Origin of the sequence: Mesorhizobium sp. CA12 (assembly GCF_020165255.1) — a bacterium.
GTDB lineage: Bacteria > Pseudomonadota > Alphaproteobacteria > Rhizobiales > Rhizobiaceae > Mesorhizobium.
In genome coordinates, this window is record NZ_JAIUHT010000015.1 from 1 (window position 1) to 57,671 (window position 57,671).

Sequence of the window (57,671 nt, forward strand, 5' to 3'; positions counted from 1 at the left end):
CCTGGACGAGACCGACATAGCCAATCCCAAATACCGTCAAATTCATTTGGTTCTATTCCTGTCAAAGGCCGGGCCGCGGTCCGGTAAACTGGATATGCCCAAAAGGTGGGCTGTTCGACAACACTCCGCGTCATATCCGCTCTTGAGATGCTGCCGACCAGAGCGGCCCGACAGTCCGCCGTTTTGGGGTGGATCGGGATGAACCGCCGGGCCTAACCGACTTTAAAAAAGTCGGCTGGCGGCCTCTATATCAACTCTGGCTAATGGTTACGCCCTTTGAACGAAGGACGTCGGGCAGCTCTTCTACTGCTCGGTGTGCTGCACCATCAGGAGAGGCAATGCTTCCCATGATTAAAATTCGGCGTAACAAAGAGCCCGTGACCGAAGCCGACGGGCCGCTACTGGGTGCCCAGGAATGCGCAAACTGGCAACGTGTGCGGCAAGCGATTTGGCAACGAGGGAGAGCCTGTGCTGTTGCGCGAACAGCTGTGCTTGTCCGTCAGTCGGACCCTGCGTGAGACCAACGTCCTACCCGGCAACTCATAGGTCCCGGCCACGAAACATCTTCCAGAGAAGTCCATTGGTGGGTGCTGGCGAGCATAGTCTCTTCATTGCCAGTTCGTGGATGCCCACCATCACCTGCGATGGGGGATCTGCATCAATCGGGGGTGTTTTGATTGCCGATCCCAGAGAGCTTAAATCACGAATATCTCAGATTTGATTGTCCAAGATGCGAGCATCCAATCATCCGCAAGGGCTCATGGTTCAAGGTCATTGCCACTTTCAGATGCCCCCGCTGCAACACGACGCTGCGGCTAGGATATCCTGAAAAGTTACGCATTTTCGAGACCCACAGGCATCTGACAGACGGACCACCGCCAGCCGGAGCCAGCGGGTGAAGGCGGTTGGCGTCGGTCGGCAGCGCCGACTCGTGGCCTGATCCGACAGTCGGGTGCAGCAACAGCAACGCTGACGCGCCACGGCGTGGCAAGGTCGTCGACTAGATCGGCGACGTGCGCATAGAGCCGGGAACGCTCCTCTTTGGCGCGACTCCCGGTAAAGGCCAAGATCGATCTTCATGGTCACTTCACGCCGATGCCGGCGGTCAGGCCGCCATCTATCTTGTAGTCCGCGCCGGTGCAAAAGCCGGCCTTGGAAGAGCACAAAAAGGCGATCAGCTCCGCCACTTCCTCGGGCTCGCCGATGCGGCCGAGCGGATGGGCCGCGCCGAAGCGCCTGTAGGCTTCCTCGACGTCGGCATCGCTGCCGTTGTCGCCGCGCGCGGCCTTCTCAAGAATCGGCGTGCGGATCGAGCCGGGGCTGACCGAATTGACCCGGATGCCGGCTGCCGCATAGTCGAGCGCCAGCGAACGCGTCAGCGTGTGGATGGCGCCCTTGGTGGTGGCATAGGCGGCGACGTTCTGCTGGCAGGCGAAACCCTGCACCGAGGCGACATTGACGATGGCGCCGCCGCCGCGCTTGATCATTTCCGGAATGCCGAAATGGGTGGTCAGATAGATCGAGCCGACATTGACCGTCATCGCCTTGTTCCAGGTTTCCCAGTCGGTCGTCGTCGCGGTTCCATAGGGATGGACCGCCGCCGAATTGACGATCACGTCGAGGCCGCCGAAACGCTCGACGCCGGCGGCGATGGCGTCGCGAACCTGGTCCGGCACGGAGACGTCGGTGTCCACGACCAGCGTGCCGGCCCCGGAGCTTTCCAATTCCGCTCGCATCGCGGCATTGGCCGAACGGTCGATGCCGCAGGCGACGATCGCAGCGCCCCCGGCGGCGAGGCGCCTGGCAGTTGCGAGACCGATCCCGGTCGTTCCGGTCACCAGCGCGACCTTGCCGTCAAAATCCTTCATTGCTGAACTCCTTTGGTCACGTCTCGGAAGCCGGGTTCTTTCGGCAGGAAACGCAGGGCGAAATCGAGATGGCGGCTCATCAGATAGGCGTAAGCCAGCCTGTCGCTGGCCTATTTGACTCTCGTTGTCGTCCAACAATAAGTTGCCCACCTCGCGGAGGAAAGCGGCAATGGAACAGTGCTGGCGCTGGTATGGCCCGGACGATCCGGTAACACTCGATCATGTCAAGCAGGCGGGTGCGACAGGCGTGGTCTCGGCCCTGCACGACATCTATGACGGGCGTGTCTGGCCGCTGGAAAACATCCTCGAGCGCAAGCGCATCATCGAGGCGGCGGGGCTGACCTGGTCGGTGGTCGAGAGCATTCCGGTCCACAACTCGATCAAGATCGGTTCGCCGGAGCGGCTCCGCTATGTCGGTTTCTACAAGGACACGATCCGCGCCCTGGCGAAGGCCGGTATCGCGACGATCTGCTACAATTTCATGCCGGTGGTCGACTGGACGCGGACGGATCTGGCCTATCGCCTGCCGACGACGGGTTACGCGCTGCGCTTCGATGCGATCGATTTCGCGGCCTACGATCTGTTCGTGCTGAAGCGCCGGAATGCCGAGGCCGGCTACACGCCTGCCCGCATCGCCGAGGCGGAAGCGCGGCTGAAGGAGCTCGGCGACGAGAAGATCGACAGGATCGAGCGCAATCTCATCGCCGGCCTGCCCGCCACCGAGCGCGCCTATAACCGCGACAGCTTTCGCGAGGCCCTGGCTGACTATGATGCAATCGGACCGAAGGAATTGCGCGAGAACCTGGCCTGGTTCCTGCGCGAGATCATTCCAGTGGCCGAGGAGGAGGGGGTGCGCATGTGCATCCATCCCGACGATCCGCCATTCTCGCTCTACGGCCTCCCGCGCATCGTCTCGACCGCCGAGGATGAGCGCTTCATCCTCGATACCGTCGACAGCCCGGCCAACGGGTTGACGTTCTGCACCGGCTCCTACGGCACGCGCGCCGACAACGACATTGTCGCCATGGTCAAGGAGTTCGCCGAGCGCATCCATTTCGTCCATCTGCGCAACGTCACCATCGAGGGCGACGGCTCCTTTTATGAAGCCGAGCACCTCGAGGGAGGCACCGACATGGCGCATGTCATCCTCGCGCTGATGCAGGAAGAAGCGCGCCGCCGCAAGGAAGGCCGCGCTGACTGGCGCATTCCGATGCGGCCGGACCATGGGCACCTCCTCGCCGACGACATCGGCAAGACAAGGATTAATCCGGGCTATTCGCTGATCGGCCGGCTCAAGGGCCTCGCCGAACTGCGCGGCATCATGCGCGCCGTCGAGCGGTTCGGACTGGCTTGACTTCCAAACGGGCTCGGCTTCGCGCCCGGCTCTTGAAATCCGCAGGGACATAATAGCGCCGCCAAGGCGGGATGGGTATCCTTCGGGCCGCCATCGGCAGGCAGCTCAAGCGCGCGTGTCAGGTCGGGGTTGCGGCGCCGATCCGCCGGAACATGAAACAGGCCGATAGTCACGGCGGACGGGAGAAAGCAATGCGCACTAGAACCAGCATCCGCGTCGTCGGCTGCCACGCCGAGGGCGAGATCGGCGATGTCATCGTAGGCGGCGTGCTGCCGCCGGCAGGCCGCACGATGATGGAAAAGATGATCACGATGGAGCGCGATCACGATCATATAAGGCGCATGCTGATCTGCGAGCCGCGCGGCAGCGTTGCCCGTCACGTCAATCTGCTGTTGCCCTCGACGCGCGAGGATTGCGCCGCAGGCGCTATCATCATGGAACCAACCGAATATCCGCCGATGTCCGGCTCCAACACGATCTGCGTCGCCACGGTTCTGCTCGAGACCGGCATGGTGCCGATGCAGGAGCCTGAGACGCGCTTCAAGCTCGATATGCCCGGCGGCGTCATCGAGGTGCGCGCCGAATGCAGCGACGGCAAATGCCTGTCGATCACCTTCCGCAACGCGCCAGCCTTCGCCGAGCGCCTCGATGCCGATATCGAGGTGGAAGGGCTCGGCACGATCAAGGCCGATATCGCCTATGGCGGCATGTTCTACGCGATTGTCGATGCGCCCGCGCTCGGCTTCTCGGTCGCGCCCGACGAGGCCCGCGAGTTGGCCGTGGTCGGCGAGAAAGTCCGCCGCGCGGCGCGCGAGCAGCTCGATGTCGTGCATCCGCAGTTCGACAATGTGCGCGGTGTGTCCATCGTGCAATTCGCCATGCCGTTCCAAGGGCGGGGCAACGTCACGCGCAACACCTGCATCGTCTCGCCCGGGCGCTCGGACCGCAGCCCGACGGGAACCGGCACCTCGGCCCGCATGGCTGTGCTGCAGGCGCGGGGCCAGATGAAGGAAGGCGAGGTGCTGATTCATGAATCGATCATCGGCTCGCGCTTCACCGGCAAGATCCTCGAACTCACCGAAGTCGCCGGGCGCAAGGCGATCGTGCCGCAGATAACGGGCAGAGCCTGGATCACCGGAGAGCACAATTATTATCTCGATCCGACGGACCCGTACCCGCAAGGCTACGTGCTGTCGGACACCTGGGGCACCTCGACTTCGGTGACGCAATAGAATTCCCGCAACGACGCCGGCTCGCATAACTCGAGCGCCCGGACGCTTTCCAGCCGTCGCCCGAGGCGTTTGCGCTTGCAGAATGTCAGCGGACCTTGCAGGGAGGCGCCTGCTCTGATTCCCTGCGGTTGGTGGGGATCGCCTGATTCGTGTGCTTGTTGTTCCGGTTCCGCACGATCGTGCGGCGGAGCAGCAGGTGCCTACGGTAGAAAGATGAGAACATGACCGCCAAGCCGGAAATCCTGGAGATGAGGCCCAAGATCACCGTTGTCGGGGTCGGCGGCGCCGGCGGCAACGCCGTCAACAACATGATCGCCGAAGGGCTGCAGGGCGTCGAGTTCGTCGTCGCCAACACCGACGCGCAGGCGCTCACCATGTCGAAGTCGTCGCGGCTGATCCAGCTGGGCGCGCATGTGACCGAGGGCCTCGGCGCCGGATCGCTGCCCCAGGTCGGCAGCGCCGCCGCGGAGGAATCCATCGACGAGATCATGGATCACCTTGCGGGAACGCATATGTGCTTCATCACCGCCGGCATGGGCGGCGGCACCGGGACGGGCGCCGCGCCCGTGATTGCGCGTGCCGCACGCGACGCCGGCATCTTGACGGTGGCCGTGGTCACCAAGCCTTTCGTGTTCGAAGGCAAGCGCAGAACCCAGGCGGCCGAGGAAGGCATAGAACGGCTGCGCGAGAGCGCCGACACGGTGATCGTCATTCCAAACCAGAACCTCTTCAGGGTCGCGGACGCCAGGACAACATTCGCCGACGCCTTCGCCATGGCGGACCGCGTTCTCTACGCGGGTGTCGGCTGCATCACGGACCTGATCGTCAAGGAAGGCCTGATCAATCTCGATTTCGCCGACGTGAAGTCGGTAATGCGCGACATGGGCCGGGCGATGATGGGAACCGGCGAGGCCTCCGGGGAGGGGCGCGCCAAGATCGCAGCCGAGGCGGCGATCGCCAATCCGCTGCTCGATGAAGCCTCCATGTCCGGCGCCAGGGGGCTGCTGGTATCCATCTGCGGCGGCATGGACATGACGCTGTTCGAGGTCGACGAAGCCGCGACGCGGATAAGGGAAGAAGTCGACGCGGATGCCGACATCATCGTCGGCGCTATCTTCGACCACGCACTGGCCGGAAAGTTCCGCGTGTCCGTCGTCGCGACGGGTCTGCGCAAGAGCGCGGACATCGCGCAGTTCGAGCAGCGGATCGCCTGACGTCACGGCTGTCTCGCGGCTGCGCTTGTTTCCCGACGGCAGGACGCGATCGGTCAATATCCGCTTCCGGCCGCGGACAATCCCGGACCGCGCATGCTGCCGGTCAGCGCGCGCCTCTTCGTCGTCACGACGGCATCCGGCTAGCGTCTGTCCATATTGGACACTAATTGACCGATCCGTTCAATGCCGCCAATGTCTGGCAAAGCGTCGGCATCAATCCCTTCCTGCTGCGTGTCGCGGCTGACGAAGGAGAGGCTCGATGAAAAGCTTCGTCTACAACAGCCAGCCGGCACGCGTGGTCTTCGGATCTGGCACCATCGCAAGATTGCCGGAAGAGATCGACCGGCTCGGGCTGAAACGCGTGCTCGTGCTGGCAACGCCGCCGCGCGAGGCTGATGCCCGGCGTCTTGCCGGATCGCTGGGCGGCACCGCCGCCGGGATCTACGCCAAGGCGACGATGCATACGCCGGTGTCGGTGACCGAGGATGCGCTGCGGGTCGTGGCGGAACTCAACGTCGACGGACTGGTTGCGGTGGGCGGCGGCTCCACGACGGGCCTCGCCAAGGCGATCGCCTTGCGCACCGACCTGCCGCAGATCGTGATGCCCACGACCTATGCCGGCTCGGAAATGACGCCGATCCTCGGCGAGACGAAGGATGGCGTGAAGGTCACCCAGTCGAGCCCGAAGGTGCTGCCGGAAGTGGTGATCTACGACGTCGACCTGACGATGACGCTTCCTGCTTCCTTGTCGGGAACGAGCGGCATGAACGCCATCGCCCATGCGGTCGAGGCGCTCTATGCCAGGGAAAGCAACCCGGTGATAAATCTGATGGCCGTTGAGGCCATCGGTGCGTTGGTGCGCGCCTTGCCGGTCATCGCCGGGAGCCCGCATGACCGCGACGCTCGCTCCGAGGCGCTTTACGGCGCCTGGCTCTGCGGCATCTGCGTCGGCTCGGTCGGCATGGCGCTGCACCACAAGCTCTGCCACACGCTCGGCGGCAGTTTCGACCTACCGCATGCGGAGACCCATACGATCGTGCTGCCGCATGCGCTGGCCTACAACGCGCCCGCGGTTCCGGCCGTCATGGAAACCCTGCGGGCCGTGCTGAAGGCGGACGATCCTGCCATGGCTCTCTACGATCTCGCCGGCCGGATCGGCGCCAGGCGCGCTCTATCTGAGATAGGCATGCCGCCAGACGGGATCGACATCGCGGCGGACCGCGCGCTGGCCAATCCGTACTGGAATCCGCGGGCGCTGGAGCGGGAACCGATCCGGGCTCTTATCGCGCGCGCCTATGCCGGCGAGCCGCCGCAGGCCTGAGAAACCGAGCGTCCCAGGCGGCCGCACCTGAATATCAGTCGGTCTGGATCCAGACCGCCTTCGTCTCCAGATATTCGTGCAGATGCTCGATGCCGCCTTCGCGGCCGTAGCCGGACATCTTCATACCGCCGAACGGCACAGCCGGGTCGATGGCGTGATACATGTTGACCCAGACCGAGCCGGCCTTGACGCGACGTGCGAGCTTGTGCGCGGCGCCGAGATTGGTGGTGAAGATGCCGGCCGCGAGACCGTAAGGCGTCGCGTTGGCACGCGCGACAACCTCATCCAGCGTGTCGAAGGGCATCGCCGAGATGACCGGCCCGAAGATTTCTTCGCGCGCGATCGTCATCTTGTCCGACACTGCGCCGAAGACGGTCGGGGCGATGAAGTTGCCGCCGTCATAGAGCTCGCCCGTCAGCCGCGAGCCGCCGGCGACCAGTTTGGCGCCTTCGTCGCTGCCCGCCTTGATGTAGCTCTCCACCTTGCCGGCCTGCCTGGCATTGATCAGCGGCCCGATTTCCGTCTCAGCCTCGATGCCGTGGCCGACGCGCAGCTTGCCGGCAAACTCGGCGACCCGGCGCACGAACTCGTCATGGATCTCGCGCGCCACGAACAAGCGCGAGCCGGCAATGCAGATCTGGCCCGAATGCACAAACACCGCCATCGCCGCGACCGGGACGGCCTTATCGATATCGGCGTCGCGGCAGACGATGATCGGCGACTTGCCGCCGAGCTCGAGCGAGATGCGCTTGAGGTTGGCGACGCCGGCGCGGGCGATCGCCTGGCCGGTCAGCGTCGAGCCGGTGAAGACGATCTTGTTGACGTCCGGGTGCTCGGCAAGCCGCGCGCCGGCCTCGGCGCCCGTCCCGGTGACGATGTTGACGACGCCGTCGGGGACGCCGGCTTCCTGCATCAACTTGGCGATCAGCAGCGGCGTCAGTGACGCTTCCTCCGACGGCTTCAGGACGACGGTGCAGCCGGTGGCGAGAGCCGGCGCGATCTTCCAGATCGAGGCGGCGGTGGGCGCATTCCACGGGATGATCGCGCCGACGACGCCGACCGGCTCGCGCCGGGTGAAGGTGACGATCTCGCCGGGGATGGAATTGTCGATCGTCTCGCCGTGCAGCGCGGTCGCCATGCCGCCATAAAAGCGCAGCATGCCGATGACCCGGCGCCGGTTGGCCAGCGTGCGGGTGATCGGCAACCCCATGTCGAGCGTGTCGGAGACGCTGAGCTCTTCCCAATGCTTCTCGAACAGGTCGGCGATCCTGAGCAGCACGCATTGCCGCTCGTAGGGCGAGAATTTCGACCACGGGCCCTCGAAGGCCGCGCGCGCCGCGGCCACCGCAGCGTCGATATCCGCCGCTCCGCCGCGCGGCACCGTCGCCAGCACTTCGCCGGTTGCCGGGTTCAGCGCCTGCATCTGCTGGCCGGATTGCGCCGCGACCCACTTGCCGCCGATGAACATCGGCCGGAATTCGCCATGGTAGAGGGTCGTGGCCTTCGCCCTCGGGTCGAAGTTCAGCGTCATCATCTCCTCCTCACGAATTCCGACGCGACTATTACTCCCGCGGCCGGCGACCTCAAACAAGGAAAGCCAAAGGGCGTTCGGAAAATCGGACGTGCAACGCGCGTCTTCCCCTCGGCGATGCATCGATGGGCGGCGGGACAGGGCCAGTGTTGCTCCGGCGGGGCTAACGAGCGCCGGGCTGTTCCATCGCCTCGACAGTTTTGCCAAGCGTACGGTTGCGCAGGCTCCGACCGGCGGTTATGCCGGATTGAGATTTTCCCGCGAGAGGCAGGGCTGATGAAGGTCGTTTCCATCTCCAAATCGCATGGCGGAATCCAGGGCGTCTATTCGCACACTTCCGAAGGCTGCGCCTGCGACATGACCTTTGCGGTATTCGTACCGCCGCAAGCCAAGGACGGGCGGCTCCCGGTCCTGTGGTACCTGTCGGGCCTTACCTGCACGCACGCAAATGCCATGGACAAGGGCGAGTACCGGCGGATGGCGTCCGAGTTCGGGCTGGTCGTCGTGTGTCCCGACACCAGCCCGCGCGGACCCGACGTTCCGGACGAAAAGGACAATTGGCAGTTCGGCTGCGGCGCCGGCTTCTATCTCGACGCGACGCAAGAGCCCTATGCGAAGAACTACCGGATGTATTCCTATATCGCCGAGGAATTGCCGGCGCTCGTCGCCGCCAACTTCCCCGCCGACATGTCACGCCAGGCCATCTTCGGCCATTCGATGGGCGGACATGGCGCGCTGACGATCGCGCTCAAGAATCCGCAGCGCTACCGGAGCTGCTCGGCCTTCGCGCCGATCGTGCAGCCGTCGACGGCCGGGTGGTCGCGGCCGGCTTTCGAAAAATATCTCGGATCGGACGAAAAGATCTGGCGCGCCTATGACGCGACGCTGTTGATCGAGGACGGCAAGCGATATCCGGAATTCCTGGTGGACCAGGGTACGGCGGACGGCTTCCTGCAGGATGGCCTCCGCCCATGGCTGCTCGAAGAGCCCTGCAAGAAGGCAGGGATCGACCTCACCCTGCGCATGCAGGAAGGCTACGACCATTCCTACAACTTCATCTCGACCTTCATGGACGATCATCTGAAGTGGCATGCAGCGCGGCTTGCGTGATCTACGACGCGACGATGCGCACCACATGGTCGGCGATCGCCAGGCTGGAGGTCAGGCCGGGACTTTCGATGCCGAACAGATTGACAAGGCCTTCGATGCCATGCGTCGTGGCACCCTGGATCACGAAGTCGCTGTTGGCGTCGCCCGGCCCTGACAATTTCGGCCGGATGCCGCTATAGGCTGCCTGCAGGCTGTCGTCGGCCAGATCGGGCCAGTATTTGCGGATTTGGGCATAGAAGCGCTCGCCGCGCGCCGGATCGACGCGATAGTCGACCGTGTCCGTCCACTCGACGTCGGGTCCGAAACGGGCGATGCCAGTAAGGTCGAGGGTCAGATGGACGCCGAGGCCGCCTGGCTCGGGCACGGGATAGACCAGATGTGAGAACGGCGCCCGCCCGGCAATCGAGAAATAATTGCCTTTGGCGTAGCGAAGCGCCGGCAGGAATTGCCGGCCGAAGCCTTCGATCGAGCCGGCAAGCGCGACCGCGCCGAGACCGGCCGCGTTGATGAAGCGCGGTGCGGCGACCTCGAACTCTGCGCCGCTCGCGGAATCCATCGTCCGCAGCACGATGCGGCCGGCCTCGGCGCGGCCGGAGACGATGCGGGTGTTGAGCGAGAGCATTGCGCCGCTCCCCTCGGCATCGCCGAGCAGGGCAAGCATCAGCCCGTGACTGTCGACAATGCCGGTCGAGGGCGAGAGCAGCGCCGCGGTGCAACGCAGCGCCGGCTCCAGCTCTTGCGCCTCCTCGGCGGTGAGGAAGCGCAGGTCATCGACACCGCAGGTGTTGGCGTTGGCGCGAATGGCGGCCAGCACCGGTTCCTGCGTCTCGTCGGTCGCAACGATCAGCTTGCCCGTGCGGCGGTGCGGGATCGAACGTTCGGCGCAGTAGCGGTAGAGCATGTCGCGTCCCGGTAGGCAGAGCCGGGCTTTCAGCGAACCCTGCGGGTAATGGATGCCGGCGTGGATGACTTCGGAGTTGCGCGAACTCGTTTCGGTGCCGATGGCGTCCGCCGCTTCGACGATCAAGGTTTCGAGACCAAGCGCCGCCAATTTGCGCGCGATCGCCAGACCGATCACGCCGGCGCCCGCGATGATGCAATCGACCTGCTCCACGTCCTGATCCTGCTGCGCGTCACTTATATCATTGCCGAGACAGGCCGAAGCTTGTTGGCGCTATCGATCCCGACGTCGCGGCTCTTGCGATCAGCCAGCGCGATGAGGCATCAACCGCCACAATGCAAGGCGGAATCTTCGGACTTCTCGATCAGAGGAGCGGTCCTATTTCCGCTTTGACGCCTGCACACAGGAGCCATCACGATGCACGCCACACCGAATTCGCCTGAAGCCCGCGACATCCGGTATCACATGCATGGCTATACCAACGCCCGCAAGCACCAGGAAACCGGTCCGCTGATCGTCGAAAAGGGCGACGGCATCTATGTCGAGGACATTGCCGGCAACCGCTATATCGAGGCGATGGCGGGCCTGTGGAGCGTCGCCGTCGGTTTCTCGGAAAAGCGGCTGGTCGAAGCGGCGACAAAACAGATGTCGAAGCTGCCCTTCTATCACGACTTCGGCTCCAAGGCGCATTGGCCGCTGATCGATCTCGCGGAGAAGCTGGTGCAGATGGCGCCGGTGCCGATGAACAAGGCCTATTTCACCAATTCCGGCTCCGAGGCCAACGACACCGCGATCAAGATGATCTGGTATCGATCGAACGCGCTTGGACAGCCGGCGCGCAAGAAGATCATCAGCCGCAAGCGCGGCTATCATGGCGTCACCATCGCGTCGGCAAGCCTGACCGGCCTACCCAACAACCATCTCTCCTTCGACCTGCCGATCGCCAATATCCTGCACACGTCGACACCGCACCACTGGCGCGACGCCGAGCCTGGCGAGAGCGAGGAGCAGTTTTCCGCGCGACTCGCCGAGGAGCTGGAAAAGCTTATCCTTGCCGAGGGTCCCGAAACGATCGCCGCCTTCATCGGCGAGCCGATCATGGGCGCCGGCGGCGTCGTCGTTCCGCCCGCCGGCTATTGGGAAAAGATCCAGGCGGTGCTGGCGAAATACGACATCCTGCTGGTGGCCGACGAGGTGATCTGCGGCTTCGGCCGTACCGGCGAGATGTTCGGTTCGCACACCTTCGGCATCAAGCCCGACATCATGGTGCTGTCGAAGCAGATTTCGTCATCGTACCTGCCGATCTCGGCGCTGCTGATCAACGATCGTGTGTTCGAGCCGATCGCCGACGAGAGCGACCGCATCGGCACGTTCGGCCACGGCTTCACCGGCGGCGGTCATCCGGTCGCAGCCGCCGTCGCGCTGGAGAACATCAAGCTGATCGAGGAGCGCGACCTGGTCGGCAATGCGCGCAAGGTCGGCGCGCATCTGCAGGCGCGACTCAGCCGACTCACCTCGCATCCGCTGGTAGGCGAGGTGCGCGGCGTCGGTCTCATCGCCGCCGTCGAGCTCGTCGCCGACAAGGCAACCAAGGCTCCCTGGGGCAAGCCGGCAGCGCTCGGCGCGCTGGTCAACGGCTTGCTGCAGCGGAATGGCGTCATCTCGCGCAATATGGGCGATGCGATCGCCTTCTGTCCGCCGCTGATCATCACCGAGGCGCAGGTCGACGCCTTGGTCGATGCCTTCGAGCGCTCGCTCGACGAGGCGATACCGCAGGTCCACGCGCGGAGCTGACCAAGCCGCGAAGGCCTAGCCAGCGGTAGCCTGCGGGCTGACAATCGGTCGTTCACCTTCCGGTGAGCGCGAGAAATTCCGGCGGAACATTCGCGTTTTTGCGCTGTTACATCCAAGCTGCAGCGCGGAAAGGAGCTTCCGCATGGAAAATCCGCAATCCACGGCGAGCATTGCCGGCCATCCCATCCATCCGATGCTTGTCACCATCCCGATCGCCTGTTTCGTCGGGACCTTGCTCACCGATATTGCCTACTGGCGGACAGCGGAAATGACCTGGGCCAATTTCTCGGCCTGGCTGCTGACCGTGGGTGTCATTGTCGCCATCCTGGCCGCCATTGCAGGGCTTACCGATTTTCTTGGGGACCGCAGGATACGCGCTCAGCCGACTGCATGGCTGCACATGGGGGGTAACCTCGTCGTGCTCGTGCTGTCCTTCTTCAACATGCTCGTTCACACGCGCGACGCCTGGACGTCCGTCGTGCCGACCGGGCTGATCTTGTCGGCGCTGGTGGTGGTCATCCTGATCTTCACCGGCTGGCTTGGCTGGGCGCTAGTCTATCGCCATCATGTAGGAGTGGCCGATGAGACGACTTGACAGCGCAATCAAATGGACGACGGCGGCGCTTTGCTACGCAATGATCCTGGGCGTTGCCGGCTGCAGCGACGACAACACCGACCCGAGCGCGCAGATCGGCCCAAATCCGAAACTGCCGGAGATAAAGCAATACCTATTCCCGCCGATGCATCTGGCCTCGGTGGTCGGCTGGAAAAACGATGAAAAGCCGACGGTCGCGCAAGGCCTGCAGATCGAGGCGATGGCCAAGGGGCTTCAGCATCCGCGTTCGGTTTACATGCTGCCCAATGGCGACATCCTGGTGGTGGAGTCCAAGGCGCCGAAAGAAGCGTCGGTCAAGCGGCCGAAGGACATCGTCATGGGTCTGGTCGAAAGCTGGGTCACCTCCGGCGGCGATACCGGCCCGAGCAACCGCATCACGATCTTGCGCGACACCAATGGCGACGGCAAGCCGGATTACCAGGGCGTGTTCCTCGACCATCTCAACGCGCCCTTCGGCGTGGCGCTGGTCGGCAACGACTTCTATGTCGCCAACACCGATGCCATCATGCGCTATCCCTATCAGCCGGGCGACACGAAGATCACGGCGCCGGGCAAGGTGCTGACGGAACTGCCGGGCGGGCCGATCGATCACCACTGGACGAAGAGCCTGGTGGCGAGCCCAGACGGTTCGCTGCTCTATGTCGGCGTCGGCTCGAACTCCAACATTACCGAGAACGGCATCCAGGCCGAGAAGGGCCGCGCTGCGATCTGGGAGGTCGACCGCGCCACCGGCCGCTCGCGCATTTTCGCCAGCGGGCTGCGCAATCCCAACGGCCTGACGTTCGAACCTGAAAGCAAGGCGCTTTGGACGGTGGTCAACGAGCGCGACGAGCTCGGGCCGAACCTGGTGCCGGACTATATGACCTCGGTGAAGGACGGCGCCTTCTATGGCTGGCCCTACAGCTACTATGGCCAGCATGTCGATCCGCGCGTGATGCCGCAGCGGCCGGACATGGTGGCGAAGGCCATCCCCCCGGATTACGCGCTGAGCTCGCATGTCGCGCCGCTCGGGCTTGCCTTCTATACCGCGAACAACCTGCCGCAATCCTATCGCGGCGGCGCCTTTGTCGGCGAGCATGGCAGCTGGAACCGCTCCCGCTTCAACGGCTACAAGGTCGTCTTCGTGCCGTTCAGCGGCGGGCATCCCAACGGCATGGCGCAGGATGTCGTCACCGGCTTCCTCAACGACAAGGGCGAGGCGAGGGGCCGCCCGGTCGGTGTTGCCGTTGATAAATCCGGCGCGCTGCTGATCGCCGACGATGTCGGCAACACGGTGTGGCGGGTGACCGCTGCGGCACCCGGCTCCTCGTAGGAACCTGGCTCAACGCCGACGTATCAGCCGACCGGCTTCTGCAGCACGTCGAATTGCGGGTTGGTTTCCGAGAAGATTGGCAGGGCCGCGGCGCCGAGGACGGATGTGTCCTTTCCCGCGGCGCCGACCACGACGCGCGGCGTGGTACGGGCGCTGGTCGAGCTCACCGAAAGATGGAGCGGTTCCAGCCGGCCGGCCAGTGCCTCGATCACCGGCAGCGGCATGAAGCCGCCGAGCACGACGGTCTCGGGGTCGAGCGCCATTTCAAGGACGTCGATCGCCTGCCGCAACGGCTCGACCGCTTCGGCGAGCCATGCTTCGAAGCGGCTGTCGCCGGTTGCCAGAAGCTCTTCCAGCAGGTCGGGTGAGGCATGGTCCGGATCCGGCAGGTCGAGCTTGTCATAGGCGGCGCGCAGCGAGACGTAGCGCTCCAGGCAGCCGCGCTTGCCGCAGTCGCAGGGCAGGCCGCCCGGCCGCACGATGATGTGGCCGATCTCGCCGGCATTGTGGCGGCTGCCCTTGTAGAGATGGCTGTCGAGGAAGAGGCCGGCGCCGAGGCCTGTTCCGATGAAGAGATAGACGAAGCTGTCGAGCTTGCGGGCAACGCCATAAAGCCGCTCGCCTACTGCCGCCGCTGTGGCGTCGTTCTCGACGATCACGCCGATGCCGGTCAGGCGCTCCAGTTCTTCGGCCACCGGAAAGTCCTGCCAGCCTGGAAGGGCGGTCGGGCCGACCGAAGTCATGCCTTCGACGCCGAACGGCCCGGGCATTGCCATTCCTATGCCGAGCAGTCTCGTGCGGTCCAGCCGGCTGGTTGCGATCAGGTCGCTCGAGATCGCGGCTAGCAGCGGCATGGCCTGCGTGGGAGTCGGGCGGTCGACATCTCTCTCGATGCGCACGCGCACGGTGCCGGAGAGATCGGTGACGACGCCGACGGCCAATTGGTGGTCGAGCTGCAGGCCGATCGAATAACCGCCATCGGGGTTGATCGAGTAGGGGACGGCGGGTTGGCCGCGCGCGCCTTTCAGCGTTGCTTCAGGTTGCAGCAGCCCGGCCGCTTCCAATTCCTCGACGATGTTGGAAATGGTCTGCGACGACAGCGCCGTCAGCCTCGCGATCGCCGCCCGCGACAGCGCGCCGTTGATGCGGATCGCTTCGATCACCACACGTCGATTGTGCGATTTCGCCTGCTCGAGATTGGTGCCGGAGATGGCTTTCTTGGGGATCATGAGATAGTTACCAGCCGCGGCAACCCTAGAATGCCACTTTAGAAAATCAAGTTGATTTGATTATCGGCTGGCCGAAAGCTTAGGCCGCTCCACAGGCTCGCATTTCCACATATCGGAATCGATTGCCAGGCTCGGCCGTTCAGCCGAAACGCGCCGCGGAAAAATCGGCGGCCGATGGCAGGGATCGGCCGGCGATTAAGCTGGCGACCCAGCGTGCTGTCACCGGGGCCAGCGTCAGCCCCAGATGGCCATGGCCGAAGGCATAGATCACATCAGGCGATTTCGTCGAGGGTCCGATCACTGGGCGAGAGTCCGGCAGCGAGGGCCTGAAGCCCAGCCATTGTGACGAAGGCTTGCCGATGTCGGGGAAAAACTGCCGCACGCCGCGACCGAGCAGCGCCAGCCGGCGCGGATTGGGCGGCGCATTGAGCCCGCCGAGCTCGACAGTGCCGGCAACCCGGAGCCTGCCGTCCATCGGCGTCATATAGAAACCGAGATCGACCGGGCAGACCGGGCGGTTGAGCAAAGGTGCCGTGGTCGGAAACTCCAGATGGTAGCCGCGCTCGGTGTCCAGTGGGATACGGTCGCCGGCCTGGGCCGCGAGCGGGCGGGATCGCGCGCCAGCCGCAATCACCACTTTTTGCGCCGCGATGACAAGCCCTGGGCCGCTCAGCCGCACGCCGCCGGCACCCGCTGCGAGGCCGGTCACGCTCACGCGCATGAATTGAGCGCCCTTGGCGGCAGCGGCTGCCGCCAGCCGCGCCATCACCGTCCTGGGATCGCTGACATTGATCGAATCCGGGAAATAGAGGCCTTTGGCCTCGAACGCCGCGAGCCGCGGCTCCAGCGCGGCCACCTCATCGGCGGTCAGAGCCTGCTGATGGACGCCGAGTTCGGCCCGCAAAGCCCGCCCGCTTTCGGAGGCGGCAAAATCGCTGTCGCGGCGGTAGACATAGAGGCAGCCGTTTCGGCGCATCAGATCCTGAAGCCCGGCCTCCTGCACCATTTCGCGCCAGGCCGGCAGGGCTTCGGCGAGCAGGCCGGCTAGCGCCAGCGCATTGGCTCGGGTTGCCGCCGGCAGCGATTGGCGAACAAAGCGAACCAGCCATGGCGCGAGCTGGAAAAGTGCTGCCCAGCGCAGCGAGAACGGGCTGTCGGGATCGAGCAGCAGTCTCGGCAGCGCGCGCAGCACACCAGGATTACCGACCGGCATACAGGCATATTCGGCGATCGTGCCGGCATTGCCGAACGAAGCGCCCGAGCCGGGCTCGTTCGGGTCGATGACCAGAACCTCGCGTCCTTCGCCGGCAAGGCGCAAGGCCGTAGCCAGCCCGACGACGCCGGCGCCGATGATGGCGATCTCGACTGATTTCGGCGCGGAGGTCATGGCCTCAGACGAAGCCCGGCAATTGCAGATGGCCAGCGGCGAGCAGCTCGGCCATGATGGTCAGCGCCGAACGCAGGTCCTCCTGCGATCGCGCCGCGCCGACATTGATGCGCACGCCGTGCTGCACCGGCTCGCGCCCGACGGCGAAAGCGTCGCCCGGCAGCACGGCGACGCCGCGCTCCAGGCAGGTGCGGGCAAAGCCGGCGCCACGCCAGGGCTCGGGCAGGCGCAGCCAGGCATGCGTCGAGATCGGGTTGCTTTGAACGTCGAAACGGCCGAGGATTTCGCTCAAGATCGCCTGGCGCTGGCGCAACTCCTGCTTCTGGATGTCGATGATGCGGGCGGCGGCCCCTTCCTCGATCAGCCTGGCGCCGATCAACGCCGTGAGCGGGCTGATGCTCCAGCAATTGATGCGGAGCGCCGCGGCGACCTGGCCGGCGATCGGGCGCGGGGCGATGACGAAGCCGAGGCGCAGGCCGGGCGCTAGGCATTTCGACAATGCGCCGAGATGGATCGTCAGCTCCGGCTCGAGGCTGGCGAAGGAGGGCGGCGGATCGTCGGCCAATGGACGGTAGACGTCGTCCTCGATAATCAGCACGTTGTGACGGCGTGCGACGGCCGCCAATTCATGCCGGCGCTCCTCGCTCAGCGTGATCGTCGTTGGATTGTGCAGTGTCGGCACCAGAAAAACGGCACGGGGGCGGAGCTGAACGCAAGCTGCCTCGAAGGCATCCGGACGCATGCCGCCGCGATCCATCGCGACGCCACGCAGATCGAGACCATGGACGCGACACAGCGCGTTGATACCCTGATAGGTCACCTCGTCGGCAAGTATCACTTCGCCATCCCTGGTGACGGCGCCGAGCACGCAGTCGAGGCCGTGTTGGGCGCCGGCTGCGAGCACGACGCGGCCGGGATCACCATCGCCGGCGACCGATTTCAGCCAATCGGCGACCGCGACACGGCCCCAAAGCGGCCCCTCTGGCGGATGATAATCCTGCAGCGAGGCGTAGTGACGATCCTTGGAAAGGCGCGGCATCAGCGCCGCGACGGCGTCGAGATAGGCTGACGTGGGCGGCCTGTTGACGGAAAGATCGACGATGCCGCTCTGGTCGCTCGGCGCCGACACGAATCCCGGACGCTCGACAATGTCGCGGGCGGCGACCGTGGTGCCGCGCCCGGGGCGCGCCTCGAGCAAGCCTTGCTCCTGCAAGGTGGACAGTGCCCGCGTCACGGTCGTGACATTGATGCCCAATGCACGGGCGATCTCGCGTTGCGGCGGCAGCCGGTCGCCGACGGCAAGCGTGCCCGCGGCAATGCGTTCGGCGATCGCGTCGGCAAGGCGGCGATAGACCGGACTTTCATCCTCGGTGAGGCGAAGATTTTCGAGCATGAGGGATTCGAACTGCGGCTGACGTCTCACTTGTCGGGCATCTAGCATAAGACAACGATCCATACAATAGAGGTTGTACGGCACTCAATCTGATCAAAATTATCACTCAACATCGCATTTTTGCGCTTGACGGTGAAAGTTGTCCGCATCTATGGTCACTTTCAGCCTTATTGTGTGATCATACAAGCCGGACGCTTCCTGTTCAGCGGGCCGGTTCCGGGAGGACGAGGCATGGATCGCAAGCAGCAGACCGAATCGCCCCGCGGCAGCCGGGAAGGCGCGCGATGAGCGCCGGCCAGACCGTCGTGTCGGCAAGCGCCAACCAAGGCTTTGTCGAATTCGCCGACGTCGAGAAGTCCTATGACGGACGCAGCTTCGCGGTGACGCGGATGAACCTTGCCGTCGCGCGCGGTGAGTTCCTGACGCTGCTCGGCCCATCCGGCTCCGGCAAGACCACCACGCTCAATATGCTCGCCGGCTTCGAGCGACCGACGCATGGCACGATCACGCTAGAGGGCCAGCCGGTCGATCGGCTGCCGCCCTACCAGCGCAATATCGGCATGGTGTTTCAGAACTATGCGCTGTTCCCGCATATGACGGTAGAGGAGAATGTCGGCTTTCCGCTTTCCGTCCGCCAGGTGAGCAAGGCCGACATCGCGGCCCGTGTGGGCCGCGCGCTCGACATGGTGCGGCTGAAGCAATTCGGCGATCGCCGCCCGACGCAGCTTTCCGGCGGCCAGCAGCAGCGCGTGGCGCTGGCCCGCGCGCTGGTCTTTCAGCCGAACCTGGTGCTGATGGACGAGCCGCTCGGCGCGCTCGACAAGAAATTGCGCGAGCATATGCAGCTCGAAATCAAGCAGATCCACACCGTGCTCGGCGTCACCATCGTCTATGTCACGCACGACCAGAGCGAGGCGCTGACGATGTCGGACCGCGTCGCGGTGTTCAACAATGGCGGCATCGCCCAGTTGGGCTCGCCAGACGATCTCTACAACACCCCGCAAAGCTCATTCGTGGCGAGCTTCATCGGCGAGAACAACACGCTGGAAGGCGTGGTCGAACGCGTCTCGGGTGGAGAGTGCCGCGTCAGGCTGAATGGCGGCGGCGAGATCAACGCGCTGGCGGTCGGGGTGACGCAAGGCGCCGCCTGCCACGTCGCCGTCCGGCCCGAGCGGCTCAGCCTGACGGCTGCCGCCGGTGGCGGCAACGCGCTGGCGGCGACCGTCGATGGGCGCATCTATCTCGGCGATCACCTGCGCCTGCTGGCCAGGCTCGCCAACGACCAGGTGCTGACCGTCAAGGTCGGCCCCGAAGCGACGATGGCGAACGGCGAGACCGTGACGGTCTCCTGCGCGCCCAACGATTGCCGCGCCTTCCCGGCTGATGCCGGAACGGGCGGCGCCATTCCAAAACAGGGGAAAATGCAATGACACAATTGAGAACACGACTACTCTCGCTCGCGGCCGCCACGGCCTGCATGAGCATTGCCGGCGCAGCCTTCGCGGACGAATTGTCGATCATGGCGAGCGGCGGCGCCTGGCAAGATGCGCAGCGCAAGGCATGGTTCGAGCCGTTCAGCAAGGAGACCGGAGCAAAAATCCTGGAACAGGAATATCTCGGCGATCTCGGCAAGGTGAAAGCGATGGTTGAGACCGGCAATGTGCCGATCGACCTGGTGACGGTCGAGACCGCGACCGTGCTGCAGGGTTGCGACGCCGGCATCCTCGAGCGGCTCGACTATTCCAAGATCGGGCCGCGCGACAAATTCATCGAAGGCTCGGCGCTGGATTGTGGAGTCGGCCTCGATGCTTACGGCGATATCCTTGCTTATGACCCGACCGTGCTGAAGGAAGCTCCGACCTCGGTCCTCGACCTCTTCGACACGACGAAATTCCCGGGAAAGCGCGCCATGCGCAAGTTCCCGGCGCAGAACCTCGAATGGGCGCTGATGGCGGACGGCGTCGCACCCGCCGACGTCTATAAGGTGCTGGCCACGCCGGAAGGCGTTGACCGTGCGTTCAAGAAGCTCGACACAATCAAGAAGGATATCGTCTGGTGGGACGCCGGCGCGCAGCCGGCACAGCTTCTCGCTTCCAAGGAAGTGGTGATGACCACCGCCTGGAACGGCCGCATCCAGAACGCGATCGACACCGACAAGAAGCCGTTCAAGATCGTCTGGAACAACCAGATCCTCGAATACGACATGATCAGCATTCCGAAGGGCGCGCGCAATCCGGAGCTTGCCTACAAATATCTCGCGTATATCAGCAAGCCCGAGAACAACGCCAAGCTCGCAAGCTACATCACCTATGGGCCGGTGCGCACCGACGCGGCTTCCTTCGTCGCACCCGACGCGCTGCCGAAGCTACCCAATGCTCCCGATCATCTCGCCGGCGCCTATCTCGTCGCCGACACCGAGTTCTGGGGCGACTATGGCGAGGACCTTGTCAAGCGCTTCAACGCCTGGCTTGCTCAGTAGGAAGGCGGGATGTCGGCGTTCCAGCCCAGCGAAATCGACCGGCCGACGCTGGCCCGCGACCGGTCAGCCGCCGACGCGGATCTGAAATCCGTGTCGGCAGCGCTCCGCCGCGCCGAACTCGGCGACCGGATGCGCTCGTTGCTTCTGGCAGCGCCGCTGCTCGTCCTTCTGGCCTTAAGTTTCGGTATTCCGATCGTGCTGCTTTTGTCCCGCGCCGTCTATGACCCGACCATCGCGGACGCACTGCCCAAGACGACCGCGGCCCTGGCCGGCTGGAACGGCCAGGGCCTTCCCGGCGACGACGCCTTCGCCGCGTTGGCGGCGGACCTCAAGAAAAACCAGGCCAAGGGCACGGCCTATGAACTGGCCAAGAGCCTGAACGCGCGGCTGCCTGGGGCCCGTAGCCAGGTGTTGAAGACGGTGCGCAAGCTCGAAAGCGCCGATGGCCAGGCCGCGCTCGACGCCATGAAATCGGTGCCGTTCTGGTCGGCGCCATCGACCTGGCCGGCGATCCGGAGCGGCACAAGCAGCCTCACCTCGTTCTACCTGCTCAGCGCGCTCGACCTGCGCTGGAACGCCGATGGCGGCATCGAGCGGGAGCCGCCCGAGCAGGCGATCTTCATCCAGGTGTTCCTGCGCACCTTCTTCGTCGCGGCGTCGGTGACGTTAGCAACGTTGATCCTCGGCTTTCCGCTCGCCTATCTCATCGCCAACGTGCCGAAGGGGCTAGCCGCCATCCTGATCGTCGCGGTGCTGTTGCCGTTCTGGACATCGATCCTGGTGCGTACCGCGGCCTGGACGGTGCTTTTGCAGAAGTTCGGCCTGGTTAATGATTTCCTGCTCCTGATCGGCGTCACCAGCGACCGGCTAGACCTGATGTACAGCCGCGTCGGCCTGATCATCGCCATGACGCATATCCAGCTGCCGTTCACGTTGCTGCCGATCTACAGCGTCATGCGCACCATTCCGGCCTCGCAGATGAAGGCCGCCTACTCGCTGGGCGCCAGGCCTTTCACCGCCTTCCGTCGCGTCTATATCCCACAGGTGTTCCCTGGCGTAATGGCCGGTTGCATGCTCACCTTCATCCTGTGCCTGGGCTACTACATCACGCCGGCGCTGATAGGCGGGGCAAGCGACCAGTTGATCAGCAATTTCATTGCCAACTACGTCAATGTCGAACTGAACTGGGAGATGGCGGCGGCGCTGTCCTTCATCCTGCTCGTCTTCACCTTGGCGCTGTTCGGCATTTTTGCCCGCGTCCTCGGCCTCGACCGCCTGAAGCTGGTGTAGCCCATGCTGCTCTCTCCCTATCCCACAACAGGCGAACGCATCCGCATCACGCTGCTGTGGATTTGGTGCGGGCTGGTCATCCTGTTCCTGTTGGTGCCGATCCTCATCCCGGTGCCGCTCTCCTTCAACAGCGGCGCCTTCTTCATCTTCCCGCTGGAGGGCATCTCGATGCGCTGGTACGAGGTCGTGCTCGGCACCCAGCGCTGGCAGTCGGCGATCGGCAATAGCCTGATCATCGCCCTCGGCACGACGGTGATCGCGACGACGCTCGGGACACTAACGGCGATCGCGCTTTCCGACGAGAAGTTTCCGGGTCGGCGCATTATCATGCCGCTGCTTCTTTCGCCGCTGATCGTGCCGGTGGTGATCACAGCCGTCGGTTCCTATCTATTCTACGCCCGCGTTGGGCTCGCCAGCACTTATGCCGGCATCATCCTGGCGCATACCGCCTTGGCCAGCCCCTTCGTGGTGGTGACGGTAGGCGCTAGCCTGACCGGCTTCGACCGCAACCTGATGCGAGCCGCGGCGATCTCCGGCGCCAAACCCCTGACGTCGTTCTTCCGCGTCATGCTGCCGCTGATTCTGCCCGGCGTGCTTTCGGGCGCGGCCTTCGCCTTCGTCACCTCCTTCGACGAAGTGGTCGTCGTGCAGTTCCTGGCCAGCGCCAGCCAGCGCACCATGCCGCTCGAGATGTTCATCGGTCTGCGCGAAAAACTCTCGCCCGCCATCACTGCCGCGGCGACCCTAATGATGGCGCTATCCATCCTGCTTTTGCTGGTGGCGAACATTTTGGCACGGCGCAGCCGTAAGTCCTGAGGCTAACCCGCGACCAATTGGGCAGGAACGATCTCGCGGCTGACGCATTTTGCCTCGCGTCAACAGCTGAGGGACCAGATGCGCATAGCCCATGTCGCGCCGCTTTATGAATCCGTGCCGCCGAAACTTTACGGCGGCACGGAACGGATCGTCTTCTACATCACCGAGGCACTCGTCGAGCTCGGGCATGACGTCACGCTGTTCGCGAGCGGTGACAGCGAGACATCGGCGCGACTGGTGCCAGGCCGCGACCAGGCGATACGCCTCGACCCGCGGCCGAAGAAATCGGAAATCGCCGCGCATCTGGCGATGCTCGCCGATGTGCGCGAACGCGCCGGCGAATTCGACGTCATTCATTTCCATCTCAGCCATTTCCTGCATTTTCCGTTCTTCGAGCAGATCGCGGGTCGCACGGTGACGACGCCGCATGGCAGGCTCGACTATGTCGACCTGGCGCCGGCCTACAAGCGTTTCCCGCGTTTCCCGATGATCTCGATCTCGCACAGCCAGAAGCGCGGCTTGCCGGATGCGAACTGGCTGGCCACGATCCATCACGGACTGCCGCTCGATGCCTACCGGCCGACCTATGAACCACATGGGGAAGAGCCGTATCTCGCTTTCCTCGGCCGCCTGTCGCGCGACAAGCGGCCGGACCGCGCCATCGAGATCGCGCGCCGGTCCGGGTTGAAGCTGAAGCTGGCGGCCAAGATCGGCGACGACGACCGCGCCTATTTCCGCGATAATATCGAGGCGCTCATCGATGGCGACCGCATCGACTATGTCGGCGAGATCACGGAAGACGAGAAGGCCGAATTCCTGGGCAACGCGGCGGGCCTGCTGTTCCCGATCGACTGGCCGGAACCGTTCGGCCTCGTCGCGATCGAGGCCATGGCTTGCGGCACACCGGTGATCGCCTGGGACAACGGCGCCCTGCCGGAGATCGTCGACAATGGCGTCACCGGCTTCGTCGTCGACAATGTCGACGATGCGGTCGCATCGATGCCCGCGCTTCTCGAACTCGACCGGTGGCAGGTGAGGGCGGTCTTCGAGAAAAGGTTCTCGGCGACAAGAATGGCGCGCGACTACCTTTCTGCCTATATGCGTCTGACCGGCATGCCGGAGGCCAGGGCCTCCTGACCGACTGCCCAGAGTCGGATGATTTCAGGTCTGTTCGACCTGAAATCTGAATCCGGCTCCAAATCAAAGAGATAGAGCATGATGTCGTCCGAAAACCGCCTCACACTTTTCGGCATCATGCTCTAGGGTGGGGCAACCGAAGAGGTGACGAATGACGGAGCTCGACGAGCGCAAGCTCGATCCTGCCGTGGCCCTTTCCTCGCTCGACGAGACGGCGCCGCGAGAACCGCACCGGCTTTTTGCCCTCAAGCAGGGCGACTGCTTCGCCGTCGCCGACGCCTATGGCGACATCAGGGGTTCGGGCGACGGGTTCTTCCGCGACGACACGCGCGTGCTGTCCGAATTCCGGCTGACCATCGGCGGCAGGCCGATGTCGCTGCTCGGTGCATCGCTCAGCCAGGACAATGTGCTGTTCACGTCCAACCTGACCAACCTGCCTATTCAAAGCGCTGCCGGCCGCGATATGCCGCAGGGCGCGATCCATATCGAGCGCGTCAGGCTGATCTGGCAGGACAGGCTGTTCGAGCGCATCACGCTTTCCAACTACAGCCGCGAGCATTCCACCATAACCGCGTCGCTGCATTTCGCCGCCGACTTTCGCGACATGTTCGAGGTGCGCGGCTCGACCCGGGTGAAGCGGGGCACCACGCATATCGCCAAGACCGACAAGACCACGGTCCTGCTCGGCTATGACGGCCTGGACGGCTTGCCGCGACTTTCGGCAATCTCCTTTTCGCAGGCGCCAGACCAGTTGAGCGACAATCGCGCCGATTTCCTCATCGCCGTGACCAAGCGCAGCCGAAAGGTGCTTTATGTCGAGGTCGGCCCCGCGATCGCCGACCCGCCCGATCGCGACCGCTTCCGCGCCGCGGCGGCGCGCGCGCGGTTCGGCATGCGCGCCAAGCGCAGGCACGGCGCCACGGTGCACAGCTCGGGGCGCGTGTTCAACGATTGGGTCGAGCGCGCCCGCGCCGACGTGGCGCTGCTTACCACCGAGCTTCCGACCGGCCCCTATCCCTATGCCGGCATCCCATGGTTTTCGACCGCATTCGGGCGCGACGGCGTGATCTCAAGCCTGCAGATGCTTTGGCTCAATCCCGGCCTGGCGCGCGGGGTGCTTGCTTTTCTGGCCGAGCACCAGGCGACCGAAACGTCGCCCTTTTCGGATTCGCAGCCCGGCAAGATCATGCATGAGACGCGCAAGGGCGAGATGGCGGCGCTGCGCGAGCTTCCTTTCGGCCGCTATTACGGAGGCGTCGACACCACGCCGCTCTATATCCATCTGGCTTCCGCCTATGCCGACCGCACCGGCGACATGGCCTTCATCGACAAGCTTTGGCCTTCGCTGAAAGCCGCTGCCGACTGGACGGAGGAGGCGAGCCGCGCCACCGGTTTCGTCACCTACCAGCGCGCCGCCGAGTCCGGCCTCGCCAACCAGGGGTGGAAGGACAGCTTCGATTCGGTCTTTCACGCCGATGGGCGCATCCCAAAGGGACCGATCGCGCTGGTCGAGGTGCAGGGCTATGTCTTTGCCGCCTTCCGCGGCATGGCGGCGCTTGCACGCCGCCGCGGCGAATTCGCCGACGCCGAGCACTGGGAGGGCCGCGCCGAGGAAATGCGGATCGCCGTGGAACGCGATTTCTGGCTGGACGACCTGAATTTCTACGCCTTGGCCATCGATGGCGAGGGCCAGCCCTGCAAGGTTCGAACGACAAATGCCGGGCACCTGCTTTTTGTCGGGCTGCCGCAGCCCGACCGCGCCAAGCTGGTCGCCGAGCAGCTGCTGTCGGCTGCCTTCCATTCCGGCTGGGGGCTGCGGACGCTCGCCGACGATGCGGTGTTCTTCAACCCGATGTCCTACCACAACGGCTCGATTTGGCCGCACGACACTGCGCTTTGCGGCGTGGGCCTCGCCCGCTACGGCGAACGCGACAGCGTTGTGCGGCTGATGAGCGGCACTTTCGAATCGGCCGTTCATTTCAATATGCGGCTGCCCGAATTGTTCTGCGGTTTCGCCCGGGCGCCGGGCGAAGCGCCGATCGCCTATCCGGTGGCCTGCCTGCCGCAAGCCTGGTCGGCAGGCTCAACCTTCATGCTGATGCAGGCCTGTCTGGGCCTGGAAATCGATGGCTGGAAAGGCGAATTGCATGTCACGCGCCCGAGGCTGCCGATCGGTATCGACACCCTGATGCTCCGGCATCTGAGTGTCGGAGACAAGGTCGTCGATGTGACCTTCCAACGGGTCGGCGACCGTGTCGCCGCCTTCCTTTCCGATCGTCATGAAGGCCAGGTGCCACTTATCGTGCGGACTTAGAAGAAGGCGTCGCAAGCCCGCGTTCAACAACCGAAAAATGTCGGAACCCATGGCCGGCTTGTGCGTTGCACAGGTGGACCGGTCTGCCGTCCGCAGCCGGCAAGAACGAAAATAATGAGCGGACAGCCGGAGGCAGCCTGGCATTTCAATGACACAATACAGCGTTCTGTTACTGGTCCTTATTCTCGCAAGCCTTGGACTTTCCGCATTCGCGATTTTCATTTCGATATCCCGGTACCGTCGCAATCACCCGAGGATTTCGGCTGTGGCAGGCCCCGGCGACGACTTCGCCACAGAGGCCGCGCGCAAGGTGCTGCGCGAATTCGAAAAGAACGGGCAGTCGGTCGACGCGGCCCTGGTCACATGGTCGCCGGAGACGTTGCGAAAGATCCTCGCTGACGAGTTGCCGGATGCGCAGGTCATCATCGTCTCCAATCGCGAGCCTTATATCCACAACGAAACCAGGAACGGCGACGTCGAGCTTGTCGTGCCGGCGAGCGGACTGGTCTCAGCGCTGGAACCGATCACGCGCGCTTGCGCCGGCACCTGGATCGCCTATGGCGGCGGCAGTGCCGACCGGACGGTGGTGGACAGGAACGACCGCGTGCAAGTGCCGCCCGGCAATCCTTCCTACACGCTGCGCCGCGTCTGGCTGAGCGACGACGAATATCAGGGCTATTATCTTGGCTTCGCCAATGAGGGCCTGTGGCCGCTCTGCCATATTGCGTTCACGCGCCCGATCTTCCGCGAATCCGACTGGGAGGCCTATGAGGCCGTCAACCGCAAATTCGCCGAGACGGTGGTTGCCGAAGCGCGAAACGAGCGGCCGATCGTGCTGGTCCAGGACTATCACTTCGCGCTTCTGCCGCGCATGATCCGCGAGCGCCTGCCGGAGGCGATCGTCATCACCTTCTGGCACATACCGTGGCCGAACTCGGAAGTGTTCAGCATCTGCCCGTGGCGCGAGCGCATCCTCGACGGCCTGCTCGGCAGCTCGATCGTGGGCTTCCACACCCAGTTCCACGCCAACAACTTCACCGAAAGCGTCGACCGTTTCATGGAAAGCCGGATCGAGCGGGCCGACGCGGCCATTTCCTATGGCGGCCAGGTGACGCTCGTGCATTCCTATCCGATCTCGATCGAGTGGCCGGTCGAGCTGCTGAAAAAGCTTCCGAGCGTCGAGGAGTGCCGGGCGCGCGTGCGCAAGCGGTTCAGAATTCCAGCTGGCGCCAAGCTTTGCGTCGGCGTCGAACGGCTCGACTACACCAAAGGCATCCTCGATCGCTTCCATGCGCTTGAGGAACTGTTCATCCGTCATCCAGAAACGATCGGCAACGTCGTATTCCTGCAGATCGCTGCACCAAGCCGGGGCACGCTGCCTGCCTACAAGCAGCTTCACGAAGAATGCCTGCGCTATGCCGACGAGCTCAACCAGCGCTACGGCAGCAAATCCTATCAGCCGGTCGTCATGGTGGCCGAGCACCATTCGCAAGCCGCGGTCTATGAGCTTTATCGCGCCGCCGACATCTGCCTCGTGACCAGCCTGCATGACGGCATGAATCTCGTTGCCAAGGAGTTCGTAGCGTCGCGCGACGACGAGCAGGGCGTGCTGCTGCTCAGCACCTTCGCGGGCGCCTCGCGCGAATTGCTGGAGGCGCTGATCGTCAATCCGTACGACGCGGCGATGATGAGCGAGGCGATGCTGCAGGCGATGACCATGGGGCCGGACGAGCAGCACGAGCGCATGCGGCGCATGCGCGACATCGTGCGCGACAACAATGTCTATCGCTGGGCCGGCAGCATGCTGCTCGACGCAGCGCGGCTCAGGAAGCGCGGCGACCTCGACCGGGTCACGGCCCTATACGACCGACCGGCAAGTCCCACCGGCGACAATGTCGTTTCCATGTTCGAACGCAAACAGGCAGTCGGATTCCGATGAATAGTCAGGCAGACCTTACCCCGCCGCTTCCCGAAGGCCGGTGGGCGCTTTTCCTCGACATCGACGGCACCTTGCTGGAGCACGCGGCGCATCCCGACAGCGTGTCGGTCAGCGCCGAGCTGCGGCAATTGCTGCAGACGATTGAACGGCGGCTGGACGGAGCGCTCGCCTTCATCACCGGCCGCTCGATCGCGGCCGTAGACCATCTGTTCAATCCCTTGAAGCTCAGGATCGCCGGCCTCTATGGGTTGGAACACAGGCTTGCGCCGGATGGCCGGATCGAGGTCGCCGACGAGCCGGCGGACATGGCGGCGCTCGCCGACGAGATCGAACTGGAGCTGGCAAGCAAGGCCGTCTATGTCGAGCGCAAGGGACCTGTGCTCGCCATCCATACGAGAGCAGCGCCCCAGCTTCTGGCACGGGCGACGGAATTGGTCGAGGCAGCGCTTGAGCGCCTGCCGAAAGGTTACCGTGTCATCGCCGGCAATGCCGGCGTCGAGCTGATGCCGCTCGAGGCCGCCAAGGGCGCCGCAATCCGGCGCTTCATGCAGACGGGTCCGTTCAGCGGCAGGCGTCCTGTGTTCCTTGGCGACGACACGTCCGACGAGAACGGCTTCGAAACGGTCAATGCCGCCGGGGGAATTTCGATCCGGGTCAAGCCGCAGGGCGAGACCACCGCGCGCTTCGCCATCGAGGATGTTGCGAGCGCCATTGCCTGGCTCGAGGCCAATTTCGGAGGGCCGGCCGCACCAACGGTGAGCCGCAACCTCGTCGCTAAATCGGCAAAGGTGCTCCACAGCTGCTGCTGCAGGCCCGGATCATGGCGATGATCCCGTCCTTGTCGGTCTTCTTCGACTCGCGCACGCTCGCCCGGGCGTTCAACTTTGATCGGGACCGTTAATACGTCACCTCCTTGCTCGGGGTTTTGCTCGAGGCAGGAAATAGGAAGGCGCCGGCAGGATCGAAGAATATCTGCCGCCTGCCCAGCGAGGCATCATGCGTTGCCGCTGCCGAAGATGTCGGCCGGATGTCGATTTCCTGTCCAGCGCTCGTGCGCGCGACAATACGCCGGCGCTCGCCGTAGAAGGCGACATCGACGATCTCGACCGAAAGCTCCGCATTGTTCGGCGAGCGCTCCAGGCGAAATGCTTCGGGCCTGATCATCAGCCTGGTTTTCTGTCCGGGCGCGAAGCTGCCATTGGCATTTATGCCGGAGACAAGCGCGCCGTCCGCGAGGCGGATGGTCGAGGCGCCGCCCACCGTTTCCAGATGCTCGGCTGCGAGGAAATTCGAGTTGCCGATGAACCCGGCAACAAAATCGGTTGCGGGCCTAAGGTAGAGGTCTTCGCCGGTGCCGATCTGTTCGATGCGGCCATCCCTGAAGAGGGCGATGCGGTCCGACAGATGCAGCGCTTCTTCCTGATCGTGGGTGACGTAAAGGATGGTGACGCCGGTTTCGCGATGGATGCGTCGGATCTCGGCCTGGATCTCCTCGCGCAGCTTCTTGTCCAGTGCCGACAATGGTTCGTCCATCAGCAGGATCGGCGGATCATACGCCAGCGCACGGGCAAGCGCGACGCGCTGCTGCTGACCGCCCGAGAGAGCCGCGGGCAGACGCTCGGCGAAGCTTTCCAGCCGCACCAGGGAGAGCATGTCGGCGACCTTGCGCCTGACCTCGGTCTCAGGCCGGCGGCGGACGCGAAGCGGGAAGGCGACGTTTTCGGCGACGCTCAGATGCGGGAACAGCGTGTAGCGCTGAAAAACCATGCCGATGTTGCGCTTGTGCGAAGGCACTGAAAGCAGCGACTTGCCCTGCAGCAGCACGTCGCCGGAGGTCGGATCCTGGAAGCCGGCGATGGCATAGAGCGTGGTCGACTTGCCGGAACCGGACGGCCCGAGGAAGGTCAGGAATTCGCCCTTCGGAATATCCAGCGTCAAATCATGAACGGCGGTGAAGGCACCGAACGCCTTGCGCAATTTGCGGATCGAGAGAAAGGGTTGGGTCATGTCTGCAGCTTTCGGCGCAAGAGTGCCGTCACGATCATCAGGGCCAGCGTGAGCGCGACCAGCAGACTGGAGGCGGCGGCGATGACGGGGGTGAGGTCGGAGCGGAGACTCCCCCAGATCTTGACCGGCAAGGTCTGCAAAGTGGGGCTCGCCATGAAGATCGCCACCACCACCTCGTCCCATGAAGCCAGGAAGGAAAAGATCGCGGCGGAGAAGATGCCGATGCGGATCGACGGCAGAGTGATCCTGAGCTTGGCCTGCAGCGGGCTGGCGCCGCAGACGATGGCCGCATCCTCGATCGACTTGTCGAAGCCTTCCAGAGCTGTCGCGATCGGAATGATCGCGAAGGGCAGCGCCAATACGGTGTGGGCGACGACGAAGCCGATGGTGGTGCCGCCGAGGCCAAGCCGCAGGAAGAAGGCGTAGATGGCGATGGCGAAAACGACAACCGGCAGCACCATTGGCGTGAGCAGCAGCCCGCGCAGGACTTCGCGGCCGCGGAACGTGCCGCGAACCAGCGCGAAGGAGGCGAGCAGGCCGATGGTGACGGCCAGGATAGCGGTCATCGTGGCGATGCGGGCGCTCGTCAGCGCGGCCTCGATCCACGACGGATCTGCAAACAGTTCCTGATACCATTTCAATGTCCAGCCGGGCGGCGGGAAGGCAAGCCAGCGTGACGAGCCGAAGGACAGCAGCACGATGAACACCACGGGCAGCAGCAGGAAGGCGGCGACCAGCGCGGTGAAGGCGAGCAGTGCTGCCTTCAACCAGCCGAGGCGGTCATAGTCGAGCAGCATCTCAGGTGCCTCCCGCCGCGCGTTTTGACCCGACCAGGCGCAGCTGCAATGCATAAAGCGCCATGGTGACGACGAGCAGGATGAAGGCGGCAGCACTCCCCAGGCCCCAGTTGAGCAGTGACTGGATCATCTGCGCGATCATTTCAGCGAGCATCATGTTCGACGTGCCGCCGAGCAGCGCCGGCGTGACGAAATAGCCGAGCGACATGACGAAGACCATCAGGCCGCCGGCGGCGATGCCGGGCAGAGACAGCGGCAACAGGATGCGCCTGAAGGCGGCGAGCGGGCTGGCACCACAAAGGGCGGCTGCGCGCAAAGTCATCGGATCGATGGCGCGCAAGGTGCCGACCAGCGGCAGGATCATGAAGGGCAGCATGATGTAGACCATGCCGATGGTGACGCCGGTGAGATTGTTGATCAGCGGCAGTGGCTGATCGATTATGCCGGCGCCCATCAGCGCCCGGTTGATGACGCCGGTGCGCTGCAAGAGCACCATCCAGGCATAGGTGCGGGTCAAGAGGTTCGTCCACATCGAAAGGATGATGATGCCGAACAGGATCGAGCCGAGCGCCGGCGGCATGATCGCCAGCATCCAGGCGACCGGAAAACCGACGGCCACGGTGACGACGGTGACGACAAAGGCGACGAGGAAAGTGTTGAAGAACACCCGCGCATAGGTGCCGTCGCCCAGCAGCGCCGCATAGTTCTGAAGGCCTGGAGCGGGGTCGGTGACGCTGCGCAGCAGGAGCGCCAGCACCGGCACTCCGAAAAAGAGCCCGATCAGGATCAACGCCGGAAGCAGGCCGCCGAGGCCTGCCGGTATTCGAGGGCTTGCGACCCCTTGCTGTGCTTCCACCGACATGACGGTAATCCCGGATTGGGATCGGGACGGCGAGCGCCGTCCCGATCCTTGTCACGAAAGGACGGCGTCTACTTTGCCTGCCAGGCGTACCAGCGTGTGGCGATCTCGTCGCGATGCTCGGCCCAGTAGTTCATGTCGAGATTGATCTGTCCGTCGACATGCGCGTCGGGCAAGCCCTTGGCCACGTCGGCGGGCATTTCGGCCTTGGCCTTGGTATTGATCGGCGCGTAGCCGCTCGCCTCGGCAAATTTCGCCTGGCCGGTCGGGCTGGTCGCGGCGGCGAGGAACTTCATGGCGCCGTCCTTGTTCTTGGCGCCCTTCGGCACCACTAGGACGTCGGCGGCGGTGAGGTTCTGGTTCCAGGACACGCCGACATCGGCGCCGTCCTTCTCGAGCGCGAAGACGCGGCCGTTCCAGAGCTGGCCGAAGGCGGCCTCGCCGGAGGCGATCAGCTGCTGCGATTCGGCGCCGCCGCCCCACCAGACGATGTCCGACTTGATGGTGTCGAGCTTCTTGAAGGCGCGGTCGAGGTCGAGCGGATAGAGCTTGTCGGCCGGCACGCCGTCGGCGAGCAGCGCGATCTCGATCACGCCCGGCGCCGACCATTTGTAAAAGGTGCGCTTGCCCGGAAACTTCTTGGTGTCGAACATGTCCGCCCAGCTTGCCGGCTCACCGGAGACGGCGCCCTTGTTCCAGGCGAGCACGAAGGAATAGTAAAAGCTGCCGACGGCGTTCTCATTGCTGAAGCGGGGGTCGAGATCGGCCTTCGGCACGACGGCGAAGTCGATCGGCTCGAGCAACCCGTCCTTGGCCGCCTTGATGGCGAAATCCATCTCGACGTCGACGACGTCCCAGGTGACGTTCTTGGCGTCGACCATCGCCTTCAGCTTGCCGTAGTCGGTCGGCCCGTCCTGCAGCACCTTGATGCCCGAAGAGGCGGTGAAAGGCTCGGCCCAGGATTTGGTCTGGGCTTCCTGCGTCGTCCCGCCCCAGCTGGTGAACACCATTTCATCGGCCTTCGCGGCCGTGGTCGCCATCAGTCCGGCAAGGATGCCGGCGAAAATCAGTTTCATGTCGTTCTCCTCTGATTGGTTGTTCCGTTTCTTGTTCTTGTCTGCACCTCGCCATGCCTTCTCAGCGCATGACGAACGGATCGGGGATCGGGTCGTCGGAGGTGCGTATCCACACCGATTTCGAGCGCGTGTAATCGCGGATGGCGTCGATGCCGCCTTCGCGACCGAGACCCGAAAGGCCGTAGCCGCCGAAGGGGACCAGCGGCGAGACGGCCCGGTAGGTGTTGACCCAGACGACGCCGGCATGGACGCCGCGGGCCATGCGATGCGCCTTAGCCAGATTTGAGGTGAAGACACCGGAAGCGAGCCCGAATGGCGTGTCGTTGGCTAAAGCCAGCGCTTCAGCCTCGCTGTCGAAGGCAAGCACACTCAGCACCGGACCGAACAGCTCTTCGCGCACGCAGGCGAGAGTCTGGTCCTGCGCCTCTATGATGGTCGGCGCGTAGTAGTATCCGTTGGCCTTGCCCTTCGGCCGCGCGCCGCCGGTGACCAGTCGGCCGCCTGCCGCCACGCTCTCCGCCACAATCGCCTCGATCCTTTCGCGCTGGCCCGCCGTCGCCAGCGGACCCATCTCGGTCGCGGGATCCTGCGGGTCGCCGATGACGATGGCTTCCGCCTTGCGGTTCAGACGGGAAAGGAAATCGTCCTTGACCGAACGCTCGACCAGAAGCCGCGAGCCCGCGACGCAGCTCTGGCCCGTGGCGGCGAAAATACCGGCCACTACTGCATTGGCGGCGCTGTCGAGATCGGCGTCGGCGAAGACGACGACCGGGCTTTTGCCACCGAGCTCGAGCGTGGTGTAGGCGAGGTTCTCGGCAGTGTTGGCGACGATCCGGCGCGCGGTTGAAGGACCGCCGGTGAAGGCGACGCGGGCGACGAGGGGATGGCTGGTTAGGCGGTGCCCGCAATCATGGCCGAAGCCGGTGAGGATGTTGACGCTGCCGGCAGGGAAGCCGGCCTCATGGACGAGCTCGGCGAAAGCCAGCAGCGGCGCCGGCCCATCCTCGGAGGCCTTGAGAACGACGGTGCAGCCGGCTGCCAGAGCCGGGCCGAGCTTGACCGCCGACAGGAAGAGCTGCGAGTTCCACGGTACGACGGCGGCAACGACGCCGATCGGCTCGGGCCGCACCGTGACTTCCATGTCGGCCTTGTCGATCGGGATGAAGGCGCCTTCATGCTTGTCGGCCAGCCCGCCATAATAGCGGTAGTAGTCGCCGACATAGGCGATCTGCGCGCGCGTCTCGCGGATGATTTTGCCGGTGTCGCGCGTTTCCAGCTCGGCCAGGCGGCTGGCATTGGCGGCGACGAGATCGCCGAGCCTGACCAGCAGTTTTCCACGCGCCGTCGCTGTCATCGATGCCCACGGACCGGAACGTAGCGCCCGGTGCGCGGCCTCCACGGCGCGGTCGACATCGGCAACGGAAGCGGCGGGCATCGTCGCCCAGGGCAAGGCCGTTGACGGATCGATGCTGTCGAAGGTGGAGGACGCTTCGGCGAACTGGCCGTCTATGTAGTTCCTGAAGGCGGTGCTGCTCATCGCGACTGCGCCTCCTGGAAAGCCGGCATCACCTTGTCGATGAACAGCTGCAGCGATTTCTTCTTGCGCTCATGCGAAAGGCCGCTGTCGATCCAGATCGAATACTGGTCGTAGCCCTGCGCCTCGTAGGTCTTCAGCCTGGCGATCACCTCGTCGGCCTCGCCGATGACCAGGTTTTGCCGGATCTTGTCCGGCGCGTATTGGGGCATGGCCGCGATCTCTTCCTCGGTCAGCGGCTCGAGAACGCCCTGGCGGACGGGTTTCTTGTTCTGGAACCAGGCGCCGAACTGGCAGTAGAACTGCGAGAGGTCCTGGGTCAGTCGGTCGGCGTCGGCGGCATCTTCGGCCACGAAAGTGTGCATCAAGAGCATGATCTGCGGCCGCGGGATGTCCGGGTGCGCCTGGCAGGCAGCATTGAAGCGCTCCATCAGGCTCGCCACCTCGCTATCGCCGGAGGCAAGCGGCGTCACCTGCACCTGGCATCGGTTGGCGACGGCGAAATCGTGCGAATTCGGGTCGCGCGCGGCCACCCAGATCGGCGGGGAGGGTTTTTGCAAGGGCTTGGGGGAGGAGGTGGTCGGCGGGAACTGCCAGAACTCGCCGGAATGCTCGTAGTCGCCGTCCCAGAGGTCGCGGATCGCCGGTATCATCTCGCGCATGCGCTGGCCGGCGCCCCACGCATCCAGTCCCGGGAAGACGCGCTGATACTCATAGCTGTAGGCGCCGCGCGCGATGCCCAGATCCAGCCGACCGCCGGTGATGACATCGGCCATCGCCGCTTCGCCGGCGAGCTTGATCGGATGCCAGAACGGCGCGATGATCGTGCCGGTGCCAAGACGGATGGTTTTCGTCTTGGCGGCGAGATAGGCGATGTTGATGAAGGGATTCGGCGAGATGGTGAATTCCATCCCGTGATGCTCGCCAATCCAGGCCGTCTCGAAGCCGGCCTGCTCCGCCAGCAGCACCAGTTCTTCAAGTTCCGTAAGCAATTCGGAATGCGGCTTGGCGAGATCCGAGCGCTCCATATGGACGAAAAGGGAAAATTTCATCGGTCTCACCGGTGGCCGGAATGGATTGGGCCGGAATGGCTTGGCGTCGACGGCGCCGGCCTTGCGAGCGGCCGGACCTCGCCTTCGACCTCGTTGCCGACATAGACGCCGAACGTGTCTTCGGCGCGCTCGCGCGCGTAGCGGGCGAGCATCGAACGCACTGCTGGATCGGCGATCTTCAATTCGGCGATGCGTTCGATCTCGACAAACCGGATCTGGCCGTCGCCGGAGACGGGGGCGTCCACCGTCCCGCGATAGTAGACGTGCGTGCGGGCAGCGTCCGTCGCGTCGTCCCACACTGCGTAAAGGAAGCCGAGCTCGGCATCAATCGCCTTGGCGGCAAGTTTTCCCCTGAGGCTGCGGGCATCGTTCGCGGCACCGAGACCGCGACCGGCCGGCAATTGGTAGGATCCCTCGGCAGTCTCGAAGAAGAGGACGCGGCCTTCTTTCTCGAGAATCGCGCCGACCTCGGTTCCGGGGGGAGCGCTCGCCGCCAGCGCCTCCTGGCTAAGCCCCGGCGTGACATAGGCGCCCCGGCAGTAGCCGAGAGGCTGGGCACCATTGTGGCTGAAGTCATGGACGCGGCCGATGAGGATCGAATGGTCACCGGCATCGACCAATTGCTCCATGCCGCAATCGAACACCGCAACTGATCCCTCGATCAGCGGATTGCCGGTCTGCCCGGGCTGCCATGCCACGGAGGCGAATTTGTCCGCGGTCTTTGAGGCGAAGACACCGGACGCGGCTTTCTGGGCTTCCGACAGGACGTTGATGGCAAAGCCTCTCGAAGTCGAGAAGGCCTGATGCCCCAGCGCCTTCTTGGCAATGCAGACCAGCACCAGTGGCGGGTCGAGCGAGACGGAGGTGAAGGAGTTGGCGGTGAAGCCGCGCGCATCGCCAGCCTCGTCGATCGTGGTGACGATGGTGACGCCGGTCAGGAAGGAGCCGAGCGCGCGTCGAAATTCCATGGCGTCGAATGCGGGACCGGCCTCCGCGCCTGCGGAAGCACTCGACGCCTCGTCGAGAAAGTTCATTATCCGTTGAGTCACTTTTTGCGGCGAAGCGATTGTCATCATGTGCTTTTCGCCATTCAGCACCAAGCACCGCCCCGCCGGCGCAAGCCGCGCCATCGCCGCTGACATGGCGGGTGTCGAGTTGCGATCCTCCGAGCCGGTCATGAACAGCGCGGGTGCGGCAAGGTCGGCCAGGTGATCGGTGTGCGCGGTGTCGGCGCTGGCAAAGAGGCGGTAGGTGCGGGCATAGCCTTCGGCGTCGACGCTTTCGAGCGCGGCGCGGGCCGTCGCGGCCGCGTCTGAAAGAGCCGGCGGAATCGGGTTGCCGAACCAGCGGGCGATCGTGGCGGCGATGGCCGACGGATCGCCGGGCCGGCCAAGCGCTGCCGCCCGTTCGCGCACCGCCTGCGCGAGCTCGGGCGGGCGACGGAAGACGGCGTTGAGACAGACGATGGCGCTGATGCGCGACGGGGCGCGAAGCGCGATTTCCTGTGCGACAAGCGCGCCCATCGAGTGGCCGATGACAGCGACGTGGGCAAGGCCGAGATGATCAAGCAGGCGGATCGCCTGATCGGCGAAGTCCGACAGGCGGGCGTTCTCCGGCGGCAGGGGCGAAGAACCGTGGCCGAGTATGTCGATGGCGATCACGTCGAAGCGGTCCTGCATCGCGGCGATCTGGGGCTGCCAGATCGCGGCATCCATGCCGACGCCGTGGATGAGCAGGACCGGCGCGCCCGAACCGGCGCGGATGAAGCCGGTGCCGTCGGGCGCCTTGCTGCGGATCGTCGCGGCGTCAGCCATGCAGATCTCCGAGCTCCTTCAGATCCTGGTAGCGGTCGCCGATCCGGTGATGCGGGCGGCCGCCGATGGACGCGCCGAGCGCCACCACCAGCTCGTCCGGCGCGGGCGCGTCGCCGATCTGGAAATGCACGGTCAGGTAATGCGAGCGGCGGCCTTCGTCGTTCTTGTCCATCAGCGGGATCATGATCGGCGTGTTCGGACCGCCACGCAGATTGGTGAAGGCGAGATAGGTCTTGGCGCCGACGGCCCGGCGATAGTGATTGCCGAAATGCAGCGTGTGGATCAGCGCCGACGCATGCTCGACCTCACCCGACGTGCCGCAAATGGCGGCCTTGCCGTAGCCTTCGATGACCTCGCCCGCGCCTGCCGCGCCGATAATCTCATTGGTCAGCGTTTCGCCGAGCACCGGCGCGAAAGCGCGGATCTCGGGGGAGAGGTCCTCGATGAAGCCGCGGCCTGCCCATGGGTTGGTGAGCACCGCGGCGACGCCGATCAGACGCAGCGGCCGCGGGGCCGTCTTGCCGCCCTCGATCAGGGTGTTCTCGGTATAGGTGACGATCTTGCGGATGGCCGGCTGCATGAAATTCCTCAGGATGGGAGCCGCTCGGGGCCCATCGATTTCTGTATCGTCTTATGGTATACCATGCTATGGAGTGCCATGCGTCTTGTCAATCGGTCATGGAATCGGTTTTTGTGACGAGGCTAAGGATTCAGGAAAAATGGCTGACACGCTTCGCATAGACCGCTCCGCCAAAACGTTGAGGACGCTGGCGCTGGAGCGCATGCGCGAGGCGATCATGGATTTCCATTTCCAGCCCGGCGAAAGGCTGGTCGAGCGGCCGCTATGCGACCAGCTCGGGGTCAGCCGTTCGGTCGTGCGCGAGGTGCTGCGGCAGTTGGAGGCCGAAGGCCTGGTGCAGATGATACCTGGACATGGGCCGGCCGTGGCGAAGCCTGATCTTGGCCGGACCGACGAGATCTACGAGTTGCGCGCGCTGCTGGAGGGCATTGCGGCGAAGGCCTGCGCCACATCGGCCACCGACGGTCAGATCGCGCTGCTCGATGCGGCGCTGGCAAAGCTGCTCGAGGCGTGGGCGTCGGGCGTGCCGGCCGAGGTGATGCGGGCGACGGCGAGCTTCTATGAGGTGCTCTTTGAAGCCGCCGACAAGCGCATAGCTTGGGAGATCGTCACCGGTCTCAACGTCCGCATCAACCAGCTGCGTTCGATGACAATCCTGTCGCAGAACCGCCGCGAGCCGGCGATCGCCGAAATGCAGGCGATCATGGATGCGATCCGTTCGCGCAAGCCGGAAGCGGCGGAGGCGGCGGCGCGGCGGCATGTGGAGACGGCCTGGCAAATCGCGCGCGACGCGCTTCGGCTCGGGACGCTTTAGGCAGCCTGCTCGAAACTAATTCCTGTCGACCGGCTTGGAGCGCATGCGCGAAACCGTCTCGCGCTCGGCGCGCTTGGAGCGCAGCGGCGGCAGGCCGCGGTCGATGAGGTCCATGTCCTCCAGCACCATGTCGCCCATGCGCTTGAAGGCGATATCGAGCGCGCCGGCGCGATGCGCCGAACGCAGGAAGCCGGGCAGGGTGCGGACGGGATGGTCCTTTGCCAGCGGCTCCTCCGGGAAGACGTCGCTCGCGGCGACGATGTGGCCGCTCTTCACCGCTTGCATCAATGCCGGGAAATCGACGACGCCGGCGCGGCTGAGCAGGATGAAGGCCGCGCCCTTGCGCATCCTGGCAAAGGCGTCGGCGCCCAGGAAACCTTCATTCTCGCTGGTGACGGAAGCAACGACGAAGACGAAATCGCTTTGCGACAGCACCTCGTCCAGCGAGGCCGGCTCGACGCCATTGTCGATCAGGATCGATGGCGGCAGCCATGGATCAAAAACTTTCGTGCGGGTGCGGAAGCCGGTCAGCAGGCGGTTGAGTGCGCGGCCGAGATCGCCGAAGCCGATGATGCCGACATCGGCGCCGGAAAGCAGGCGTGCGGTCTGGTTGCCGTCGCCGCCCCACAATTCCTTGCCCTGCCGGAAAGCGAGGTCGGCGTCGACGATGTTTCTGGCAAGGTTCAGCGCCATGGCCAGGCCGAGCTCCGCGACCGGCTCGGCAAAGACCAGGCCGGTGGTGACGACATGGATGCCGCGCGCAAACAGCGTCTCATAAGGCATGTTGTTGAGCAGGTTGGTCTCCACGTTGAAGATGCAGCGCAGCGCCTTCAGCTTCTCCAGCGTGTCAGCCGAAATCGGCGGCTGGCCGATGATAAAGCGCGCCTCGGCCAGGGTTTCGGCGGGCAGGGCGGCAACGCCTTCCGGGGTGGTCTCGACAATGCGATAGTGTTTGCGCAGGCGCGCCAGCTGTGGCGGCGTGAAGATGAGCTCCAATGTGCGCGGTTCGGGCGCGCTGATGACCAGCGGCAAGGCTTTGTCGGGCATGTTTTTCCTCCGGGCGCGATTGGATCGCGTCAATCACTTCTTTCCAGTCTTACTCCCGGTGAAACGATTTACAAGAACGAAAAATCGATTTATCGATTACAATAGCGAGGCAGAAAATCGGCTGCCTGCCCTCGGGAAGAGGTCAATGGCACAACACCAAACCCGGCAGCGGCGTCCGTCGATCCACGACGTGGCAAGCCATGCCGGTGTGTCCGCGGCCACCGTCTCCAAGGTGCTGGCCGGTGTCACCACGGTCAAGCCGGAAAACGCGCAGCGTGTGTTCGATGCCGTCGAGCATCTGGGCTATCGCGTCGATCCTTTAGCCTCCGATATGCGCAGGGCCAAGCGCCGCATCATCGGCGCCATCATGCCCGAGTTCGAGAGCGAGTTCTTCGGTCAGATGGTCACCGAGCTCGAAGGCCTTGCCGAGCAGCGCGGCTACACACTAGTCGCCGCGTCGAGCCGTGAATCGGAGGCGCGCGAGAAGGAAATCCTTGCCCGCATGCATGACTGGCGCGTTGCGGGCGTCGTGCTGGCGCCTGTGCGCAACGAGCATGGTCCGGCGGCCGCCTTCATGAAAGCCCACGGCATGACCGGCGTGCTGATCGACCGCGTCTTGTCCGACGACGCTTTCGACACGGTCTCGGCCGACAGCGCTGCAGCCAGCGCCGAGGTCGCGCGGATGCTGATCGGCAATGGGCACAGTCATATCCTGGTCATCGGCCTTGCGGAGCAGGCGGCGACGGTGCGCGCGCGCCTGGAAGGTTTTCGCAGCCAGGCGCTGGCGCTCAACCCATCGGTGCGCATCGACGTCATCACCTCGGAAGTCAGCGTCGAGCCGCTGCGATCCTCGCTGCGCGATTACTTTGCCAGGGGAGAGCGGCCGACCGCCGTCTATTCGCTGCTTTTGAAGGGCACGCTCGTCGCGCTGTCCGAGTTCCGCCGGCGTGGCTGGCATTGCCCGAACGACATCTCGCTGGTCGGCTTCGACGATGCCGAATGGATGCAGGTGACATGGCCGGCGATCGCCGCCGTGGTGCAGCCGGTGCACCGGATTGCCAGCGAGGCGATGAACCTTTTGTTTCGCAGGGTCGAGGGTGATGTGGGACCACCCACGGCGCGGCTCGAGCCCTGCCAGGTGTTGATGCGGGAATCCGTTGGCTCGCCAGGCAGCGGTCCGCATTCCGGGGGAGGAGACCGACAACAGCCCCCATTGTCGTGAGCGGAAGCATGCGCCGGCCCTGGCCGTGGCATCCGGCGCCAAGGATCAACGGAGGATAGAATGATATCGCATTTCCCAAGGATAAATCGATTTACCCTTGCCGTGGGCGTCGCGCTTGCGTTTTCCGCCGTCGGCGTTGCCAAGGCCGAGGACGGCGAATATGGCGTGCTGATGAAGACACTGGCCAACCCGTTCTGGGGCGCGATGGCGCAGGGCGTCGCGGACGGCGCCAAGGAAGCCGGGGTTAAGTATTTCCAGCAGGCGGCCGAGAGCGATCAGGCAGCCGAACCGCAGCTGAACCTCTGCAACACCATGCTCGAGCGCAAGCCGGTGGCGATGATCACCGCGGCCATCAACTCGACCAACCTTTTGCCTTGCCTGAAGTCGGCGCAGGACGCCGGCATCAAGATCGTCGACCTCGACAACAATCTCGACCAGGCGGTGCTCGACAAGGAAGGCGTCAAGGTCACCTTCCATATCGGCTCCGACAACATCGCCGCCGGCGCGCAGGGCGCGGAGTATCTCGCCAACAAGCTCGGCAAGGACGCCAAGGGTCCGGTGCTGGTGATCGAAGGCCTGTCCGGCAACATCACCGGCGAGAAGCGTGCCAAGGGTTTTGCCGACAAGCTGAAGGAGCTGGCGCCCGGCCTCGAAATCGTCGCTTCGCTGCCGGGCGACTGGGACCGCGGCAAGGCCGCTTCGATCGCCACCGACACGCTGACCGCGCATCCTGATCTCGTCGCCATCTTCTGCGCGAACGACGGCATGGCGCTTGGTGCAGTGGAATCGGTCTATGCGGCGGGCAAGGGTTCGCAGGTGACGATCATCGGCGTCGACGGCAATGTCGATGCGGTGAAATCGATCAAGGAAGGCCGCCTCAATGCCTCGGTGGCGCAGCTTCCCTATCTGGTCGGCAAGCAGGCGGTCGAGAACGTCAAGAAGGCGCTCGGCGGCGAGAAGGTTCCGGAAAGCATTGCCGTGCCGACTTTGGTGCTGACCAAGGACGTGCTCGACGCCGGCAAGGAGCCGATGCTGCAATATGTGAAGTGAGTAGGGAATAGGCAGTAGGCAGTAGGCAGTAGGGGAGACACGCGGGTTCGCACCGCTCAGATCGCTCTTATATTTCTCTACTGCCTAAGTCCTACTGCCTACTGCCTTACCGCCCTCTCTCAAGGTGCAAAGACATGGCTTCTGAACAGCCCGGCTTCTGGGCTCGGGTGCAGCGAGCATCCGTCGAAAGGCTCCACATCCGGCTGGAGTCGCTGGTGGTGCTTCTGGCGCTGAGCACGGCAATGGCGCTCCTGTCGCCCTATTTCCTGTCGCTCAGCAATTTCCTCAACATCCTGCTCGCGACCTCGACGATCGGCGTGCTGGCGATCGCCGCCACTTTCGTCATCGGTTCCGGCGGGCTCGATCTGTCGCTCGGCTCGGTCATGGGGCTTGCGGGCGTCGCAGGCGCTTTCGTGGCGGTCAATCTCGGCTGGCCGTCGGTCTTCGCAGTGGTCGCCTGCATCCTGGCCGGCGGGATCGCCGGCTACATCAACGGGCAACTGGTCACCCGCGCCTTCGTGCCGGCTTTCATCGTCACGCTCGGCATGCTGGGCCTGGCGCGCGGTCTGGCGCTGGTCATCTCGAAGGGCAGGGCGATCTACGGCCTGCCGCCCGAGATCGTCTATATCGGGCAGGGGCGGCCGTTCGGCGTCCCGATGCCGGTGATCATCCTGGTGCTGACGGCCATCGTCGCGCATGCGGTGCTCGCCTATACGCGTTTCGGCCGCCACACGCTGGCGCTGGGCGATAGCGAAGGTGCAGCGCGAGCCGCGGGCATCCGCGTCGAGCATCACCGCCGCATCATCTACACGCTGTCGGGCGCGCTTGCCGGGCTTGCCGGCCTGCTGTTCACAGCCCGCGTCAATGCCGGCGATCCGACCGCCGGCATCAATTACGAGCTCACCGCCATCACGGCGGCGATCATCGGCGGCACCAATCTGTTCGGCGGCCGCGCCTCGATCCTCGGCACCATGATCGGCGCGCTGATCATGGGCGTCTTGCAGAACGGGCTGACGCTGCTTGCCGTGCAATCCTATTACCAGCAGATGGCGATCGGCGCGGTGCTGATCCTCGCGGTTTTCATCGACCAATACCAGGTGCGGAAGGAGTCGCGGGTATGACCCTGCTTTCACTGCGCGGCATCCGCAAAAGCTTCGGCGCGGTCGATGTTTTGCATGGCGTCGACCTTTCGGTCGCAGCCGGCGAGGTGGTCGGGCTGGTCGGCGACAATGGCGCCGGCAAGTCGACGCTGATGAAGACCATCACCGGCATCTACCGTGCCGACACCGGCTCGATCGAATTCGACGGTAAGGACATACTGGCGCTGGATCCCGGCCAGCGCCGCCGGCTCGGCATCGAGATGATCTACCAGGATCTTTCTCTCGCCAAACAGCAGGACGTGGCCTCGAACATCTTCCTCGGACGCGAGCCAACGAAAAGGCTGTTCGGCCTGTTCCCCGGTTTTGTGGACAAAAGCGAGATGGATCGTCAGGCTGCGAAAATGATTGAGCGGCTGGGTGCGCATCTGCCGTCGATAAACCGGTCGGTCGGTTCGTTCTCCGGCGGCCAACAGCAGACGGTGGCGATCGCGCGCGCGCTCACCTTCGATCCGAAGCTCGTCATCATGGATGAGCCGACTGCGGCGCTGGCCGTGCGCGAGGTGCAGAGCGTGCTCGATCTCATCCGGCGGCTGAAGTCCGAAGGCATCGCCGTCATCCTGATTTCGCACCGGCTGAACGACGTGCTGTCGGTCACCGATCGCATCGTCGTGCTGCGCCACGGCAGGGCGGACGCCGACCTCGTCACCGCCAGGACCAACATGAACGAAGTCGTCAGCCGCATCGTCGGCGGCGGCGATACGGCCGCAGCGGCGGCGCATGAGCAACGAGGCTGACATGAACACGTTCGGACTGCATACTTTCGCCATCGCACCGGTCTGGGACCTCGCCCGCATCGAGCCGCAGGTGGACAGGCTCAAGGAATACGGCATCGGGCTGATGGAGATCCCTTTGCTTCGGCCTGAGGAGATCGACACCAAGCGGACGCGCAGCTTTGCCAATCACTATCGTGTTGAACTGGTCCCCTCGCTCGGCCTGCCGCGCGCGCTCGATGTGGTCGAACGGCCGGACGAGGCGCTGGATTTCCTCGAACCGGCTTTCCGGGTCTGCAATGAGGTCGGCGCCGAAGCGCTCGGCGGCGTCACCTACGGCACGATCGGCAAGACCACCGGCCGCGCGCCGACGCAAAGGGAAATCGACGGTATGTGCCGTTTCCTCGAACGCGCGGCGAAGGCGGCGAAGTCGCGCGGCCTGAAGCTCGGCATCGAGCCCTGCAACCGATACGAGACGCACCTGATCAACCGCGGCATCGACGCGGCAAAGATCATCGAGCGCATCGGCGCGCCCAACATCTTCATTCATCTCGACACCTACCACATGCATATCGAGGAGGAGAGCTTCGCTTCCGGTTTCGAGGCGGCGGCGCCCTATCTCGGCTATGTGCATGTGTCGGAAGCCAACCGCGGCGTGCCGGGACGAGGCATGCTCAACTGGGCGGCCTGCATGAAGGCCATCGCCGACATCGGCTACCAGGGCGCGATCACGCTCGAAAGCATGAACCATGTCGATGTCGACATCGCCGGCGGGCTCGCCGTCTGGCGGCCCGTGGCGGAAGATCCGCGCGACGTGATCGAGGTCGGCCTGCCGTTCTTGCGCGAGGAGGCGAGGAAGGCCGGGCTGACGCTGGGGTGAACCCTCAGAACGGGTAGTGCTGTCCGGGATCCTCGATCGTCACCCAGCGCAGGTCGGTGAATTCGGCGATCGATGCCTTGCCGCCGAAGCGGCCATAACCCGAGCCCTTGACGCCGCCGAAGGGCATCTGCGCCTCGTCGCCGACGGTCGGGCCGTTGATGTGGCAGATGCCGGCCTGGATGCGCGCGGCGACGGCCATGGCGCGGCGGATGTCGCGGCTGAACACGGCGGAGGACAGGCCGTATTCGGTGTCGTTGGCAACGCGCACCGCCTCGTCCTCGCCTTTCACGCGAATGACCGGCTTCACCGGACCGAACGACTCTTCCGAATAGACGCGCATCGCGGGCGTCACGTGGTCGAGGAGCGTCGCTTCCACCACCGTTCCTGTCCGCTTGCCGCCGGCCGCGAGCGTTGCGCCCTTCGCGGTCGCGTCGGCAATCAGCTCCTCCATCTTATCCGCCGCCTGGCTGCTGATCAGCGAGCCGAGCACGACATGACCGCGCGGGTCGCCGGCCGGAAGTTTGGAGGCACGCGCGGCAAGCTTGGCGACGAACTCGTCGGCGATCTTCTCGTCGACGATCAGGCGTTCGGTCGACATGCAGATCTGGCCCTGATGCATGAAGGCGCCGAAGGTCGCGGCATTCACGGCAGCGTCGATGTCGGCGTCGTCCAGCACGACCAGTGGCGCCTTGCCGCCGAGCTCGAGCAGCGCCGGCTTGAGGTGCCGCCCCGAGAGCTCGGCGATGATGCGGCCGACCTTGGTCGAGCCGGTGAAATTGACGCGCTTCACCGCCGGATGCGCGATCAGCGCCTCGACGATTGCCGCCGCGTCCTTCGGGTCGTTGGTGACGACATTGACGACGCCCTTGGGCAGGCCGGCCTCGACCAGCACCTGACCGATCAGGCGATGCGTGCCGGGGCATAGTTCGGAGGCCTTCAGCACCACCGTGTTGCCGCAGGCGAGCGGCATTGCGAGTGCGCGCGTGCCGAGGATGACCGGCGCGTTCCACGGCGCGATGCCGAGGCACACACCAGCCGGCTGGCGGATCGCCATGGCGAGCGTGCCCGGCTTGTCGGATGGAATAACCTCGCCGGAAATCTGCGTGGTCATCGCCGCCGCCTCGCGGAGCATGTTGGACGCCAGCATGACGTTGAAGCCCGCCCAGGGTCCGGTGGCGCCGGTCTCTTCCATCATCAGCTTGGTGAATTCCCCGACCTTCGAGGCCATGACGTCGGCCGCCTTCAGAAGCAGCATCCGGCGCTCGCCAGGTCCGGTCTTCGACCAGGCGTCGAAGGCTGCCGCCGCCGCATCTGCCGCGGCGTTGGCGTCGGCAATGCTTGCGGCGGCGGCGCGCGTCGCGAGCTTGCCGGTGAAGGGGTCCAGGCGCTCGTAAGAGGCTTTGCCGGTCGCCGCCCTTTCGTCGCCGTCAATCAGAAGTCCGATGTCCATGGGTTTCTCCCTCGCTTTCGCTGGAGCGTTGCAAAATTAGAAGCCAAGCACTTCCGCGTTGATCGACGCTTCGAGGCCGCCGTCGACCGGCACGTTGGCGCCGTTGATCCAGCGCGCGCCGTCGGAGCACAGGAACAGCACGACGGGCGCGATGTCGCCCGATGTGCCGGCGCGGCCGACGCGCGCGATATCGCTGTCGACCTTGGCGTCACCGAGGACCGAGCGGAACTGTTTCAGGATCGGCGTCTCGACCGGACCGGGGCTGACCGCGTTGACGCGAATGCCGCGGCTCTTGAACAGGTCCTGATGCGCCGCGCGGAAGGTCCACAGGAGCAAAAGCTCCTTCGAGACCGGATAGCCTTCCTCGTTCTTGACCGCGTGGTCGGCGATCACTCTGGCGACATCGGGAAAGCCCTCGACGCCAACCATCGAGGCGGCTCGGTTGAGATTGGCGCGCCAGCCGAAGCCGGCGATGGAGGCGACATTGACGATGGCGCCGCCTTCGCGAAGCCTTGGCGCCATCGCTTCCGAGAGCGCGCGCAGGCCGTAGAAATTGACGGCGAGCGTCGGCGCCGCGCCCATATTGCCGGAAAGGCCGGCGACGTTGCAGAGCGCGTCGATGCGCTGCGGCAACCGCGCCACGAGGTCGTCGACGCCGGCTTTGGACGAAATGTCGGACTTGACGAAGACGCCCTGATGTCCGGCCGGCTCGCGCAGGTCGACGCCGATGACGTCGGCGCCGAGTTGGCCCGCGAGTTCCGCCGTGCGGGCGCCGATGCCCGAGGCGACGCCGGTGATGAGGATCGTCTTGCCGAACAGCATGCTCATGCCTTCTCGCTGTGTGCCGCAGTGGGTGCTGGTGAAATGGCCTCGCCGGTCGGATCCGCCACGCTGGCGGGAAGCCTGACGCGGTAGCCGACCGACAGCAGGCGCCAACCAAAACGCTCTTCGAGCGTGCCCCAGAGGCCGCGCGGCAAGAGCAGCGAGAAGACCAGTGCCGTGGCGCCGAGCCCAATCAGGTACCAGACGCCGGTGCCGCCGAACCAGGTCTCGATGAGGAAGAAGAGCAGCGCGCCGAGGATGGCGCCCTCGAAGGTGCCGATGCCGCCGACCAGCACCATGAAGATCATGTAAGCGGTCCACTGCACGTTGAAATAGGTCTTCGGCTGGAAGGTGGTCGCGGTGGCCAGCCACAGCGCGCCGGCGACGCCGATGCCGAAGGCGGCGAGCATGAAGAGCAGCCGCTTGGTGCCGGTGACGCGCACGCCGACGGAGGCCGCCGCATCCTCATTGTCACGGATGGCGCGAATGGCGGCGCCGGTGCTGCCGCGCAGCAGACCGAACAGGATCGCGAGCAGGGCGGTCATCGACGCCAGCGCCAGCCAGTAGATGGTCAGCCGGCGTGTCGATGCATCGTAGACGTTGAGCGAGATCAGCGACGTGCCGGTCTCGCCCTGGATCAGCCGGTCGAGATTGACGAGCAGGTGGGTGAGCGCCGCGATCACCCACATGCCGATGGCGAACTCGCCGTTCCTCAGGCGAAGCATGAACAGCGAGATCGGCCAGGACACCGCGCCGACAATGACCGCCGAGACAAAGAGCGAGACGAACGGATTGAGTCCGGCACTGGCGAGGCGGATGGCGAAGTAGGCGCCGAGGCCGAAGAACACCTGCTGGCCGACCGAGACCAACCCGCCGAAACCGGCCAGCGCATTCCACATGGCGGCGAGGATCACATAGATGAACAGCGCCGTCATGCGATCGACCGCGCCGGCCGACAGGAATTGCGGCGCGACGGCGAGCAGCAGAATGATGGTCAAAACGCCGATGCCGGCGCTGCGCGAAGCGGCCGTGCCACGCTCGATGACCGGGGAGGCGGCGCTCATGAGGCTTTCCGCGTGGAGAGGCGCAGCAAGCTGTGCAGGCCGAGGCCGGAAGTGTAGAGCCGGATGAACAGCACGATCAGGAAAGCGACGTGGCCGCCGATGAGGAAACCTTGCGGATGGATCCTGGCGCCGAGCGTTTGGGCGAGCGCCAGCACGATGCCGCCGATCAGCGTTCCCCAGAGCGAGCCGGCGCCACCGATGACGGCGGCTTCGAAGGCGAACAGAAGTTGCGTTGCGCCGGCATAGGGATCGAAAGTGGCGCGCATGCCCAGGAAGGCGCCGGCGAGACCGACCGTGACCATGGCGATTGCCGCGGCTATTGCCATGGAGCGGCGCGCGTCGACACCGACAATGCCGGCGGTATCAGGGTCTTCCGAGGTCGCGCGGATCGAGCGGCCTAACCCGGTGCGGGTGAGGAACAGTTGCAGTCCACCAAGCAGGACGACGGCCGTGATGAAGATGATCACCGCGAGCTTCCCGACATAGAGGCTGCCCGGCCATTCCCAGGAATCGTAGGACAGGCTGCCGATGAAGGGCGCCAGCGAGCGCGTGTCGGCGCCGAACTGTTCGAACAGCAAATTGTCGATGACGATGGCGAGGCCGAAGGTTGTGAGGATCGGCAGCAGCGCGCCGCCGCGCGCGCTACGCTCGAGCAGGAAGTGCTGCAGGGCCCAGCCAATCGCGGCCATCAGCGGCAGCACGACGAGCAGGCCCAGAAATGGCGAGATGTGGAAGCGCGAGGCGAGCAGCCACAGCGCGAAGGCCGACAGCACGGCGAGGCTGCCATGCGCCAGGTTGATGATGCGCATCACCGAGAACATGAAGGAGAGGCCGCAGGCGATCAGCGCGTAATAGCCGCCGAGCAGGATGCCCTGGACGATCTGGTTCATCATGCCGGCACGCCTCCGGCGCCTTTCCGGTGCAGGCCGAAATAGGCCTTGGTCACCTCGTCGCGCGACACGCTCTTGCTGTCGCCGGCAAGGACGATCCGGCCCTCCAGCATGCAGACCACCTTGTTGGAGACGGAGAGCGCGCGGTTGAGGTCCTGCTCGACCAGGATGATCGTCGTGCCGGAGCCGATCAGCCCCTGCAGGGAGGCATAGACGCGGTCGACGACCAGCGGCGACAGGCCGAGCGAGACCTCGTCGAGCAGGAGCAGGTCGGGATTGCTCATCAGCGCACGGCCGATTGCGGTCGCCTGCTGCTCGCCGCCGGAAAGATGCCCGGCCTTGGCATGGCGGCGCGGCTTCAAGTTGGGGAAGGTGTCGAGCACGCGTTCGACGCTCCAGTCGCCGGGGCGGCCGGCAGTGCGGCCCAGCAGAAGGTTTTCCTCGACCGTCATCTGCACGAACAGCCGCCGGCCTTCGGGAACCAGGGCGATGCCCTTGCGGACGCGTTCATGCGAAGGCACACGGGAGAGATCGTCGCCGTCGAAGACCACACGGCCCGAGGCCGCCTGGTGCGCGCCGGCGATTGCGCGCAGCAGCGTCGTCTTGCCCGCGCCGTTGGCACCGACCAGCGCCAGCGTCTCGCCGCGCTCGAGGCTGAAGCTGACGCCGCGCACCGCCTGCAGCAGGCCGTGGCGGACAACGAGATCCTCGGCCGACAGCAGGCTCATTTCGGGCCTCCGCCGAGATAGGCGCTGATCACCTGCGGGTCGGCCATCACCGCCTGCGGCTCGCCGTCGGCGATAATCTTGCCGGCGTCCATGCAGATCAGCCGTTCGGCCACTTGCAAAAGCACGTGGACGATGTGCTCGATCCAGACGATGCCTATCCTGCGGCGGCGCAATTCGCGGATGGTCTCGACGAGCTCGCCCGCCTCGCCGTCGGTCAGGCCGCCGCCGATCTCGTCGAGCAGAAGCAGCGTCGGTTTCGCGGCGAGCGCGCGGGCGAGCTCCAGCCGCTTGCGGTCGAGCAGGCCGAGCGTTTCGGCGCGGCGGTTGGCTATGCTGAGCATGCCGCAGAGCTTCAGCGAGCCGAGCGCTTCCTCATAACACTCGTCGCGGCCGAGTCCGGCGCCGTGCGAGGCGGCGACGAAGACATTCTCGAAGACGGTCATGCCGCCGAAGGGTTTCGGCACCTGATGGGTGCGCACCAGGCCCAACCGGCAGCGCTGCGTGGCCGGCAGCGTGGTCACGTCATCGCCCTTGAAGGCGATGGTTCCGGCGCTCGGCGGATAGGCGCCGGAAAGCACGCTGAGCAGCGTCGTCTTGCCGGCGCCGTTCGGGCCGACGATGCCGACCGCTTCCTCGGCGCCCATGACGAAGTCGATGTCGTCGAGCACCACAAGCGCGCCGAAGCGCTTGTGGATGCCGGCGGCGCTGAGGACGGCACCGTTGGGCGTCGCGTTCACGATGCGGTCCCCGACTTAATCAGCCGTTGTAAGGCTGGAGCTTGGCCCCAACCGGCACGTTCGGGTCGGTGGCGTTCTCGGTCACGACATAGTCGAGCGGGAATTTCGAGCCTTCCTTGGCGGCGACCCATTGCGTGCCGATGATCGGGCCGGGGGACACGTTCGCGACCGGGCCGCTGGTGAAGTCGACCTTGCCGATCATGGTCTCGGTCTTCAGCACGCTCAGTGCCTTGGCGACCGCCGCCTTGTCCTTGGCGTTGGAACTCGCCTTCAGGGCTTCGAAGCCGGCGTCGAGCAGCGACATCGAGGCGCCGAGCTGCTGTGTCCACTGCTTGCCGCTCGCCGCCTCGTAACCGTCGGCAAGCTCGGTGCCGGAGACGCCGGTCAGCGGCGACTTGTAGGGGAAGGCCTTGTGCCAATAGGCGGCGCTCGAGATCTTCATGCCGAGATCGCCGAGCGCCTCGATGTCGGAGGGGAACAGGCCGGTCTTGGCGACCTGGGCGATCTTGATCTGCCGGGTCAGCCCCTGCTGCGCGGCCTGGCGCCAGAAGGCGGCGAAGTCCGGCGGGATCGGGAAGGAGTTGAAGATCTCGACGCCTTCCTGCTTGAACAGCGCGATCTGCGAGGAATAGTCGGTTGTGCCGGTCTCATAGGCGCCGGGATCGACGATCGTAAAACCCTGCTTGGCCAGGAGCGGCGCGAGGTTGGCGCGAATGGCGTTGCCGTCGGCGTCGTTCGGATACATGACGCCGACCTTCTTGTTGGTCTCGATCAGGTTCCACTGCGAAATATAGGTCTTGAAGAATTCGCCGACGCCGAAGCCGAAATGATAGGTCCATTTGAAAGGCGAGGGCGCGCCCGGCTTGGCGCCGCGGCCGAAATACCACGCCTCCCACGGCATGACGGTGGAGAGGCACGGCACGCCGGCCGCCTCGCAGGCATCGGCGACCGGGTTGATCACCTCGGGCGTGGAAACGGCCAGCATCAGGTCGATCGCCTGGTTGTTGATCAGGTCTTTTGCCAACTGGCCGGCGCGCGACGGATCCGACTGGGTGTCCTGGTCGAGGATCTCGACGCTGTATTTCTTGCCGCCGAGCTCGATGCCGTTGGCCAGGGCCTTGCGGGCGAGGTCAAGCACATAGCCGTCGGTCTCGCCGAAGCCGGCGAGCGGGCCGGTGCGCGGGCTGACGAAGCCGACCTTGAGCGTGTCGGCGGCCTGCGCGAAAGCCTTGCCGCGGCCGAACGCAAGTGCTGCGCCACCGGCCATCGATGTGGCGATGAACTGGCGTCGTGAAATGCCCGATGTGGCGGGCTTGCTGCCGATATTATGAGACATCTGCTCCTCCCTCAGTCGCCGTTCGACACGACGGCAAACGGGTCTTCCGCTTGCGGCCGGACGGCACGGCTTTCGATCCTCCGGAGATCACATTGCACTAGCGGTTTGGTTCGGTAAAATGATATTTTACGGTGTTTTATTAACCGCTGGGTTAGCGAAATTCGAACTGCTAGCTCGATCGTCAGGCGTGGTGCCGCGCGGCTTCGCGGATCGTCTGCAGCAGGATGGTGAAGGCGGGCGAGGGCGCGGTGTCGGTGCGCATGGTCAAACCCACCGGCCCTTTGGTCTCCTCCGTATCCACCGGCAGCGCGACGAAAGCGCCGCTGGCGATCTCATTGGCAACGACGCCGGCCGAGATGATCCATACCGCATTGCTCTGGCGCATGAAGGAACGACCGAAGGAATCGGAAACGGTTTCGATCTCCGTGGCGGGCGCGGTCATGCCGTTGGTGATGAAGAGCCGGTCGACGAAGGGGCGTATGACGGATTCCCGCGTCGGCATCAGGACGGGGAAGTCGTCGAGCCGCGCGAAGATGTCTGCCCCGGGTTCCGACAGGGGATGCCCGGCCCGCACCACGAACAGCACCTGCTCGGAATAGAGATGTTCGAAGAAGAAGCCGGTCATGTGCTCCGGCGCCGCGAGCCGGCCGACGACGAGGTCGAGCGCGCCGACGCGCAACTGTTCGAGCAGCACGGCGTTCTCGCCGGTGACGATCTTGAGCGCGGCGCCGGTGTTTTCCTCGAGGAACAGGTTCATGGCGAGCGGCATCACGCGCGCCGACACCGTCGGCAGCGCGCCGATGCGGATCGGGTCGCGATGGAGAGCGCCGTCCTGGCGCACGGAATCGACGCCGCGCTTCAGCGCCGAGATCGCCGAGCCGGCATGGCCGAGGAAGATCTCGCCGAGACGCGTGACCCGGATGCCGCGCCCGTCGCGCTCGACCACGGCGACGCCGAGCGCTTCTTCCAGCTCACGCAAGGTCTTGGTCACGGCCGGCGCACTGACATGCAGGAAGTCGGCCGCGCGCGCCACGCTGCCTTGCCGAGCGACTTCGAGAAAGGCCTGCAGATGGCGGAAGCGGATCCGGCTTTCGGCCATGGTTCGATAACCTCAGAGTTAATGAAACGCCGCAAAATATCATTTTACCGAACCAAACCGCTGGTGCAATGTGGCTTTGGAGGATCGAAATCGTGCCATTCGTCAGCATAGGCGGCGTGACGCTGCATCACCGCTACATCGAGGCGACGGGCACGTCGCGTCCGATCATCTTCATCAATTCGCTGGGCACCGATTTCCGGATCTGGGACGGCGTCGTCGCGCGGCTTGCCGGCGAAATACCGATGCTCGTCTACGACAAGCGCGGGCATGGGTTGTCGGATATCGGCGGCGGCGTGCGCTCGATCGACGACCATGTCGACGACCTGCTGGGCCTCATCGATCATTTCGGCTTCGGAAAGGTCGTGCTGTGCGGCCTGTCGGTCGGCGGCCTGATCGCGCAGCGGCTCTATACCCGCCACCCCAAATGTGTCGAGGCTCTGATCCTCAGCGACACCGCGCACAAGATCGGCACGGATGAGAGCTGGAACACGCGCATCGCGACTGTCGAGCGCGACGGCATAGAGGCGATCGCCGACGGCGTGCTGAAAGTGTGGTTCACGCCGGATTTCCATGCAGCGCGCGCCGCCGAGCTGGCCGGCTGCCGCAACATGCTGACCAGGCAGGCGCTGCCTGGTTATATCGGGACATGCGCGGCGGTGCGCGATGCCGATCTTACCGACGCGGCGCGGCGTATCACTGCGCCGACGCTCTGCATCGTCGGCGATCAGGACGGCTCGACGCCACCCGACCTTGTTCGCTCGCTGGCGGATCTGATCCCAGGCGCCCGCTTCGAAATGATCCGCGATGCCGCGCACATCCCGTGCATCGAGCAGCCCGACGCGCTCGTCACCTTGATCCGCGATTTCGCCGCCTCATTGCCTGAGGAAACGTCTGCCCATGGATGATGTCACGAAGAACCGCTACCGGACGGGTCTCGAGGTCCGCCGCTCCGTGCTTGGCGATCCCCACGTCGACCGTGCCGAGGATGCCGCGACCGATTTCGACCGGCCGTTCCAGCAATTGATCACCGAGGCTGCCTGGGGAACGGTGTGGGCGCGACCCGGCTGGTCGAAGCGCGAACGCTCGATCGTGACGCTGGCGCTGCTTGCAGCACTTGGCCATGACGAGGAGGTCGCCATGCATGTGCGCGCCACCGCCAATACAGGCGCCACGCGGGACGACATCTGCGAGGCCTTCCTGCACGTCGCCGTCTATGCCGGCGTGCCGGCAGCCAACCGCGCCTTCAAGATTGCCAAGGAGGTGTTCGCGCAGATGGACGGAGCCGCCCATGGCTGAGCGAGGCTCGAACCGTTCACCCGAGACCGGCGCCTTCTTCCAGCGCGACCACCAGTGGCATCCGGCCGCCTTCACGCCGAACTACAAGAGCTCGGTGCTGCGCTCGCCCCAACGGGCATTGGTGGCATTCGACAACACGCTGTCGGAACTGACCGGACCGGTCTTCGGGCACGCGATGCTCGGCGAGCTCGACAACGACCTGATCCACAATTTCGCCAGGCCTGGCGAGAGCGCCCTCGGCGAGCGCATCATCGTCCATGGACGCGTGCTCGACGAGCGGGGCAAGGGCGTGCCTGGCGTGCTGCTCGAATTCTGGCAGGCCAATGCCGGCGGCCGCTACCGTCACAAGAAGGACGCCTATCTCGCCCCCCTCGATCCGAATTTCGGCGGCTGCGGCCGCACGATCACCGGCGAAGACGGCAGCTACGCCTTTCGCACGGTCAGGCCCGGGCCCTATCCGTGGCCGAATGGGCAGAACGACTGGCGGCCGGCGCATATCCATTTTTCCGTGTTCGGCCATGGCTTCGCGCAGCGGCTGATCACACAGATGTATTTCGAGGGCGATCCGCTGATCTGGCGCTGTCCGATCGTCGGCGGTATTTCCAACAGGGAAGCTATCGAGGCGCTGATCGCCGCGCTCGACATGCAGTCGACCATCCCGATGGATGCGCTCGCCTACAAGTTCGATATCGTGCTGCGCGGGCGCCGCTCGACATTGTTCGAGAACAGGCCGGAGGGCAATTGATGGCGCAGTCGCTCGACCGGTTGAAGGAAAGCCCTTCGCAGACCGCCGGCCCTTACGTGCATATCGGGCTGACGCCCAATTTCTGCGGCATCGGCGGCGTCTATGCGAACGACCTTGGCTCATCGATGATCAACGACCAAACCAAGGGCGAGCGCATCGAGTTGCGCATTCGCGTGCTCGACGGCACCGGCACGCCGCTCAAGGATGCGCTGATCGAGATCTGGCAGGCGGACGCCAACGGGCTCTACAATTCGCCGTCGGAATTGCGCGGCGCCGCCGATCCGAATTTCCCTGGATGGGGTCGGCAGCCGACCGCCATGGAAACGGGCGTCTGCCTGTTCCGGACGATCAAGCCGGGCCGCGTGCCGTTTCGCGACGGCCGGCTGATGGCGCCGCACATCACGCTGTGGATCGTGGCGCGCGGCATCAATGTCGGCCTGCACACCAGGCTCTATTTTTCCGACGAGGAAAAGGCCAATGCCGAGGACCCGATCCTCGCCCGCATCGAGCATCGCCTGCGTGTGCCGACGCTGATCGCCGAGCGCCGGGGCGATACTTACGTCTTCGACATCCACCTGCAGGGCGAAAAGGAGACGGTCTTCTTCGACAGCTGACCGGGGCCGCCATGACCGTTTCGCCCTTTGATCACCCGCTGCTTTCTGGCCTGCTCGGCGACGAAGAGGCGGCCAGACATTTTTCCGTCGAAGCCGACATCGCCGCGATGCTCAGCTTCGAACGGGCGCTGGCCGAGGCGGAGGCCGAGTGCGGCGCGATTTCCCGCGATGCGGCGACGGCGATCTCGAAGGCGCTGGCGGCGTTCCGGCCGGATACGGCGAAGCTGCGCGCCGGCGTCGCCGCCGACGGCGTCGTGGTGCCGGAACTGGTGCGACAGATCAAGGCTGCTGTTGGCGTGCCGCACGATGCATTCGTTCATTTCGGCGCCACCAGCCAGGATGTGATCGATACATCACTGGTGCTGCGCCTGAGCGGGGCGGTCGAGCATGTCGGCCTGCTGCTCAGCGCGAACGTCGTGCGGCTCGCCGGACTCGAACAGGATTTCGAGGGCAGGGCGATGATGGCGGTGACGCGCATGCAGCCGGCGATACCGATCGTCGTGACGGACCGGATCGCTTCCTGGCGAGCGCCGCTCCAGCGTCACCAGGAACGGTTGAAGGAGCTCTCCGGCCGACTGCTTGTCGTGCAGTTCGGCGGCGCCGCCGGCACGCTGGAAAAGCTCGGCGACAAGGCCGCCGCAGTGCGCGCCGCGCTTGCCGCGAAGCTCGGCCTTGCCGACGCGCCGCAATGGCACAATCAGCGCGACGCGCTCGCCGAGTTCGCCGGCTGGCTGTCGCTGGTGACCGGCAGCCTCGGCAAGTTCGGGAAGGACGTTGCGCTGATGGCGCAGGCGGGCACTGACATCAAGCTGTCCGGCGGCGGCGGTTCATCTACCATGCCGCACAAGCAGAATCCCGTGAAGGCGGAAGCCCTGGTGGCCCTCGCCCGCTTCAATGCCGTCCAGCTTTCCGGCATGCACCAGGCGCTGGTGCATGAGCAGGAGCGCTCGGGTTCGGCCTGGACACTGGAATGGCTCATCCTGCCGCAAATGGTCATGGCGACGGCGGCCGCGCTCAGGCTTGCAGCCGAGTTGGCCGGACAGATCGAGAGCCTCGGTCATTGATGCGCACGCAAGTCGCCATCATTGGCTCGGGGCCGTCCGGGCTGCTGCTCGGCCAATTGCTTGCCACGATTGGCGTCGAGACAGTCATCCTCGAGCGGTCGAGCCGCGAGCATGTGCTTGGCCGGGTGCGCGCGGGCGTGCTCGAACAGGGCACGGTGGACCTGCTCGGCGAAGCGGGCGCGGCGGAGAGGCTCTATGAACAGGGCCTGCCGCATGCCGGCATCTCGCTCGCGTTTGACGGCCGCGCGCATCGCATCGACATGACGGCGCTCACCGGCGGCAAGCATGTAACCATCTATGGCCAGACCGAGGTGACGCTCGATCTGATGCAGAAGCGGGAAGCGGCGGGCCTTCCGACCGTCTTCGAAACGTCGAATGTCGCGCCGCATGATTTCGGCGGCGCGTCGCCCTTCGTCACCTACGACAAGGACGGCCTCATGCATCGCATCGATTGCGACTTCATCGCCGGTTGCGACGGCTATCACGGCGTCAGCCGCAGATCAGTGCCGGAGGGCGCGCTGAAGACGTTCGAGCGGCAATATCCGTTCGGCTGGCTGGGCATGCTGGCCGAGGTGCCGCCGGCCGACCGCGAGCTGGTCTATGCCAATCACGAGCGCGGCTTCGCGCTCTGTTCGATGCGCTCGCCGCAGCGCAGCCGCTACTATGTGCAGGTTCCAGCCGAGGAGCGCGTCGAGGCCTGGTCGGACGACCGCTTCTGGGACGAGTTGCGCCGCCGCCTGCCGCCGGCGACCGCTGCCGCCGTCACCACCGGCCCATCGTTCGAGAAGTCGATCGCGCCGCTGCGCTCCTTCGTCGCCGAGCCGATGCGCTTCGGCCGGCTGTTCCTGGTTGGAGACGCCGCCCATATCGTGCCGCCGACCGGCGCCAAGGGCCTCAACCTCGCTGCCAGCGACGTGCGCTATCTGTTTGCGGGACTTCGTGAATTCTACCGCGAGAGTTCGGAAGTAGGGCTCGACGCCTATTCGG

51 protein-coding genes (1 of these 51 running past the window's edge) are annotated in these 57,671 nt (G+C 64.8%); 28 read left to right on the plus strand and 23 right to left on the minus strand.

The genetic code is table 11. The annotated features are described in order from the left end of the window. Positions 1–1,082 precede the first annotated feature (1,082 nt). On the minus strand, positions 1,083–1,868 hold the full coding sequence (locus LB520_RS22465) for an SDR family NAD(P)-dependent oxidoreductase (protein WP_224639394.1): 786 nt from the start codon (positions 1,866–1,868) through the stop codon (positions 1,083–1,085). 169 nt (positions 1,869–2,037) lie between these two features. On the opposite strand from LB520_RS22465, the gene uxuA reads away from it, so the two are divergent. The 4 genes from uxuA to LB520_RS22485 all read left to right on the plus strand — a co-directional run bounded on the left by uxuA (position 2,038) and on the right by LB520_RS22485 (position 6,989). Then, the gene (gene uxuA / locus LB520_RS22470) at positions 2,038–3,222 is read left to right on the plus strand and encodes a mannonate dehydratase (protein ID WP_224639396.1); all 1,185 of its coding nucleotides are present in this window, start codon (positions 2,038–2,040) and stop codon (positions 3,220–3,222) included. A 191-nt stretch (positions 3,223–3,413) separates the two neighbouring features. Further along, a complete protein-coding gene (locus LB520_RS22475; RefSeq protein ID WP_224639408.1) occupies positions 3,414–4,454 on the plus strand; it encodes a proline racemase family protein in 1,041 nt (346 codons plus the stop codon). Between the two features lie 221 nt (positions 4,455–4,675). After that, a complete protein-coding gene (gene ftsZ / locus LB520_RS22480) occupies positions 4,676–5,668 on the plus strand; it encodes a cell division protein FtsZ (protein ID WP_095769817.1) in 993 nt (330 codons plus the stop codon). Positions 5,669–5,927: 259 nt separating this feature from the next. Next, complete coding sequence (locus tag LB520_RS22485) at positions 5,928–6,989, plus strand: maleylacetate reductase (protein WP_224639410.1); 1,062 nt, start codon at positions 5,928–5,930, stop codon at positions 6,987–6,989. Between the two features lie 34 nt (positions 6,990–7,023). Here the strand turns inward: LB520_RS22485 and LB520_RS22490 are convergent, their stop codons facing one another. Then, on the minus strand, positions 7,024–8,520 hold the full coding sequence (locus LB520_RS22490; protein ID WP_224639412.1) for an aldehyde dehydrogenase family protein: 1,497 nt from the start codon (positions 8,518–8,520) through the stop codon (positions 7,024–7,026). A gap of 276 nt (positions 8,521–8,796) precedes the next feature. Here LB520_RS22490 and fghA point away from each other — a divergent pair, with 276 nt between their 5' ends. Beyond that, positions 8,797–9,630 (plus strand): S-formylglutathione hydrolase, encoded by an 834-nt coding sequence (fghA, locus tag LB520_RS22495; protein WP_224639414.1) that lies wholly within the window; start codon positions 8,797–8,799, stop codon positions 9,628–9,630. Between the two features lies 1 nt (position 9,631). Here fghA and LB520_RS22500 read toward each other — a convergent pair whose 3' ends face one another. Beyond that, positions 9,632–10,744 (minus strand): NAD(P)/FAD-dependent oxidoreductase, encoded by a 1,113-nt coding sequence (locus LB520_RS22500; protein WP_224639416.1) that lies wholly within the window; start codon positions 10,742–10,744, stop codon positions 9,632–9,634. A 204-nt stretch (positions 10,745–10,948) separates the two neighbouring features. Here LB520_RS22500 and LB520_RS22505 point away from each other — a divergent pair, with 204 nt between their 5' ends. The 3 genes from LB520_RS22505 (at position 10,949) to LB520_RS22515 (ending at position 14,253) form a co-directional block, all read left to right on the plus strand. Then, complete coding sequence (locus LB520_RS22505; protein WP_224639417.1) at positions 10,949–12,325, plus strand: aspartate aminotransferase family protein; 1,377 nt, start codon at positions 10,949–10,951, stop codon at positions 12,323–12,325. Positions 12,326–12,467: 142 nt separating this feature from the next. After that, positions 12,468–12,920: a DUF2231 domain-containing protein gene (locus tag LB520_RS22510; protein WP_224600674.1), complete on the plus strand. Its 453-nt coding sequence runs from the start codon at positions 12,468–12,470 to the stop codon at positions 12,918–12,920. A 40-nt stretch (positions 12,921–12,960) separates the two neighbouring features. Continuing rightward, positions 12,961–14,253, plus strand: coding sequence for a PQQ-dependent sugar dehydrogenase (locus tag LB520_RS22515; protein WP_411969930.1), 1,293 nt, complete (start codon positions 12,961–12,963; stop codon positions 14,251–14,253). Between the two features lie 23 nt (positions 14,254–14,276). Here LB520_RS22515 and LB520_RS22520 read toward each other — a convergent pair whose 3' ends face one another. The 3 genes from LB520_RS22520 to LB520_RS22530 all read right to left on the minus strand — a co-directional run bounded on the left by LB520_RS22520 (position 14,277) and on the right by LB520_RS22530 (position 18,262). Further along, positions 14,277–15,482 carry an ROK family transcriptional regulator gene (locus LB520_RS22520; RefSeq protein WP_224639423.1) on the minus strand — a complete coding sequence of 402 codons (1,206 nt, stop codon included), beginning with the start codon at positions 15,480–15,482 and terminating at the stop codon, positions 14,277–14,279. A gap of 139 nt (positions 15,483–15,621) precedes the next feature. After that, on the minus strand, positions 15,622–16,869 hold the full coding sequence (locus LB520_RS22525; protein ID WP_224639424.1) for an NAD(P)/FAD-dependent oxidoreductase: 1,248 nt from the start codon (positions 16,867–16,869) through the stop codon (positions 15,622–15,624). A gap of 4 nt (positions 16,870–16,873) precedes the next feature. Next, on the minus strand, positions 16,874–18,262 hold the full coding sequence (locus LB520_RS22530; RefSeq protein WP_224544944.1) for a PLP-dependent aminotransferase family protein: 1,389 nt from the start codon (positions 18,260–18,262) through the stop codon (positions 16,874–16,876). 284 nt (positions 18,263–18,546) lie between these two features. Here LB520_RS22530 and LB520_RS22535 point away from each other — a divergent pair, with 284 nt between their 5' ends. From LB520_RS22535 to otsB, 8 genes are all read left to right on the plus strand, one after another. Beyond that, positions 18,547–19,692 (plus strand): ABC transporter ATP-binding protein, encoded by a 1,146-nt coding sequence (locus tag LB520_RS22535; protein ID WP_224639426.1) that lies wholly within the window; start codon positions 18,547–18,549, stop codon positions 19,690–19,692. Next, positions 19,689–20,741, plus strand: a complete 1,053-nt coding sequence (locus LB520_RS22540) for an ABC transporter substrate-binding protein (protein WP_095769807.1) — start codon at positions 19,689–19,691, stop codon at positions 20,739–20,741. The genes LB520_RS22535 and LB520_RS22540 overlap by 4 nt, the downstream gene beginning before the upstream one ends. Before the next feature lie 9 nt (positions 20,742–20,750). After that, positions 20,751–22,031, plus strand: coding sequence for an ABC transporter permease (locus LB520_RS22545; protein ID WP_224544941.1), 1,281 nt, complete (start codon positions 20,751–20,753; stop codon positions 22,029–22,031). Between the two features lie 3 nt (positions 22,032–22,034). Further along, a complete protein-coding gene (locus LB520_RS22550; protein WP_224639429.1) occupies positions 22,035–22,847 on the plus strand; it encodes an ABC transporter permease in 813 nt (270 codons plus the stop codon). A 78-nt stretch (positions 22,848–22,925) separates the two neighbouring features. Then, positions 22,926–23,984 carry a glycosyltransferase family 4 protein gene (locus LB520_RS22555; protein ID WP_224639431.1) on the plus strand — a complete coding sequence of 353 codons (1,059 nt, stop codon included), beginning with the start codon at positions 22,926–22,928 and terminating at the stop codon, positions 23,982–23,984. A gap of 151 nt (positions 23,985–24,135) precedes the next feature. After that, complete coding sequence (locus tag LB520_RS22560; protein WP_095769803.1) at positions 24,136–26,298, plus strand: amylo-alpha-1,6-glucosidase; 2,163 nt, start codon at positions 24,136–24,138, stop codon at positions 26,296–26,298. A gap of 148 nt (positions 26,299–26,446) precedes the next feature. Beyond that, complete coding sequence (locus LB520_RS22565) at positions 26,447–28,237, plus strand: trehalose-6-phosphate synthase (RefSeq protein ID WP_224639432.1); 1,791 nt, start codon at positions 26,447–26,449, stop codon at positions 28,235–28,237. Then, positions 28,234–29,067: a trehalose-phosphatase gene (gene otsB / locus LB520_RS22570; protein WP_224639437.1), complete on the plus strand. Its 834-nt coding sequence runs from the start codon at positions 28,234–28,236 to the stop codon at positions 29,065–29,067. Before LB520_RS22565 ends, otsB begins: the two co-directional genes overlap by 4 nt. Before the next feature lie 67 nt (positions 29,068–29,134). Here the strand turns inward: otsB and LB520_RS22575 are convergent, their stop codons facing one another. The 8 genes from LB520_RS22575 to LB520_RS22615 all read right to left on the minus strand — a co-directional run bounded on the left by LB520_RS22575 (position 29,135) and on the right by LB520_RS22615 (position 37,956). Next, complete coding sequence (locus tag LB520_RS22575) at positions 29,135–30,244, minus strand: ABC transporter ATP-binding protein (protein ID WP_224639438.1); 1,110 nt, start codon at positions 30,242–30,244, stop codon at positions 29,135–29,137. Then, a complete protein-coding gene (locus LB520_RS22580; RefSeq protein WP_140838974.1) occupies positions 30,241–31,041 on the minus strand; it encodes an ABC transporter permease in 801 nt (266 codons plus the stop codon). Before LB520_RS22580 ends, LB520_RS22575 begins: the two co-directional genes overlap by 4 nt. A 1-nt stretch (position 31,042) precedes the next feature. Then, entirely contained in the window at positions 31,043–31,903 is an 861-nt protein-coding gene (locus tag LB520_RS22585) for an ABC transporter permease (RefSeq protein ID WP_140838972.1), read from the minus strand. A gap of 68 nt (positions 31,904–31,971) precedes the next feature. Further along, entirely contained in the window at positions 31,972–32,976 is a 1,005-nt protein-coding gene (locus LB520_RS22590) for an ABC transporter substrate-binding protein (protein WP_224639439.1), read from the minus strand. 61 nt (positions 32,977–33,037) lie between these two features. After that, positions 33,038–34,513, minus strand: coding sequence for an aldehyde dehydrogenase (locus tag LB520_RS22595; protein WP_224639440.1), 1,476 nt, complete (start codon positions 34,511–34,513; stop codon positions 33,038–33,040). After that, positions 34,510–35,562, minus strand: a complete 1,053-nt coding sequence (locus tag LB520_RS22600) for an LLM class flavin-dependent oxidoreductase (RefSeq protein ID WP_224625593.1) — start codon at positions 35,560–35,562, stop codon at positions 34,510–34,512. The genes LB520_RS22595 and LB520_RS22600 overlap by 4 nt, the downstream gene beginning before the upstream one ends. Before the next feature lie 5 nt (positions 35,563–35,567). Beyond that, entirely contained in the window at positions 35,568–37,376 is a 1,809-nt protein-coding gene (locus tag LB520_RS29315) for an alpha/beta fold hydrolase (RefSeq protein WP_318012124.1), read from the minus strand. Continuing rightward, entirely contained in the window at positions 37,369–37,956 is a 588-nt protein-coding gene (locus tag LB520_RS22615) for an amino acid synthesis family protein (RefSeq protein WP_224639441.1), read from the minus strand. Before LB520_RS22615 ends, LB520_RS29315 begins: the two co-directional genes overlap by 8 nt. Before the next feature lie 139 nt (positions 37,957–38,095). On the opposite strand from LB520_RS22615, the gene LB520_RS22620 reads away from it, so the two are divergent. Further along, complete coding sequence (locus LB520_RS22620; protein WP_140838959.1) at positions 38,096–38,770, plus strand: GntR family transcriptional regulator; 675 nt, start codon at positions 38,096–38,098, stop codon at positions 38,768–38,770. A 15-nt stretch (positions 38,771–38,785) separates the two neighbouring features. Here the strand turns inward: LB520_RS22620 and LB520_RS22625 are convergent, their stop codons facing one another. Then, positions 38,786–39,817 (minus strand): hydroxyacid dehydrogenase, encoded by a 1,032-nt coding sequence (locus tag LB520_RS22625; protein ID WP_224639442.1) that lies wholly within the window; start codon positions 39,815–39,817, stop codon positions 38,786–38,788. A 145-nt stretch (positions 39,818–39,962) separates the two neighbouring features. Between LB520_RS22625 and LB520_RS22630 the strand changes: the two genes are divergently transcribed. The 5 genes from LB520_RS22630 (at position 39,963) to LB520_RS22650 (ending at position 44,839) form a co-directional block, all read left to right on the plus strand. Then, on the plus strand, positions 39,963–41,039 hold the full coding sequence (locus LB520_RS22630; protein WP_224609906.1) for a LacI family DNA-binding transcriptional regulator: 1,077 nt from the start codon (positions 39,963–39,965) through the stop codon (positions 41,037–41,039). A gap of 60 nt (positions 41,040–41,099) precedes the next feature. Further along, entirely contained in the window at positions 41,100–42,089 is a 990-nt protein-coding gene (locus LB520_RS22635) for a substrate-binding domain-containing protein (RefSeq protein WP_224522932.1), read from the plus strand. Between the two features lie 134 nt (positions 42,090–42,223). Next, complete coding sequence (locus LB520_RS22640; protein ID WP_224639443.1) at positions 42,224–43,210, plus strand: ABC transporter permease; 987 nt, start codon at positions 42,224–42,226, stop codon at positions 43,208–43,210. After that, positions 43,207–43,983, plus strand: a complete 777-nt coding sequence (locus LB520_RS22645; RefSeq protein ID WP_224639444.1) for an ATP-binding cassette domain-containing protein — start codon at positions 43,207–43,209, stop codon at positions 43,981–43,983. Before LB520_RS22640 ends, LB520_RS22645 begins: the two co-directional genes overlap by 4 nt. Before the next feature lies 1 nt (position 43,984). Further along, a complete protein-coding gene (locus LB520_RS22650; protein ID WP_224639445.1) occupies positions 43,985–44,839 on the plus strand; it encodes a sugar phosphate isomerase/epimerase family protein in 855 nt (284 codons plus the stop codon). Positions 44,840–44,843: 4 nt separating this feature from the next. Here the strand turns inward: LB520_RS22650 and LB520_RS22655 are convergent, their stop codons facing one another. The 8 genes from LB520_RS22655 to pcaQ all read right to left on the minus strand — a co-directional run bounded on the left by LB520_RS22655 (position 44,844) and on the right by pcaQ (position 52,965). Continuing rightward, the gene (locus LB520_RS22655; RefSeq protein WP_224639446.1) at positions 44,844–46,289 is read right to left on the minus strand and encodes an aldehyde dehydrogenase; all 1,446 of its coding nucleotides are present in this window, start codon (positions 46,287–46,289) and stop codon (positions 44,844–44,846) included. A gap of 36 nt (positions 46,290–46,325) precedes the next feature. Continuing rightward, on the minus strand, positions 46,326–47,111 hold the full coding sequence (locus LB520_RS22660) for a coniferyl-alcohol dehydrogenase (RefSeq protein WP_224523338.1): 786 nt from the start codon (positions 47,109–47,111) through the stop codon (positions 46,326–46,328). Between the two features lie 2 nt (positions 47,112–47,113). After that, positions 47,114–48,175: a branched-chain amino acid ABC transporter permease gene (locus tag LB520_RS22665; RefSeq protein WP_224639447.1), complete on the minus strand. Its 1,062-nt coding sequence runs from the start codon at positions 48,173–48,175 to the stop codon at positions 47,114–47,116. Continuing rightward, positions 48,172–49,068, minus strand: a complete 897-nt coding sequence (locus tag LB520_RS22670; protein ID WP_224639448.1) for a branched-chain amino acid ABC transporter permease — start codon at positions 49,066–49,068, stop codon at positions 48,172–48,174. Before LB520_RS22670 ends, LB520_RS22665 begins: the two co-directional genes overlap by 4 nt. Further along, positions 49,065–49,793, minus strand: a complete 729-nt coding sequence (locus LB520_RS22675; protein ID WP_224639449.1) for an ABC transporter ATP-binding protein — start codon at positions 49,791–49,793, stop codon at positions 49,065–49,067. Before LB520_RS22675 ends, LB520_RS22670 begins: the two co-directional genes overlap by 4 nt. Continuing rightward, complete coding sequence (locus tag LB520_RS22680; protein WP_318012125.1) at positions 49,790–50,530, minus strand: ABC transporter ATP-binding protein; 741 nt, start codon at positions 50,528–50,530, stop codon at positions 49,790–49,792. Before LB520_RS22680 ends, LB520_RS22675 begins: the two co-directional genes overlap by 4 nt. A gap of 19 nt (positions 50,531–50,549) precedes the next feature. After that, the gene (locus tag LB520_RS22685; RefSeq protein WP_224639450.1) at positions 50,550–51,866 is read right to left on the minus strand and encodes an ABC transporter substrate-binding protein; all 1,317 of its coding nucleotides are present in this window, start codon (positions 51,864–51,866) and stop codon (positions 50,550–50,552) included. Between the two features lie 181 nt (positions 51,867–52,047). Continuing rightward, positions 52,048–52,965, minus strand: coding sequence for a pca operon transcription factor PcaQ (gene pcaQ / locus LB520_RS22690; RefSeq protein WP_095769789.1), 918 nt, complete (start codon positions 52,963–52,965; stop codon positions 52,048–52,050). Positions 52,966–53,057: 92 nt separating this feature from the next. Between pcaQ and pcaD the strand changes: the two genes are divergently transcribed. The 6 genes in view from pcaD to pobA are tightly spaced (at most 11 nt apart) and all read left to right on the plus strand, a layout consistent with a single transcriptional unit that may run on beyond the window. Next, positions 53,058–53,870 (plus strand): 3-oxoadipate enol-lactonase, encoded by an 813-nt coding sequence (gene pcaD / locus LB520_RS22695; protein WP_224639451.1) that lies wholly within the window; start codon positions 53,058–53,060, stop codon positions 53,868–53,870. Continuing rightward, complete coding sequence (gene pcaC, locus LB520_RS22700) at positions 53,863–54,261, plus strand: 4-carboxymuconolactone decarboxylase (RefSeq protein ID WP_224639452.1); 399 nt, start codon at positions 53,863–53,865, stop codon at positions 54,259–54,261. The genes pcaD and pcaC overlap by 8 nt, the downstream gene beginning before the upstream one ends. Next, a complete protein-coding gene (pcaH, locus tag LB520_RS22705) occupies positions 54,254–55,006 on the plus strand; it encodes a protocatechuate 3,4-dioxygenase subunit beta (RefSeq protein WP_224639453.1) in 753 nt (250 codons plus the stop codon). The genes pcaC and pcaH overlap by 8 nt, the downstream gene beginning before the upstream one ends. Next, complete coding sequence (pcaG, locus tag LB520_RS22710; protein ID WP_224639454.1) at positions 55,006–55,620, plus strand: protocatechuate 3,4-dioxygenase subunit alpha; 615 nt, start codon at positions 55,006–55,008, stop codon at positions 55,618–55,620. The genes pcaH and pcaG overlap by 1 nt, the downstream gene beginning before the upstream one ends. A gap of 11 nt (positions 55,621–55,631) precedes the next feature. Then, on the plus strand, positions 55,632–56,684 hold the full coding sequence (locus LB520_RS22715) for a 3-carboxy-cis,cis-muconate cycloisomerase (RefSeq protein WP_224639455.1): 1,053 nt from the start codon (positions 55,632–55,634) through the stop codon (positions 56,682–56,684). Continuing rightward, positions 56,684–57,671, plus strand: partial view of a 4-hydroxybenzoate 3-monooxygenase gene (gene pobA, locus LB520_RS22720; protein WP_224522919.1) — the 5' portion only. Its footprint extends 185 nt past the window's final position; the window shows 988 of its 1,173 coding nt (coding positions 1–988); the start codon lies at positions 56,684–56,686; its stop codon lies beyond the right edge, outside the window. The genes LB520_RS22715 and pobA overlap by 1 nt, the downstream gene beginning before the upstream one ends.

Coding starts and splice junctions, on each gene's coding strand:
- LB520_RS22490 (WP_224639412.1), bottom strand. CDS start 8,520: ATGACGCTGAACTTCGACCCGAGGGCGAAGGCCACGACCCTCTACCAT.
- LB520_RS22485 (WP_224639410.1), top strand. CDS start 5,928: ATGAAAAGCTTCGTCTACAACAGCCAGCCGGCACGCGTGGTCTTCGGA.
- LB520_RS22620 (WP_140838959.1), top strand. CDS start 38,096: ATGGCTGACACGCTTCGCATAGACCGCTCCGCCAAAACGTTGAGGACG.
- LB520_RS22635 (WP_224522932.1), top strand. CDS start 41,100: ATGATATCGCATTTCCCAAGGATAAATCGATTTACCCTTGCCGTGGGC.
- LB520_RS22600 (WP_224625593.1), bottom strand. CDS start 35,562: ATGAAATTTTCCCTTTTCGTCCATATGGAGCGCTCGGATCTCGCCAAG.
- LB520_RS22615 (WP_224639441.1), bottom strand. CDS start 37,956: ATGCAGCCGGCCATCCGCAAGATCGTCACCTATACCGAGAACACCCTG.
- LB520_RS22585 (WP_140838972.1), bottom strand. CDS start 31,903: ATGTCGGTGGAAGCACAGCAAGGGGTCGCAAGCCCTCGAATACCGGCA.
- LB520_RS22530 (WP_224544944.1), bottom strand. CDS start 18,262: ATGCTCGAAAATCTTCGCCTCACCGAGGATGAAAGTCCGGTCTATCGC.
- ftsZ (WP_095769817.1), top strand. CDS start 4,676: ATGACCGCCAAGCCGGAAATCCTGGAGATGAGGCCCAAGATCACCGTT.
- LB520_RS22525 (WP_224639424.1), bottom strand. CDS start 16,869: ATGACCTCCGCGCCGAAATCAGTCGAGATCGCCATCATCGGCGCCGGC.
- LB520_RS22555 (WP_224639431.1), top strand. CDS start 22,926: ATGCGCATAGCCCATGTCGCGCCGCTTTATGAATCCGTGCCGCCGAAA.
- LB520_RS22590 (WP_224639439.1), bottom strand. CDS start 32,976: ATGAAACTGATTTTCGCCGGCATCCTTGCCGGACTGATGGCGACCACG.
- LB520_RS22550 (WP_224639429.1), top strand. CDS start 22,035: ATGCTGCTCTCTCCCTATCCCACAACAGGCGAACGCATCCGCATCACG.
- otsB (WP_224639437.1), top strand. CDS start 28,234: ATGAATAGTCAGGCAGACCTTACCCCGCCGCTTCCCGAAGGCCGGTGG.
- LB520_RS22625 (WP_224639442.1), bottom strand. CDS start 39,817: ATGCCCGACAAAGCCTTGCCGCTGGTCATCAGCGCGCCCGAACCGCGC.
- LB520_RS22650 (WP_224639445.1), top strand. CDS start 43,985: ATGAACACGTTCGGACTGCATACTTTCGCCATCGCACCGGTCTGGGAC.
- LB520_RS22665 (WP_224639447.1), bottom strand. CDS start 48,175: ATGAGCGCCGCCTCCCCGGTCATCGAGCGTGGCACGGCCGCTTCGCGC.
- LB520_RS22645 (WP_224639444.1), top strand. CDS start 43,207: ATGACCCTGCTTTCACTGCGCGGCATCCGCAAAAGCTTCGGCGCGGTC.
- fghA (WP_224639414.1), top strand. CDS start 8,797: ATGAAGGTCGTTTCCATCTCCAAATCGCATGGCGGAATCCAGGGCGTC.
- LB520_RS22560 (WP_095769803.1), top strand. CDS start 24,136: ATGACGGAGCTCGACGAGCGCAAGCTCGATCCTGCCGTGGCCCTTTCC.
- LB520_RS22515 (WP_411969930.1), top strand. CDS start 12,961: ATGATCCTGGGCGTTGCCGGCTGCAGCGACGACAACACCGACCCGAGC.
- LB520_RS22580 (WP_140838974.1), bottom strand. CDS start 31,041: ATGCTGCTCGACTATGACCGCCTCGGCTGGTTGAAGGCAGCACTGCTC.
- LB520_RS22660 (WP_224523338.1), bottom strand. CDS start 47,111: ATGCTGTTCGGCAAGACGATCCTCATCACCGGCGTCGCCTCGGGCATC.
- LB520_RS22595 (WP_224639440.1), bottom strand. CDS start 34,513: ATGAGCAGCACCGCCTTCAGGAACTACATAGACGGCCAGTTCGCCGAA.
- LB520_RS22475 (WP_224639408.1), top strand. CDS start 3,414: ATGCGCACTAGAACCAGCATCCGCGTCGTCGGCTGCCACGCCGAGGGC.
- LB520_RS22565 (WP_224639432.1), top strand. CDS start 26,447: ATGACACAATACAGCGTTCTGTTACTGGTCCTTATTCTCGCAAGCCTT.
- LB520_RS29315 (WP_318012124.1), bottom strand. CDS start 37,376: ATGGCTGACGCCGCGACGATCCGCAGCAAGGCGCCCGACGGCACCGGC.
- LB520_RS22540 (WP_095769807.1), top strand. CDS start 19,689: ATGACACAATTGAGAACACGACTACTCTCGCTCGCGGCCGCCACGGCC.
- pcaH (WP_224639453.1), top strand. CDS start 54,254: ATGGCTGAGCGAGGCTCGAACCGTTCACCCGAGACCGGCGCCTTCTTC.
- LB520_RS22545 (WP_224544941.1), top strand. CDS start 20,751: ATGTCGGCGTTCCAGCCCAGCGAAATCGACCGGCCGACGCTGGCCCGC.
- LB520_RS22715 (WP_224639455.1), top strand. CDS start 55,632: ATGACCGTTTCGCCCTTTGATCACCCGCTGCTTTCTGGCCTGCTCGGC.
- LB520_RS22575 (WP_224639438.1), bottom strand. CDS start 30,244: ATGACCCAACCCTTTCTCTCGATCCGCAAATTGCGCAAGGCGTTCGGT.
- LB520_RS22535 (WP_224639426.1), top strand. CDS start 18,547: ATGAGCGCCGGCCAGACCGTCGTGTCGGCAAGCGCCAACCAAGGCTTT.
- pcaQ (WP_095769789.1), bottom strand. CDS start 52,965: ATGGCCGAAAGCCGGATCCGCTTCCGCCATCTGCAGGCCTTTCTCGAA.
- LB520_RS22685 (WP_224639450.1), bottom strand. CDS start 51,866: ATGTCTCATAATATCGGCAGCAAGCCCGCCACATCGGGCATTTCACGA.
- LB520_RS22675 (WP_224639449.1), bottom strand. CDS start 49,793: ATGAGCCTGCTGTCGGCCGAGGATCTCGTTGTCCGCCACGGCCTGCTG.
- LB520_RS22510 (WP_224600674.1), top strand. CDS start 12,468: ATGGAAAATCCGCAATCCACGGCGAGCATTGCCGGCCATCCCATCCAT.
- LB520_RS22465 (WP_224639394.1), bottom strand. CDS start 1,868: ATGAAGGATTTTGACGGCAAGGTCGCGCTGGTGACCGGAACGACCGGG.
- LB520_RS22505 (WP_224639417.1), top strand. CDS start 10,949: ATGCACGCCACACCGAATTCGCCTGAAGCCCGCGACATCCGGTATCAC.
- pcaG (WP_224639454.1), top strand. CDS start 55,006: ATGGCGCAGTCGCTCGACCGGTTGAAGGAAAGCCCTTCGCAGACCGCC.
- uxuA (WP_224639396.1), top strand. CDS start 2,038: ATGGAACAGTGCTGGCGCTGGTATGGCCCGGACGATCCGGTAACACTC.
- LB520_RS22630 (WP_224609906.1), top strand. CDS start 39,963: ATGGCACAACACCAAACCCGGCAGCGGCGTCCGTCGATCCACGACGTG.
- LB520_RS22670 (WP_224639448.1), bottom strand. CDS start 49,068: ATGATGAACCAGATCGTCCAGGGCATCCTGCTCGGCGGCTATTACGCG.
- LB520_RS22655 (WP_224639446.1), bottom strand. CDS start 46,289: ATGGACATCGGACTTCTGATTGACGGCGACGAAAGGGCGGCGACCGGC.
- pcaC (WP_224639452.1), top strand. CDS start 53,863: ATGGATGATGTCACGAAGAACCGCTACCGGACGGGTCTCGAGGTCCGC.
- LB520_RS22640 (WP_224639443.1), top strand. CDS start 42,224: ATGGCTTCTGAACAGCCCGGCTTCTGGGCTCGGGTGCAGCGAGCATCC.
- LB520_RS22520 (WP_224639423.1), bottom strand. CDS start 15,482: ATGATCCCCAAGAAAGCCATCTCCGGCACCAATCTCGAGCAGGCGAAA.